Annotated in this window: 50 protein-coding genes and 1 riboswitch (2 of these 51 cut by a window edge); of the genes, 20 read left to right on the top strand and 30 right to left on the bottom strand. The window is 53.0% G+C overall.

Annotated features, from left to right (window positions below):
• The 5 genes in view from CPA45_RS09695 to CPA45_RS09675 are tightly spaced (at most 49 nt apart) and all read right to left on the bottom strand, a layout consistent with a single transcriptional unit that may run on beyond the window.
• Positions 1-1055, bottom strand: the 5' portion of a protein-coding gene (locus CPA45_RS09695) for an amidase (protein WP_096651344.1). It extends 364 nt beyond the left edge of the window; the window shows 1055 of its 1419 coding nt (coding positions 1-1055); it begins with the start codon at positions 1053-1055; its stop codon lies beyond the left edge, outside the window.
• 2 nt (positions 1056-1057) lie between these two features.
• Positions 1058-2332: a Zn-dependent hydrolase gene (locus tag CPA45_RS09690; RefSeq protein WP_096651343.1), complete on the bottom strand. Its 1275-nt coding sequence runs from the start codon at positions 2330-2332 to the stop codon at positions 1058-1060.
• 49 nt (positions 2333-2381) lie between these two features.
• A complete protein-coding gene (locus tag CPA45_RS09685) occupies positions 2382-3200 on the bottom strand; it encodes a FadR/GntR family transcriptional regulator (RefSeq protein WP_096651342.1) in 819 nt (272 codons plus the stop codon).
• A gap of 38 nt (positions 3201-3238) precedes the next feature.
• A complete protein-coding gene (locus CPA45_RS09680) occupies positions 3239-4768 on the bottom strand; it encodes a sodium:solute symporter family protein (RefSeq protein WP_096651341.1) in 1530 nt (509 codons plus the stop codon).
• A gap of 14 nt (positions 4769-4782) precedes the next feature.
• A complete protein-coding gene (locus CPA45_RS09675; protein ID WP_096651340.1) occupies positions 4783-5025 on the bottom strand; it encodes a hypothetical protein in 243 nt (80 codons plus the stop codon).
• A 309-nt stretch (positions 5026-5334) separates the two neighbouring features.
• On the opposite strand from CPA45_RS09675, the gene aptA reads away from it, so the two are divergent.
• The 3 genes from aptA to CPA45_RS09660 all read left to right on the top strand — a co-directional run bounded on the left by aptA (position 5335) and on the right by CPA45_RS09660 (position 8965).
• Complete coding sequence (gene aptA / locus CPA45_RS09670; RefSeq protein WP_096651339.1) at positions 5335-6708, top strand: omega-aminotransferase AptA; 1374 nt, start codon at positions 5335-5337, stop codon at positions 6706-6708.
• Between the two features lie 46 nt (positions 6709-6754).
• Complete coding sequence (locus tag CPA45_RS09665; protein WP_096651338.1) at positions 6755-8251, top strand: CoA-acylating methylmalonate-semialdehyde dehydrogenase; 1497 nt, start codon at positions 6755-6757, stop codon at positions 8249-8251.
• A gap of 93 nt (positions 8252-8344) precedes the next feature.
• Positions 8345-8965, top strand: coding sequence for a TetR/AcrR family transcriptional regulator (locus CPA45_RS09660; RefSeq protein WP_078088961.1), 621 nt, complete (start codon positions 8345-8347; stop codon positions 8963-8965).
• Positions 8966-8972: 7 nt separating this feature from the next.
• On the opposite strand, the gene CPA45_RS09655 is transcribed toward CPA45_RS09660, so the two are convergent.
• Complete coding sequence (locus tag CPA45_RS09655; protein WP_096651337.1) at positions 8973-9431, bottom strand: Lrp/AsnC family transcriptional regulator; 459 nt, start codon at positions 9429-9431, stop codon at positions 8973-8975.
• A gap of 126 nt (positions 9432-9557) precedes the next feature.
• On the opposite strand from CPA45_RS09655, the gene CPA45_RS09650 reads away from it, so the two are divergent.
• The 4 genes from CPA45_RS09650 (at position 9558) to CPA45_RS09635 (ending at position 18584) form a co-directional block, all read left to right on the top strand.
• The gene (locus tag CPA45_RS09650) at positions 9558-10520 is read left to right on the top strand and encodes a nucleoside recognition domain-containing protein (RefSeq protein WP_422822025.1); all 963 of its coding nucleotides are present in this window, start codon (positions 9558-9560) and stop codon (positions 10518-10520) included.
• 380 nt (positions 10521-10900) lie between these two features.
• Entirely contained in the window at positions 10901-11533 is a 633-nt protein-coding gene (locus tag CPA45_RS09645; RefSeq protein WP_096651336.1) for a hypothetical protein, read from the top strand.
• A 23-nt stretch (positions 11534-11556) separates the two neighbouring features.
• A complete protein-coding gene (locus CPA45_RS09640; protein WP_096651335.1) occupies positions 11557-13488 on the top strand; it encodes a hypothetical protein in 1932 nt (643 codons plus the stop codon).
• Between the two features lie 167 nt (positions 13489-13655).
• A complete protein-coding gene (locus CPA45_RS09635) occupies positions 13656-18584 on the top strand; it encodes a DNA repair ATPase (RefSeq protein WP_244287569.1) in 4929 nt (1642 codons plus the stop codon).
• A 98-nt stretch (positions 18585-18682) separates the two neighbouring features.
• On the opposite strand, the gene CPA45_RS09630 is transcribed toward CPA45_RS09635, so the two are convergent.
• Positions 18683-19519 (bottom strand): TonB-dependent siderophore receptor, encoded by an 837-nt coding sequence (locus CPA45_RS09630; protein ID WP_244287568.1) that lies wholly within the window; start codon positions 19517-19519, stop codon positions 18683-18685.
• Positions 19520-19541: 22 nt separating this feature from the next.
• The gene (locus CPA45_RS23085; RefSeq protein ID WP_244287567.1) at positions 19542-19805 is read right to left on the bottom strand and encodes a hypothetical protein; all 264 of its coding nucleotides are present in this window, start codon (positions 19803-19805) and stop codon (positions 19542-19544) included.
• 6 nt (positions 19806-19811) lie between these two features.
• Between CPA45_RS23085 and CPA45_RS09625 the strand changes: the two genes are divergently transcribed.
• Entirely contained in the window at positions 19812-20078 is a 267-nt protein-coding gene (locus tag CPA45_RS09625) for an Hsp20/alpha crystallin family protein (protein WP_244287566.1), read from the top strand.
• A 71-nt stretch (positions 20079-20149) separates the two neighbouring features.
• Here the strand turns inward: CPA45_RS09625 and CPA45_RS09620 are convergent, their stop codons facing one another.
• Positions 20150-21022, bottom strand: coding sequence for a PhzF family phenazine biosynthesis protein (locus tag CPA45_RS09620; RefSeq protein ID WP_096651333.1), 873 nt, complete (start codon positions 21020-21022; stop codon positions 20150-20152).
• Between the two features lies 1 nt (position 21023).
• On the bottom strand, positions 21024-21221 hold the full coding sequence (locus CPA45_RS09615; RefSeq protein WP_096651332.1) for a DUF1127 domain-containing protein: 198 nt from the start codon (positions 21219-21221) through the stop codon (positions 21024-21026).
• A gap of 164 nt (positions 21222-21385) precedes the next feature.
• Here CPA45_RS09615 and CPA45_RS09610 point away from each other — a divergent pair, with 164 nt between their 5' ends.
• Positions 21386-22828: an aminotransferase-like domain-containing protein gene (locus CPA45_RS09610; protein ID WP_096651331.1), complete on the top strand. Its 1443-nt coding sequence runs from the start codon at positions 21386-21388 to the stop codon at positions 22826-22828.
• Positions 22829-22861: 33 nt separating this feature from the next.
• Here CPA45_RS09610 and CPA45_RS09605 read toward each other — a convergent pair whose 3' ends face one another.
• The 3 genes from CPA45_RS09605 to pdxR form a co-directional block, all read right to left on the bottom strand.
• Complete coding sequence (locus tag CPA45_RS09605) at positions 22862-23464, bottom strand: DNA-3-methyladenine glycosylase I (RefSeq protein WP_096651330.1); 603 nt, start codon at positions 23462-23464, stop codon at positions 22862-22864.
• 14 nt (positions 23465-23478) lie between these two features.
• Entirely contained in the window at positions 23479-24162 is a 684-nt protein-coding gene (pcsA, locus tag CPA45_RS09600) for a phosphatidylcholine synthase (protein WP_422822026.1), read from the bottom strand.
• A gap of 198 nt (positions 24163-24360) precedes the next feature.
• Positions 24361-25836, bottom strand: coding sequence for a MocR-like pyridoxine biosynthesis transcription factor PdxR (gene pdxR, locus CPA45_RS09595; RefSeq protein ID WP_096651389.1), 1476 nt, complete (start codon positions 25834-25836; stop codon positions 24361-24363).
• Between the two features lie 92 nt (positions 25837-25928).
• Here pdxR and CPA45_RS09590 point away from each other — a divergent pair, with 92 nt between their 5' ends.
• Positions 25929-26378, top strand: coding sequence for a GNAT family N-acetyltransferase (locus CPA45_RS09590; protein WP_096651328.1), 450 nt, complete (start codon positions 25929-25931; stop codon positions 26376-26378).
• 10 nt (positions 26379-26388) lie between these two features.
• Positions 26389-26844 (top strand): rhodanese-like domain-containing protein, encoded by a 456-nt coding sequence (locus tag CPA45_RS09585; RefSeq protein ID WP_096651327.1) that lies wholly within the window; start codon positions 26389-26391, stop codon positions 26842-26844.
• Positions 26845-26904: 60 nt separating this feature from the next.
• Here the strand turns inward: CPA45_RS09585 and CPA45_RS09580 are convergent, their stop codons facing one another.
• From CPA45_RS09580 to CPA45_RS09555, 6 genes are all read right to left on the bottom strand, one after another.
• Complete coding sequence (locus CPA45_RS09580; protein ID WP_096651326.1) at positions 26905-27402, bottom strand: 6,7-dimethyl-8-ribityllumazine synthase; 498 nt, start codon at positions 27400-27402, stop codon at positions 26905-26907.
• A 105-nt stretch (positions 27403-27507) separates the two neighbouring features.
• Positions 27508-27685, bottom strand: a riboswitch (FMN riboswitch).
• A 32-nt stretch (positions 27686-27717) separates the two neighbouring features.
• Positions 27718-28974 (bottom strand): cytosine deaminase, encoded by a 1257-nt coding sequence (gene codA, locus CPA45_RS09575; protein WP_096651325.1) that lies wholly within the window; start codon positions 28972-28974, stop codon positions 27718-27720.
• A 16-nt stretch (positions 28975-28990) separates the two neighbouring features.
• Entirely contained in the window at positions 28991-30256 is a 1266-nt protein-coding gene (codB, locus tag CPA45_RS09570; RefSeq protein ID WP_096651324.1) for a cytosine permease, read from the bottom strand.
• A 161-nt stretch (positions 30257-30417) separates the two neighbouring features.
• The gene (locus tag CPA45_RS09565) at positions 30418-31269 is read right to left on the bottom strand and encodes an ABC transporter ATP-binding protein (protein WP_096651323.1); all 852 of its coding nucleotides are present in this window, start codon (positions 31267-31269) and stop codon (positions 30418-30420) included.
• Between the two features lie 18 nt (positions 31270-31287).
• Complete coding sequence (gene ntrB / locus CPA45_RS09560; protein ID WP_244287565.1) at positions 31288-32139, bottom strand: nitrate ABC transporter permease; 852 nt, start codon at positions 32137-32139, stop codon at positions 31288-31290.
• 29 nt (positions 32140-32168) lie between these two features.
• On the bottom strand, positions 32169-33467 hold the full coding sequence (locus tag CPA45_RS09555; protein WP_096651322.1) for a CmpA/NrtA family ABC transporter substrate-binding protein: 1299 nt from the start codon (positions 33465-33467) through the stop codon (positions 32169-32171).
• A gap of 761 nt (positions 33468-34228) precedes the next feature.
• Here CPA45_RS09555 and CPA45_RS09550 point away from each other — a divergent pair.
• A complete protein-coding gene (locus CPA45_RS09550; protein WP_096651321.1) occupies positions 34229-35908 on the top strand; it encodes a methyl-accepting chemotaxis protein in 1680 nt (559 codons plus the stop codon).
• A 74-nt stretch (positions 35909-35982) separates the two neighbouring features.
• Here the strand turns inward: CPA45_RS09550 and CPA45_RS09545 are convergent, their stop codons facing one another.
• The 5 genes from CPA45_RS09545 to CPA45_RS09525 all read right to left on the bottom strand — a co-directional run bounded on the left by CPA45_RS09545 (position 35983) and on the right by CPA45_RS09525 (position 42111).
• Positions 35983-36846 (bottom strand): ABC transporter substrate-binding protein, encoded by an 864-nt coding sequence (locus CPA45_RS09545; RefSeq protein WP_096651320.1) that lies wholly within the window; start codon positions 36844-36846, stop codon positions 35983-35985.
• A 160-nt stretch (positions 36847-37006) separates the two neighbouring features.
• Positions 37007-38350: an NAD-dependent dihydropyrimidine dehydrogenase subunit PreA gene (preA, locus tag CPA45_RS09540; protein WP_096651319.1), complete on the bottom strand. Its 1344-nt coding sequence runs from the start codon at positions 38348-38350 to the stop codon at positions 37007-37009.
• A complete protein-coding gene (locus CPA45_RS09535; protein WP_096651318.1) occupies positions 38347-39726 on the bottom strand; it encodes an NAD(P)-dependent oxidoreductase in 1380 nt (459 codons plus the stop codon). Before CPA45_RS09535 ends, preA begins: the two co-directional genes overlap by 4 nt.
• Positions 39727-39773: 47 nt before the next feature.
• Positions 39774-41213: a dihydropyrimidinase gene (gene hydA / locus CPA45_RS09530; protein ID WP_096651317.1), complete on the bottom strand. Its 1440-nt coding sequence runs from the start codon at positions 41211-41213 to the stop codon at positions 39774-39776.
• Positions 41214-41244: 31 nt separating this feature from the next.
• On the bottom strand, positions 41245-42111 hold the full coding sequence (locus CPA45_RS09525) for a nitrilase-related carbon-nitrogen hydrolase (RefSeq protein ID WP_096651316.1): 867 nt from the start codon (positions 42109-42111) through the stop codon (positions 41245-41247).
• 521 nt (positions 42112-42632) lie between these two features.
• Here CPA45_RS09525 and CPA45_RS09520 point away from each other — a divergent pair.
• Entirely contained in the window at positions 42633-44150 is a 1518-nt protein-coding gene (locus tag CPA45_RS09520; protein WP_096651387.1) for an NCS1 family nucleobase:cation symporter-1, read from the top strand.
• A 96-nt stretch (positions 44151-44246) separates the two neighbouring features.
• Here the strand turns inward: CPA45_RS09520 and CPA45_RS09515 are convergent, their stop codons facing one another.
• Positions 44247-45152: a LysR family transcriptional regulator gene (locus CPA45_RS09515; RefSeq protein WP_096651315.1), complete on the bottom strand. Its 906-nt coding sequence runs from the start codon at positions 45150-45152 to the stop codon at positions 44247-44249.
• Positions 45153-45357: 205 nt separating this feature from the next.
• Between CPA45_RS09515 and CPA45_RS09505 the strand changes: the two genes are divergently transcribed.
• Positions 45358-48441: a bifunctional diguanylate cyclase/phosphodiesterase gene (locus CPA45_RS09505; protein ID WP_165771532.1), complete on the top strand. Its 3084-nt coding sequence runs from the start codon at positions 45358-45360 to the stop codon at positions 48439-48441.
• Here the strand turns inward: CPA45_RS09505 and CPA45_RS09500 are convergent.
• The 5 genes from CPA45_RS09500 to CPA45_RS09480 are packed head-to-tail and all read right to left on the bottom strand — an operon-like array spanning position 48438 to position 53210.
• Positions 48438-49451 carry a CobW family GTP-binding protein gene (locus tag CPA45_RS09500; protein WP_096651314.1) on the bottom strand — a complete coding sequence of 338 codons (1014 nt, stop codon included), beginning with the start codon at positions 49449-49451 and terminating at the stop codon, positions 48438-48440. The two genes, CPA45_RS09505 and CPA45_RS09500, sit on opposite strands and share 4 nt — an antisense overlap.
• Before the next feature lie 3 nt (positions 49452-49454).
• Positions 49455-50489 (bottom strand): GTP 3',8-cyclase MoaA, encoded by a 1035-nt coding sequence (gene moaA, locus CPA45_RS09495; protein WP_096651313.1) that lies wholly within the window; start codon positions 50487-50489, stop codon positions 49455-49457.
• Entirely contained in the window at positions 50486-51739 is a 1254-nt protein-coding gene (gene moeA, locus CPA45_RS09490) for a molybdopterin molybdotransferase MoeA (protein ID WP_096651312.1), read from the bottom strand. Before moeA ends, moaA begins: the two co-directional genes overlap by 4 nt.
• Entirely contained in the window at positions 51736-52356 is a 621-nt protein-coding gene (mobA, locus tag CPA45_RS09485; protein WP_096651311.1) for a molybdenum cofactor guanylyltransferase MobA, read from the bottom strand. The genes moeA and mobA overlap by 4 nt, the downstream gene beginning before the upstream one ends.
• A complete protein-coding gene (locus CPA45_RS09480; RefSeq protein WP_096651310.1) occupies positions 52353-53210 on the bottom strand; it encodes a formate dehydrogenase accessory sulfurtransferase FdhD in 858 nt (285 codons plus the stop codon). Before CPA45_RS09480 ends, mobA begins: the two co-directional genes overlap by 4 nt.
• Positions 53211-53388: 178 nt before the next feature.
• On the opposite strand from CPA45_RS09480, the gene CPA45_RS09475 reads away from it, so the two are divergent.
• The 6 genes from CPA45_RS09475 to CPA45_RS09450 form a co-directional block, all read left to right on the top strand.
• Positions 53389-53829 (top strand): DUF3305 domain-containing protein, encoded by a 441-nt coding sequence (locus CPA45_RS09475; RefSeq protein ID WP_096651309.1) that lies wholly within the window; start codon positions 53389-53391, stop codon positions 53827-53829.
• The gene (locus CPA45_RS09470; protein ID WP_096651308.1) at positions 53826-54443 is read left to right on the top strand and encodes a DUF3306 domain-containing protein; all 618 of its coding nucleotides are present in this window, start codon (positions 53826-53828) and stop codon (positions 54441-54443) included. The genes CPA45_RS09475 and CPA45_RS09470 overlap by 4 nt, the downstream gene beginning before the upstream one ends.
• A gap of 186 nt (positions 54444-54629) precedes the next feature.
• Complete coding sequence (locus tag CPA45_RS09465; RefSeq protein ID WP_096651307.1) at positions 54630-56354, top strand: 4Fe-4S binding protein; 1725 nt, start codon at positions 54630-54632, stop codon at positions 56352-56354.
• A gap of 4 nt (positions 56355-56358) precedes the next feature.
• Positions 56359-56973, top strand: a complete 615-nt coding sequence (locus CPA45_RS09460; RefSeq protein ID WP_096651306.1) for a TorD/DmsD family molecular chaperone — start codon at positions 56359-56361, stop codon at positions 56971-56973.
• A gap of 29 nt (positions 56974-57002) precedes the next feature.
• Positions 57003-57206 carry a twin-arginine translocation signal domain-containing protein gene (locus CPA45_RS09455; protein ID WP_096651305.1) on the top strand — a complete coding sequence of 68 codons (204 nt, stop codon included), beginning with the start codon at positions 57003-57005 and terminating at the stop codon, positions 57204-57206.
• 24 nt (positions 57207-57230) lie between these two features.
• Positions 57231-57671: the beginning of a formate dehydrogenase subunit alpha gene (locus CPA45_RS09450; protein ID WP_096651304.1), read on the top strand. It continues 2412 nt past the right edge of the window; the window shows 441 of its 2853 coding nt (coding positions 1-441); it begins with the start codon at positions 57231-57233; its stop codon lies beyond the right edge, outside the window.

Here is a 57671-nt window from a genome sequence, read left to right as displayed (position 1 = left end):
TAGGCGGAAAGCGATACATCCTGCCCACGTTTTGCGATATCCAGAAATCCTGGATCGAGAGCCGCCTGCTGCTGTTTGTCGAGTTTTTCGAGTGCTTGAGTAGCGCCTGCAAACCACAGTGTATTAAACGTTTTAAGTGGGTCGCTAAAGCCTGGGTCTACTCGTTCTACCTTAGCGCCTAGCACTTCGAGATAGGCAACGGCCTCTTCGACCCGCTGGGCAATATCTGGAGCTACGTCTATATAGCCAAGGTTGGCGCTAAAAGCGATGCGCCAGCCACGTAGATCCAAAGGGGGAGGTGTTAGCCAGTCTGGCCCACGCGGATTGCCGGAGTAGCCATCTCGCGCATCGGGCTGCACCATTACACTAAGCATCAGCGCGCTGTCGGCGGCGGTGCGGGTCATCGGGCCCAGGTGAGAAAGTGTACTCATGGCACTAGCGGGCCACTGGGGCACCCAGCCAAAGGTCGGTTTAAGGCCAAAGGTGCCGGTAAAGCTGCACGGTATGCGAATAGAGCCTCCCGCGTCGCTGCCCTGATGCAACAAGCCAAGGTTAAGCGCTGCAGCTGCCCCCGCGCCACCCGATGATCCCCCAGGTGTTAGTTCAGTGTTCCAGGGGTTGCGGGTAATGCCATGCAGCGGGTTATCGGTGACGCCTTTCCAGCCAAACTCCGGCGAGGTGGTCTTGCCAATCACGATAGCCCCAGCATTACGAAGATGACGGCTAATAGGAGCATCCACCTCCCAAGGGCCGTCCTGTGTAGTGGTTTTAGAGCCCATGCGGGTGGGCAGCCCTTTGGTTAAGGTTAAATCCTTAATGGTCACGGGAATGCCATCTAGCGGGCCGCATGGTGCTCCTGTTTGCCAGCGTTTGGCAGACGCTGCTGCTAAACGCTGGGCCTCCTCGCCGTTCACACAGGTGAAGGCATTTACCTTGGGGTTATCCCGCTCAATACGTGCTAAGCAGTCATCTACCAGCATTTCCGGCGAGAGCGAACCCTCGCCGAAGCGTGTCAATGCGTCGACTGCTGTCAGTGTTTCAAAGGTGTCAGCCATGGTTACTCCCTGCTTTCAATACCGGCTGCGTCTAGCATCGCGTGCAGTAGAACGTTGCAACCAGCGTGAACATGCTCTGGCTTGGCGCTCTCGATCTCGTTGTGGCTAATGCCATCCTTGCAGGGAATAAAGATCATTGCGGCGGGAGCGACTCGGCCAATAAACATCGCATCGTGTCCTGCGCCGCTGATGATATCCATATGCGACAGCTGGAGCTGTTCAGCTGCTTGTCGCACAGTATCAACACACATTTTATTGAAGTGCTCCGGTGCAAAATCCGCGGTGGGTGTTAGCTCGTACTCCAGCCCGTGACGTTGGCAAATTTCCTCAACGGCAGTGGCAACGGATTGCCCCATTGCGATAAGAGCTTCTGGCTCCCAGTGGCGCATATCCAGGGTCATTTTGACCTGGCCGGGAATCACATTGCGCGAACCTGGGTGCAGTGTCATACAGCCTACCGTGCCACGGCCGTGGGGCTGGTGTGCATTGGCGATACGGTTGAGTGCTTGAGTGACCTCCGCTGCGCCCATCATGGCATCTCGGCGCAGGTGCATTGGTGTGGGGCCTGCATGGGCTTCAAGCCCGGTCAGTGTTAAATCGAACCACTTTTGGCCAAGCCCGCCGATAACCACGCCAATGGTGGTGTCGGTGTCTTCAAGAATAGGGCCTTGCTCAATGTGCGGCTCGAAGTATGTCTTTATTTCGCTGGGCGATACCTCATCGTTGCCGCGATAGTGGATAGCATCTAGCGCATCGCTTACCGTCACACCTTCAGCGTCGCTGCGTGCCATCATGGCATCAAACTCCAGCACACCACTGAACACACCAGAGCCCATCATGCAGGGAGGGAATCGGCAGCCCTCTTCGTTGGTCCACGCGACGACTTCGATGGGGGCTTGGGTAGTGATTTTGTGCTGGTTAAGGGTACGGATCACTTCCAGGCCAGAAAGCACGCCAAAGCAGCCATCATACTTGCCGCCGGTGGGCTGACTATCAAGGTGGCTGCCCGCCATAACTGTTTTTGCTGTGGGGTCGCTACCTTCCCGTCGGGCAAAGATATTGCCAATATTGTCAATGCGAATCGTACAACCTTCGGCACGGCACCACTGAATAAACAGGTCACGCCCATGACGGTCCAGGTCAGTGAGCGCTTGTCTATTGACGCCGCCCTTGGGTGTGGCTCCCAGCTTGGCCATTTCCATCAGAGAACCCCAAAGACGATCGCTATCGGTACGCAGGTCAGTGATCTCATTTGTTGGCGTTACGTAGGTGTTCATTTTGCTATCCTCGTAAGGTGAAATAGAGTGTAAAACACAACATTTTTACTTATAAATTATGTAGTTTTGAGCGCTGGATAAGAGTGCCTAGTGAGTCGTTGCTGACCAGCATCTGCTCGGCCATTTCAGCTTCCAGCGCGCTCATATGGTGTTCGGCATCCATCATGTGTTCGGCCATGATGGCGCGGACACGCTGGGTATCTTCAGCGCGGTAGGCCTCAACCAACTGGCGGTGGTAATCCTGATTGGCATGGTCGAACTGCTTGCGTTCGGGGACGTAAGCTTTTTTGATCACTACTAAATCCCGCAGCATGTCGTTTAAAAACTGACACATAAACGCCAGCAGAGGATTCGGGCAGGCACGGGCCAACAATTGGTGAAACTCCAGTTCTAAGAAGCGCTGGTGCCTATGGTCTTCCTCACCGCCACAGCAGGCACAGGCCGCCATATTGGCTTCAAGCTGCTGGAAATCGTCTTCCGTAAGCCTGCCGACCACGGATGCCGCCAGCTCGACTTCCAACAACTTGCGCAACTGATACACCTGCTTGCCATCCAGCTGTTGGAAATGCAGAAAGTTGCGCAGCATGCGGCTGGCGGGTTCCATGCCCGGCTGGTTAATAACCGCGCCACCTTGAGGGCCGGTTTTTAAAGTGATTAGCCCCTCAACCTCAAGAATCTTGAGCGCTTCGCGTACAGTGGCTTTGGCGCTGCCGTAAAGCTCCATAAGAGCTCTTTCGTTTGGTAGGCGAGCTCCTTCACCTAACCCCTCTGCTGCAATCCAGCGCTTGATATCATCACTGATCAGCTCGGCGAGTTTGGGGCGACGCTTAGCAGCTGGACTAGTGGTTGAAATCGGGGCTTGGGCCATCAACACGCTCCTTGATTTTTCATAAGCGATAGCTGTCGTTAGCGATAGTTGTAGCTATCAGTCGGTGGCGTTTCTTGTGCGTAGGCAGGCAAACGCTCGGGGTGGTACTCAGCATCATAGTCGTAGCGTGCTTGGGTAAAACGCTCTACTACCGCTGTGTCACGACGATGCAGCACATGACTTAGGCCAACAAATAGCACAGTGTTGAGCATCAGCCCCCAAATGCCAGCATGGTAGCCAAAGGGTGCGCTCAGAGGGCCAAAGGTCATTAGCAATACACAGGCAACACCACCCCATAAACCCGCTAGTGCGGCGGTAGGGTGAGCTTTTTTCCAGGTGATGGCGCCGATGGTAGGAATAATCAGCTGTGCGGTGCCCGCTAAAGCTGCAATACCGATAGTGACCAGTACACCAGGCACGGTAAGTGCCATGATATAAGCCGCAAGTGAGAAGCCGACCAGTGATAGACGGCCGATATAAACAATACGAGCCTGGCTCGCTTCACGGTTCACATAACGCTTGTAGATATCCATCGTTACCACAGTGGAGACTGCGTGAATCTGGGAGTTAGCTGTGGACATGGCCGCAGATGCGCCTGCCGCCATAATCAATGAGGCAAGCAGGTAAGGGGCATACTCCATCAGCATGATGGGCAGGATTTGATCGGGATTTTCCACATTGGGCTCAAGCAGTACACCGGAGTAACCTGACAGCACTGAGCCCACATAGGCAAAAGCTGCCAAGCCAAGTAGAAAGGGCATTAGATTAAACAGTTTGCCGTGTTTGACCGAGTACATGCGTAGCCAGATTTGTGGGCCCATAAAGGCGCCAATAGCGGTAATAGCAAACAGTGAGAACCACATGGGATAGCCCATATTACCGTTGGGCCCTGGCATGGTGAGGTGCTCGGGAGAACTTTGCTGAAGCTGGCTAAATAGGGCGGTTGGTCCTCCTACTTGAGTGGAAATGTAGTAGCCTGCGTACATCATGCCGAAAAACAACAGAGCGCCGTAAATAACGTCTGTCCAGGCGATGGCACGAATACCGCCAATCCATACGTAGATAATAATAATGAAGTAGAATAGCAGCGCTGCTAGCCAGAAAGGGATCAAGCCACCGGAGGCTACTTCAATTAAGTAGGCGCCACCAGTTAACTGAATCTGTAAATAAGGCACAGTGAAAATAAGTGTAATAGCAGCAACGGTAATGCGCAGCGCTTCACTGTTATAAAAGTCACCGATTAAATCTGAGGGTGTTAAGTAATTGAACCGCTTCCCTAAAAACCAAACCCGCTTGCCAATCCAGTAATACATAAAGCCAAACAACAGATTCCATGCTAGGGCGGTAAGAAAGACTGGGCCGTTGGTATAGAAAGTGGCATTAGAACCTAGGAAAGCAAACGCACTCCACCAGGTTGCCGCTACGGTGAAAAACACCGCAGTACTGCCCATGGCGCGGCCCTGAACGAAAAAGTCTTCGCTGGTTTCTTGCGATTGGCGCGCTGATAAAACCCCGACCATTAAGGGGATAATCATAAACGCTGCGATAATTAATAAGCTACCGGTCATGCGTCATCCCCTTCTTATGGTTGCTTAATAGCATGGTTATTCGACGGAGTAGGGCTTCCCCAGTTGGTCAAATAGGCCACCAAAAAAAGTGCTGTTAATACAAACCACCAAAAGAGATTCCAGACCAATAAAAAGGGGAGACCCATCAGCATGGGCTCTATTCGGTTAGCCAGCATAATGGCTGGGCTTTCCAACATTAAGAAGCCAAGTATCATGCCGCCATAAATAGACAGCTTAAGTGGAGATAAATGTTTCATGGCAAGTTAGCCCTATGTTTATGGTTAGTCTGTGAGCTTAGTTTGCAGCGTAAAGCTACCAACGACGGCGTTTTTAAGCGCAGTGCGGCTGCCGAACACTAATTTGAGGCGTGAACCACAGGTTTGTTGTATTTATTCGTATAAATATAACAACTAGGTGTTTTTCTAAATGTCGTCAAGAGAGAATTGATATCTGGTGTCCTCGTTTACGTATAAATTATCTAACGTGAACAAAAGAAAAGCGTAATTTTATAAACGTGTTCAGTGGCGCATGCTGAGGCAATGCCTCATACGATGGAGCTGGACACCATGTTGGAAATAAAAAGCCAAACAACCCCACAAGCATCTGAGCATGCTGTTGGAGAAAGCGCATCCGCTACCGAGCTAAATCAACACTACTGGATGCCATTTAGTGCCAATCGCGACTTCCATGCCAATCCGCGGGTTATCGCTGGGGCGGAAGGGCGTTACTACATTGATGACCAGGGTCGTAAGCTGTTTGATTCGCTTTCAGGGCTATGGACCTGTGGCGCGGGCCATAATCGTGAAGAGATCCAAAAAGCCGTGGCGGCGCAGCTAGGCAGCCTCGACTTTGCCCCTGGTTTTCAAATTGGCCATCCGTTGGCGTTCAAGTTGGCGGAGAAGGTTGCCAGCCTTACACCTGCTGGGTTGGACCACGTGTTCTTTACCAACTCAGGTTCAGAAGCCGCTGATACCTCGGTCAAGATGGCCAAGGCCTACTGGCGGTTAAAAGGTAAGCCGGAGAAGACCCGTATGATTGGCCGTGCTAAGGGCTATCACGGGGTTAATATCGGCGGCACTAGCCTTGGCGGGATTGGTGGTAACCGTAAACACTATGGCCAACTGATGGATGTGACGCATCTCCCCCACACTCTTCAAGCGGGCCAGGCCTACACCCGTGGCCAAGCGGAAACTGGTGCCGAGCTTGCCGATGCGCTGCTGGATCAAATAGCCTTACATGATGCATCCACCATTGCGGCGGTGATTGTTGAGCCGATGTCCGGCTCGGCGGGGGTGATCGTACCGCCTAAAGGCTACCTGAACCGGCTGCGTGAGATCTGCACTGCCCACGATATTCTGCTGATTTTTGATGAAGTTATTACCGCCTTTGGCCGCAGCGGCGCGACCACCGGCGCGGAAGCCTTTGGCGTAACGCCGGATATCATGAACGTGGCAAAGCAGATCACCAACGGCGCCATCCCCATGGGGGCGGTGATCGCCTCCAGTGAGATTTTCGACACCTTTATGCACGCTGGTGGCCCCCAGCACGCCGTTGAGTTCCCCCATGGATACACCTACAGCGCCCACCCGGTGGCCTGTGCGGCAGGACTTGCTGCGCTGGAAATGATGGAGCGTGAAAACTTCCCTGCTCAGGTTAGCGCCATTGCACCTGCTTTTGAGCGAAAGCTTCATGCCCTGAAAGGCCGTAACCATATTGTTGATATTCGCAACTACGGCCTAGCTGGTGCTATTCAGCTAACGCCCCGGGGGGGCGACCCAACGATTCGCCCAAGGGATGCGCATATGGCGCTTTGGGAAGCGGGTTTCTATGTTCGCTATGGCGGCGACACACTGCAGTTTGGTCCTCCCTTTGGCACCACAGAGGCTGAACTAGAGCGGCTGTTCGACGCTGTGGCAACCACCCTGGATTCATTAGCATAAGCGTCGTTGGCATAACCTGCTGATCTAAACTTCAGAGAGTTTAAATATGAGTGTTGTTTCCCATCTGATTAACGGTGAGTTAGTTGAGAGCCAGCGCACGCTGGAGGTGACCAACCCCTCCACGGGCAAGGTGATTCGCCAAGTGGCAGACGCGAGTGCGGCTGATGTTGAGCGTGCCATTGCCGCTGCACAGGCTGCATTTCCTGCCTGGCGCGATACTCCGCCCGCCAAGCGTGTCCAGGTGATGTACCGCTTTAAGCAACTGCTGGAAGATCACGCCGACCGTTTAGTGCACCTGGTCAGTGAAGAGCATGGCAAGACAATAGAAGATGCCATGGGCGAGCTTAAGCGCGGCATTGAAAACGTCGAGTACGCTTGCGGCGTACCTGAGCTGTTAAAAGGAGAATACTCCCACAACGTAGGGCCAGGCATTGATGCTTGGTCTAACTTCCAGCCCTTGGGTGTGGTGGCAGGTATTACCCCGTTTAACTTCCCCGCTATGGTGCCGCTGTGGATGTACCCCATGGCAATTGCCTGCGGTAATACCTTTATCCTCAAACCCTCAGAAAAAGACCCTTCGGCAGCGCTGGCCGTGGCCGAACTGCTTCAAGAAGCAGGGTTGCCCAAAGGTGTGATGAATGTGGTTCACGGTGGACGCGAAGCAGTAGAAACCTTACTGGATGCCAAGGCCGTCAAAGCCATCTCATTTGTTGGCTCAACGCCAGTGGCGGAAGCGATTTACTCACGCGGCTCTGCTGCTGGCAAACGCGTCCAGGCACTTGGCGGGGCGAAGAATCATGCCGTGGTGCTACCAGATGCCGATTTGGAGAACGCTGCCAATACGCTAATGGGCGCGGCATACGGTAGCTGTGGCGAACGCTGCATGGCGATTTCGGTGGCAGTATGCGTCGGTGATGAAACAGCGGATCGCTTGGTAGCCACACTGCTACCGAAAATCGCCGAGCTTAAGGTTGGTCCAGGTACCGATAAAGGCCTGGATATGGGCCCACTGGTGACAGCAGAGCACCGCGATAAAGTGCTCGGCTATATCGAAGATGGTATTAGTGCTGGCGCGAGGCTGGTGGCCGATGGTCGCAGCCTGAAAGTAGCTGGCCATGAAGAAGGCTATTTCGTTGGCGGCTGTCTGTTTGATAATGTGACCGCTGAAATGCGTATCTATCAGGAAGAGATCTTCGGGCCAGTACTGTGCATAGTGCGGGTCGGCAGTCTGGACGACGCCATGCAACTGATTAACGACCACGAGTACGGTAATGGCACTTGCCTGTTTACCCGCGATGGTGAAGCCGCTCGGCGCTTCACTGATGGTATTGAAGTGGGCATGGTCGGCGTGAATGTTCCGCTGCCCGTACCAGTGGCTTATCACAGCTTTGGCGGCTGGAAGCGCTCGCTGTTCGGTGATCTCCACGCCTATGGCCCCGACTCCGTACGCTTCTATACCCGCCGCAAAGCGGTTTCCCAGCGCTGGCCATCGGTTAGCGAGGCGACACGGGCGGAGTTCTCGTTTCCTGTCAACCAAAGTTGACGTCCTAGAGTAAATAGGAGATCTTCTCAGCACCGTCGTTCTGCGACGGTGTTTTTTTTGGTGCCTATCTTCGACGTAAAGGACGAGTGCAGCGTGGCAAGAACTCAGGATGAAATTCGCCAGACCAATGTTAAGAAGATTCTCTTGGCGGCAGAACAGCTATTTGCCGAAAAAGGCTATGCCGGTGCCTCCATGGGCGAAATCGCTCAGTTGGCGGATATTCCTAAGTCCAACGTGCACTACTATTTTTCCACTAAAAAGACGCTTTACCAGGAAGTGTTACTAGCGCTGCTGGAAATCTGGAAGCAAGACGCGCTCTGCTTCGAGCTTTACGATGATCCCCGTGTAGTGCTCTCTACCTACATTCGCGCCAAAATGAATCATTCACGCTATCGTGCTCATGGCTCTAAAATATGGGCAGCAGAAGTGATGCAAGGCGCGCCGATCCTGAAAGAACGATTGCGGGATAACCTTTACGAATGGGCCAAGCTTAAAGAGTCGAAAATTCGCGAGTGGGTCGAGTCAGGTCAAATCAACCCCGTTGAGCCTTCCTACCTGCTCTATATGATTTGGGCATCGACCCAGCACTACGCCGACTTCGACTATCAAATCTACCTGCTCAATGACGATAAGCCACTAGACGACCTACAGTTTGAAAAAGCCGTACAGTCGGTTACCTCGGTGATCTTGCGAGGCATTGGGTTGACAGCGTGAACAGCACTCAACGATTGAGCTGTACAGATGTATCAAACTTATGTCGTTTACGGGATAACAGAGTGCGGAACTTACGCATATTGTCATCGCTATAGAGCACGCGATCGCAGAAGCGGTCATACTCATCTAAATCAGCGACTGTCACGATCAATACAAAGTCACATTCGCCAGTTACTTGATAGCACTGCTTCACTTCAGGGGCGTTTACCGCTGACGTTAAGAACCGCTGGTAGAGTGATTTGTTATCCCGCTCCATGGTGACTTCTACCACCATGTGAAGACACTGCCCTAGCGCATTAGGGTTGAGTAGTGCTACCTCTCTTTCAATGATTCCTTCTTCGCGTAAGCGCTTAACTCGTTTTAAACAAGCTGAGGGAGAGAGTCCTACTTCATCCGCCAGCGCTTGATTGGTCAGGCTGGAATCACGTTGAAGCTGGTCAAGAATGCGCCGATCAATGCTGTCCATGAAATAAAATGCTTATTAGTAAGTTGAAAAGAACGAATATTGATTGTTTTTGAAGTATTCGAAAGAAGATTCTGCATTGCCTCCATTACCATAACGGTTATTCAGACGATGGCAAGGGAGAGCTAAATGCATATGAGTATTTATCACCTATTGGGCGGCTTCAGTGGCGTTCTAAAAGATGCACTGCGCGTATATGTGACGCTACTAAAAATCCTGATTCCGGCGCTACTCATCGTCAAAGGGTTAGAGTTGTTGGGTGTTGTCGACTGGTTAGGGGCGGTACTGGCCCCCTTAATGAACATACTTGGCTTGCCCGAGCAGTTAGGCGTTGTGTGGGCGGCGGCGCTCTTTACCAACTTGTACACCGCCATTGCGGTATTTTTTCAAGTTGCTGGTGATATGTCCTTGAGTGTTGAGCAAGTAACAGTGCTGGGGGCGTTGATGCTGGTAGGGCACTCGATTCCTGTTGAAGGGGCCGTTGCCAAGCGCGCCGGTGTACCCTGGTGGGCCACACTATTACTACGAGTGGGAGGTGCTTTACTGCTGGCTTGGCTTTTACACTGCTTCTATTCGTATTTTGGCTTGTTACAAGAGCCCATTGCATTGGTATGGCAGCCAAGTTTTTCATCGGCGCCAACGCTGAGTGGGTGGGTAGTTACTCAGCTTGAAACGTTAGTACTTATTTTTGTAATTATTTTAGCGCTAATTGTACTCCTGAAGGTTTTACAAAAGCTTGGTCTTGAACGCTGGATTCACCTTGGCTTGCTACCATTACTTAAGCTATTAGGCATTGGTCGTTCGGCGGCTAACGTTACCGTGATTGGGTTCACGTTGGGTTTAAGCTACGGCGCAGGGCTGCTGATTCGTGACGTGCAAAACGGTGTGCTTAGCAAGCGGGATAGCACGTTAGCGCTGTGCTTTCTTGGCCTCTGCCATAGTGTTATAGAAGATACACTGCTGATCCTAATGCTGGGGGCTGATATATCAGGCATATTGTGGGCAAGGTTGCTGTTTGCCGTTATCGTTACTGCGGTTATTGCCCGTTGGCCTAGGCCAATAGCTCGATTAGGTGAGCGAAAGCGACAGTAAACCCCTTCACAAAGCTTTCTTTGTTTGAACACCGCTTCGTCGTTGGTGATCAGGCCTAGCCGTCCAAAATGGCAGATTTTGTAAGACATTCGCTATAGATTTTGTAAGAGATCTCTTAAAAGTTGATGACTGAATTGATTTTGCGAAGAGATGCTGTAGCTTTTCTCTGCGCTTAGGTTGTGAAACTGCGGGAATTGAATGCTTAGCCCAAACCGTGTTCAAGCCATAAACAAGTGCCCAAAGCATAGCCGTAGGTGATGGCGGCTGAATACTACTTTCATAACAGTGCCCTTTCTCAGCAGAAATGAAAAAGGGCATTCATTCATGGCGACATCCAGTAGTGATGGCGCTTATGTTTAGCCTAACTGGGTCTCAGGCGTATGCCTCTATTTATTTCTATTATCACCACCTTTCCTACTGTCATTTTTACGATATTGCTAAGTGTTGCGGTTATTTACTGGCTAATTTCGCTATCAGGGTTAGTCGATAGCGATACTGTAGAGGGTGATTTGGGTGATGGTGGCTCGCTAGATTTTGGAGGCTTACTGGCAACGTTGGGGTTGCATGGAGTCCCTCTGCCCCTGGTAGTCACTCTGCTGGCATTGACCGGCTGGCTATTTAGCTACTTTGCAACGCTGCTCTTGGGTATACAGCTTACTCCAGGCTTATTGCTGTGGCTGTTTAATGGCGTCGTGCTAATTCTGGGTCTTGCTATTGCCACTGTAGTGACCTCCTTTCTAATTCGCCCTTTGCGGCCGCTGTTTCGCCCGGCTCAGACTAAGCCCACCGAGCAGCGCCTAATAGGTAGGCTGTGCACAATTCGCTCAGCAACTGCAACCAAAGAGCATGGCCGAGCCGATGCACATATCGATGGTGACCATCTTATTTTGCAAGTGCGTAGCGACCCGCCATTAGCGCGTGGTGAACGTGCCATCATGATTCAGTACCTTGAAAACGAAGATGCGTACTGGGTCATTTCTGAAATAGCTTTCGAAGCCGGCTTAGCCGATTAATTGCCTTGCTGCAGGAGATAAAGATGAATTTGTCGTGGGTCATGCCGCTATTGGTAAGCATCAGTGTAATAGTGATTGCACTGCTTGCCATATTGTCACTGTTTAAAGCCTTTTATCGGAAAATAGATCAAGGCCAGGCTTTAATCGTTAATGACCTTTCCACGATACCGAAGGTCTATTTTACCGGCGCCATGGTGCTGCCTGTTGTGCATCGTGCAGAGATCATGAAGATCTCGGTGATCACCCTTGAGCTTAACCGTACGGGTAAAGAGGGACTGATTTGCCGGGACAACCTACGTGCTGATATCAGCGTGGCATTTTATTTGCGGGTTAATGCTACGGCGGACGATGTCTTACGTGTTGCTAAGTCCGTGGGTGTTGGTCGTGCGTCAGATCGTGATGCTGTTAATGAGCTGTTTAACGCCAAGTTCAGCGAAGCATTGAAGACTGTCGGTAAAAAGATGGACTTCATGCAACTCTTCGAAGAGCGCCAGCAGTTCCGCGACGCCATTGTTCATACCATTGGTCAGGATCTTAATGGCTATATTCTTGAAGACGTTGCGATTGACTACTTAGAACAAACGCCGAAAAGCTCGCTGGATCCGAACAATATTCTGGATTCGGAAGGTATTAAATGCATCACCGAGATTACTGCTCGGCACAATGTTGAAACCAACCGTCTGGAACGCGACCAAGAGCTGGAGATTCAGCGCAAGAATGTCTCGGCTCGTGAAGCAGCGTTAGAGCTGGAGCGCACTCAGGCAGACGCCGAAGCGCGTCAGCGTCGTGAAATTGAAAGTCTGCAGTCTCGTGAACAGTCTGAAGCCGAGCAGGTGCTCCAGCAAGAGCGTTCGAAAAGCGAAGCCGCGCGGATTAAAACCGATGAAGAGTTGGCGATTGCTGAAGAGAACAAGCTGCGCCAGATTGAAATGGCTACTAAGGCTCGCGAGCGTGCGGTACAGATCGAAGAGGTACGGATTCGTCAGGCCAAAGAGCTTGAGGATGTTACCCGTGAACGTGCGGTAGAAATTGAACGAATCGGCATGGAAAAAGCGCTGGAAGAAGAGCGCAAAGAGATTGCCGACATTACCAGCCAGCGTATTGCGGTTGAGCGCAACGTGGCTGAAGAAGAAGAGAACATTAACGATGTACGCAACCGCGCTGAAGCTGAACGTCAGAAGGTAACTCGCCTGACCGCAGCTCAAGCCGAAGCAGAAGAGCGCAAACTGAAAGAAGTACGTGCAGCAGAAGCAGTGTTCGAGCGCTCCAAGCTGGAAGCGGAAGAGACTGTTATTCGGGCACAAGCCGAGCTGGATGCAGCAGAGAAGCGTGCGACGGCAGAAGAGAAGCAGGCACGCGGCCATCAAGCCCTTGCTGCTGCAGACGGGCTTGCCGAAGCACAAGTGCTGGAAGCGCGTGCTCATGCCCAGCGTAGTGAAGGCTTTGCCCAGGCCGAGGTTAAAACAGCTAACGCGAAAGCTGACGAAGATGCTGGCTTGGCGGAAGTACGTATTCTTGAACAACGCCTTGAAGCAGAAGCGATGGGCGAGGAGAAACTGGGCACTGCTAAAGCACAGGCCCGGGAAGCAATGGCCAAAGCCGAAGCCAATGGCTTGGTCGAGAAACTGCGCGCTTACGACAATATGTCTGAAGAAGCTCGCCACTTCGAAGAGTTCCGTATGAACCTGGAAGTTCACGAAAAAGAAGTCATGGCGCAAATCGAAGCCCAGCGCATCGGTATGCTCGAAAATGGCAAGGTAATGGCTGCCGCAATGCACAATGCCAAGTTTGAGCTGATAGGTGGCGATAGTGATGTGTTTGAAAAACTCACCGCGGGCCTAGGCTACGGTAAAGCGGTTCAAGGGGTGCTCGATAAGTCACCAGCACTGCAAGCTACCCTGGCGGGCTTGGCGAATCGTGCTATGAGTTCTGGCAAATCCTCCGAATCTGCCTAAAGGATAGGGCGGCTCTCTACCGTGGGAACTGCCCCAGCCTTGCCGGTAGTATCGCGCCAAGCGGCCGATGACCTACCCAGGCAGTTTTCGTAAAAGCCTAAGACCGCAACTGTCACCCAATTGCGGTCTTTGCTATTTCAAGTGAGCACTTTTTCAGGATGAACACTATGTCGAAGGAGCACTCTTCGGTTGAAAACATTGTCAGAGAAAGCACCGCATTCGAGACGATTCAGCGGCGGCTGAGAACCCAAGGCGGTGAACTGGGCGCGTCGATCGGTAAACTGAACGAAGCCCGAGCTGAGGTTTTCGGTAGCAGTAGCATGTCGTTGCTGGGCAGGGCCCGGGTACGCACCGAAAATAACGCCATTGCTCGCGATATGGTACGCATTGGCGAGCAAATTCTGTTTGGCTTCAATGTGCAGTTGGGGCTGCGTAAAGCATTAGAAGCGACCGATATCTTTGCGCTCTACTACCTTAAAGATGATGAAGAGGGGCTTGAGTTAAGCGAAGCGCCAATGGCGGATAGCTTTCTCACCGAGAGCCGCTTTGTTCAAGATTTCAAAGAACTCCAGAAATACTACAGTCATGCCACGCTGGTTCAACTGGTCACCCTTAACAACAAACTGCTGATTGCTTTTCAAATAGGTGAAAAGCTAAGCGACCTGCGCGTTTTCCGTTGGGAATTAGCCGCCAGCGGCGAGGTGAGCCGCTATATCGATAACCGCGGTGAGCGCGACCTGACCTTTCCTGACCGCTTCGCTTTCCCCTGGCAGACAGCAGGCCGGGATATGCAAGAGCAGGGCCGCGCCCCCCATTTGAATATCCTTGATACCGTCTTCGTTGATAACCTGCGCGGCAACATTACCTTCAAGATTGAGAACAACACCAGCAGCGGCGAGGGTATCTTTACCGACCCTGTAGAGTCTGACTCTCAGTCGCTGGATGATGCCACCTTTGAATATGCTGATCTTGGCGCGGTGGTGCTGATCCGCATTTTGCCCTTCAACGAGAAACAGTGGCGCTACTATGTTTTTAATCGTGCCGAGCAGCACGTTAAACGTGTTGATGCCATGGCGGGCTCGGTGGTTGAGCTGCCGGAAAACCACGGCCTGATTTTCCCTTCAGGATACTATTTAAATACCGGTGAGTTGACCACCTACGAAGTACCCGAGGAAGACCTGCGTTTCAAGCGCATGGTGCGCTCGCCAAACGGAGAAGATGTTCTGTATATCTTCTACGCGCCGCAAACTGGGCAGGTGGTGCTTTACCGTTATAATTTGATCCGCAAGCAGGTCGATACCCCTATGGTGGGGCATGGTGCGGCGATACTTGAAAGCGGCCACCTGGCGATTTTTTATGCCGAAGACGAGCCAACGCTGGTTCACCCCATCCAGGTATGGGCAACGCCCTTTATGTCGGAGCGTTTTCATGCCCAGGATGCGGTGCGTAACGACACGCCACTAGGCCGAATCGGCAACCCTGATCTGGTGCGTGGCATTGCCGAGCTCAATAGCATTGTGCAGCTCGCTAACGAGCAGCAGGCATCTGAGCGGCACTTTAACGCTATTATTCGTCGGGTCGACCGCACGCTGAACCAGTTCCACTGGATTGGTGAAGCTGACTTTCAAACCATTCATGCCGCGCTTGAACAGCTAAAGCACACCGCTGAGCTGATGCTCGATGAGTATGAGAAAGTTCAGGCGATTCGTGCCCAGACTGCCCAAGCGCTAGACGAGGTTGAGCAACAGCAGACGGCGCTGCTGAGGGAGCTAAAGCCGAGCAGTTGGAAAACCCCCGACCTATTCGTCACCTACCTGAAACACCTACGCGACCATCGTGGGCGGCTAATGGCGCTACGCGAGCGCCGCTACCTGGATGAAGAGCGCTTGCAGGCGTTGGAACAAGCGCTGGATAAAGCGGAGCAGTCGCTTACCCAGCAGACCTTCAGCTTTCTTGCTCAACCTGAAGCCTTGGACGGCTACCGGGAAACCCTGGCAGCACTAAAAGAGCAGGTAGGTGAGGCGGAAAATCGCCAGCAGTTGGCAGAGTGCGTAGGGCGCTATCGCGAATTGACTGCGGGCCTGGATATGATCCAAGGGCTGCTATCGTCAATGTCCGGCGGCGATGCCATCGAACAGACGCGGATTACCGAGAATATCTCCAGTATCTATGCCTCGATCAACCAGCAGCGCTCCGAGGCTGAGATCCGTTTAAGAGAGCAGGGGAGCGCAGAAGCCCAGGCGCAGTTTGCGGCCCAGATTCGGCTGTTTGAGCAGAGCTTGGCTAACGGCGTGGGTGCGCTGCGGGAACCCGACGACTGCGATCAGTTAATGACCCGCATACTCGACCAACTCCAGGAGTTGGAGAGTCAGTTCGGCGAATTTGATGAATTTTTGACCACTATCCTTGAGCAGCGTGAAAGTGCCCATGAAAGCATCGAAGCACGTCGCCAGCAGTTGCAGGATGAACGTCAACGCCGGGTCTCCACTCTAACCGACGCCAGTCAGAGAATCCTGGCCAATGTGGAGCGGCGCACGGAACGCTTTGAAACGCTGGAAGAGCTACATAGCTTCTTCGCGGCGGATGCCATGGTAGGTAAAGTGCGTAGCATGATCGATGAGCTACGCGAAATGGGCGGTAACCTTGAGGCGGATGATATCGCCGGGCGTCTACGCTCCTCCCAAGATGCTGCCATGCGTAGCGTGCGCGACCGCTCCGATATCTATGAGTCCGGTGGCGATGTTATTCGCTTAGGGCCGCGCCACCGCTTCAGCGTCAACCAGCAGCATCTCGATTTAACCCTGGTGCCGCGCCAAGAGCGCATCATGCTGCACCTGACGGGCACCCAGTATTACGAGCCGTTGGAAGATGAGCGGCTGACCGAACTGCAAGATTACTGGGGAATGCTGCTGCCTTCCGAAAGCCCCACTGTTTATCGCGCTGAGTACCTTGCCTATCGTTTTATGGACGAGTTGGCGAAGCCCGGTGCCAAGCCAGTTAATGTCGAAGATTTCAGCGAGCTTCAGCGGCAGATTGCCAATTTTGCCTCGCCGCGCTATCGCGAAAGCTACGAAAAAGGTATCCACGATCACGATGCTGCGCACATCGTACGCACTCTATGGCCAGCACGCCAAAGTGCTGGTTTGCTAGGATTTGGGCCACTGTCCCGGGCGCTGGCGATGCTGTTCTGGGCCGACCGCATCCATGATGAAGAGGCGACCCGCAACCTGCGCACCCGCTGTCTATCGGCGGGTATCCTGTGCCGCATTATGAATAACGAGGATCTGTTAAACGCCTTGATCCAGGAAGTGCAGCCGCAGCTTGGTGCCTTTGTATCGGCCCAGCAGATCAACTGCTCGGTGAGTGAGATAAGCAGTGCCACTGATTTTCTGGTGCGCCAGTTGGCTGAAGAGGGCGAGCGTTTTCCGGTCACCCAGTACGCCGCCAGCCTGGTAGAGAGCTTTACCACCTCCATGCAGCAGCAGGGCCACTACGCGCATTTTCAAGAAGCCTTGGCGGTGGTTGCGGGTAATCCCGGCGCCCGCTGGGTGATCACTTCCCACTGGCTACAGGCCCACGCGGGGCAAGCCAAGCAAGAGGCGTTGCTGCACTACCTGCCTGAAGCGATTGCCATGCTTAACACGGCTGACCGGTTAAGCACCGCTCCCCATAATGTCGAGCTAGCTTTCACCGTTACTGGCTTGCTGGGGCAGCATGGGCGCCTTGAGCAGCAGGAGCTAACGTTTCAACTCGATGACTTTCAGGAGCGACTGCGCCACCATGAGCAGGTCGTTATACGCGACTGGACGGCACTGCAAGAGCGTCGTCAGCTGATTTTACGCGAGCAGCGGGAGCGGTTGCGGCTAGAAGAGTACCTACCTAAACCGCTCAACTCCTTTGTGCGCAACAAGCTGATTACCGAAAGCTACCTACCCATTATTGGCGATAACCTGGCTAAGCAGATGGGCACGGTGGGCGATACAAGGCGAACGGATAACAGCGGTTTGCTGATGATGATTTCGCCACCTGGCTACGGTAAAACCACGCTAATGGAGTATGTGGCGAACCGCTTGGGGCTGATCTTTATGAAGATTAACTGCCCCAGCCTTGGTCATGATGTGACCTCGCTGGATCCTGATGCTGCTACTCATTCCACCGCCCGGGCCGAGCTGATCAAGCTCAACCTCGCCTTTGAGATGGGCAACAACGTTATGCTCTATCTGGATGATATTCAGCATACCCATCCTGAGTTTTTGCAGAAATTTATCTCGTTATGCGATGGCAGTCGGCGGGTAGACGGTATCTGGAACGGGCGTACTAAAACCTACGATATGCGCGGTAAGCGCTTCTGTATCGCCATGGCGGGTAACCCTTACACCGAAAGCGGCGACGTGTTCAAAGTGCCCGACATGCTGGCTAACCGCGCCGACGTTTATAACCTGGGTGATGTATTAAGCGGCATGGAAGAGGTGTTTGCGCTCTCTTACATTGAGAACGCCATGAGTGCCAATACGGTGCTCGCCTCTTTGGCCACGCGGGGCATGGACGATTTCTACCGCTTTGTTGATATCGCCATGGGCCGCGAGGTGCCGAGCACCGACTTTGAACACGACTATAGCGCCGCAGAGCGAGAAGAGATCGTGGCGGTGCTGAAGAGTATGTTTAAAGCACGTGAAGTGGTGCTGCGCGTGAATCAGCAGTATATCGCCTCCAGCGCCCAGGCTGACGAGTACCGGACGGAGCCGTCATTCCGCCTACAGGGCAGCTACCGCAATATGAATCGCTTGGCGGAAAAGATGTCGCCGATACTCAGCGACGACGAGCTTGAAGCGATCATTGATGATCATTACGTCGGTGAAGCGCAGCTGTTAACCCAAGGGGCCGAAGAGAATCTGCTCAAGCTGAAAGAGCTGAGAGGCACCTTAAGCGAAGAGGAAAAACAGCGCTGGGCAGATATCAAACGTGAGTTCCAACGTCGGCAACTAACCGGTGGCAATGAAGAGACCGGTGCCTTGGTGGTTCGCCAGTTAAGCTTAATTGCGGAAGGGGTTGGCCAGTGGGGGAAGGTAAAACCGGGGGGAGTTAATACTGACTGAGATGCTAATCATGCGTGATTGACTAATGATCCGCGATGGATAGAACATCAGCCGCTGGTAAACAGCGGCTGACTAAGCCGTTAGCCAATGGAGGAGTACTAAAACCTCACCGACGCCTGAAGACTAACTTCCAGTGGATTGCCGACTACTACCCGCGTGTTGCCGCCGCTTGAAGGGTAGTAAGTAGTATCAAATAGGTTCTTGGCATTGAGCTGCAGGTGCAGGTTGTCGCCCAGCCAGGGGGTATCCCAGCCGATAAACGCATCGGCGACGGTATAAGCGTCTAGCTGAAAGCTGTTGTTAGCATCGCCTTCGCGTTTACCCACGTAGCGTACACCGCCGCCCACACGCCAGTTACCCAGTTCTGGTGCAGTGGTTAGGTCGTGAGCTAAGTAAAGGTTGGCGGTATGGCGTGCGGAGTTGCTGAGCCGGTTGCCCTGAGTGCCAGCGGTGTCTTTTAGCACTTCAGTGTCGGTATAAGCATAAGACCCCAATAGCGATAACTGATCGGTTAACTGACCGGAGATCGTTAGCTCCACACCCTGGGAGCCTGCTTCGCCTATTGTGCGGGTGACACCGTTGTCAGAGACTGCAATATTCTCTTTGCGGATATCAAATAGTGCAACGGCTAGCGATAGTTGGTCGTTCCATAGATGCTTCACCCCAATTTCACTGCCCTTGCTATGCTCCGGGTCTAGCGTTTGCCCTGTATCGCTGTCGGCGCCATTGGGCACAAAGGCCTCACTGTAGCTAGCGTAAACGGAGGTCTCTGGGGTTAGACGATGCAGCAAGCTGACCGACGGTAGGAAGATATTGTCGCTAATATCGGTCTCAGTGATGAAGTTCTGTCCGCGGCCGCCGAGTTGTTCATAGTGGGTATAACGCCCACCTAGCCCCAGTATCCAGCGCTCGTTAAGGTGCCAGCGGTCACTCACATACACCCCGGTAGTGCTCACTTCATCTGAGGCTATTGCTATCCAGGTTAAGGCCGCCGTAACTGATGTCGTATATATTCTGATCGCTCACCGCTGTGCCGCGATACACCTCGGCCAGATAATCCTGCTGGCGCTCATGATCTACACCGATGGTGAAGTCGTGGCGCATACCTGCCAGAGTGGCGCTACCTGTGGTATCCCAGGCGGTGTACTGTACGCGCCGGTCAAAGCCGTAGTTGGCATCAGCACGGCGAGTTAGTGCTCCGGTAGATTCATTGACCCGCATCACTCTATGCCCGGCGTCACCAACGAGACGCTTAAAGTAGAACTCGACAACAACGTGTTAAGCCTGGAGGGTGAGATAGCGCTGAATATGCCTGAAGGGCTGAGCGCGCTGCACGCCGAGGTTCGCGGCCAGCGTTTTGCGCGGCGTTTTAACCTCAGTCACGAAGTGGACAGTGATGCCATTAGCGCCACTCTCGTCAACGGCGTACTGACGCTAACGCTGCCCAAGAAAGATAGCCACCGTACCCGCCGTATTGAGGTACAGGCAGCATAACGTTAGCCAACTGAGAACAGATGCTGAGTGTCCGCGATATCGTGGGCACTCTTTTTTGTTTCAGCTTTTGGTTACTGTTCTAGGTAAAACTCTCCCTTACCCACTACCACTGCGTTACCGCCAACCTGCACAAAGCCGGGTTTGATACCGCCATTTGCTGCTGTGTAGATAACACTGGGGCGGCCCATCTCAACACCCTGATGAATTGTGCATTGCAAGGTGTTCGGCTGAAGTGTTGCCAAGTAGCCGGTTAATGCTGCTGCGGCGCTGCCGGTGGCGGGGTCTTCGCAGATACTGGTGTGCATACAGAACATGCGGCTTTTAACCACTGTTTCTGCTCCATTGGTCTGCTCTATCACATATAGATATACCTGTTCGGCGCTGCTGGATGCGACAGCACTTGCCCAGGTGGTCGTCGAGATATGAACGCTCTCTAATGCAGCTACGTCGGTGAGTTCAATCAAGTGAAAAGGTAGCCCGCAGGAGGACAGCACGGGGTCACCAATAACCTGGTGAATGTCCAGTCCCAGCAGCTCAACGGCAGTGATACGATCAAAAGTGCTGTCTGAAACTATGGTGGGCTGGGCAGTGGTAAAGGTTGCTCTACCTTGTTCATAATTTACCGCTAACTCACCGATGGGGGGCTGCAGTACTAACGTTTGCGTAGGACTCACTAGCTTCAGCTGTGCTAGCAACTGCGCAGTGCCCACTGTGGGGTGGCCAGCAAAAGGTAGCTCCTCAGTAGGGGTAAATATGCGCATGGGGTAGTGATTTGGCCCAGTAGCAGCACTCAAAAACACCGTTTCAGCAAGGTTAAGCTCATTGGCCATCGCCTGCATGGTACTGGTTGTCAACTCATCGGCCTCAAGAAAGATGGCCAAAGGGTTGCCGGTAAACGGCTGGGCGGTAAAGACGTCCAGCAAGTAATACTCAGCGGTTTTCATATCAGTCCTTGTTAAGTGGTGCGTGCTGCCAAAACACTTTATGACCCTCTTTTAGCGCCTCTGCACGGTTGATGCCAATATCTTCAAGTAGTCGGTCATCCAGAGCCAATAGCTGACGGCGGCTACGGCGGTAGTGGCGGTACTGGCGCAGTTGAGATCTTAGCTGATAACGAAGCTGAGTGAGGCTGAAGCGTGGCATGGCTAATCCTCCGTGTTATATGCCCAACCAGATTACTCAGTGCTATCATTTGAATACAGATATAGAGTTTAATGTTTTTAGGATACAGAAGGGCGTGTTATGCCTCTGTATGGCCGATGTAGAGGTCATCTGTATCGTTATCAGGCTGCATTAGGGTGAGTGTCATGACACGCTATGAAGAAGTCGCCAGCATTTTGCGCGAGCGCATCGAGCACGGTATTTACCGTGTAGGTGATCGCTTGCCCTCTATTCGTGCGGTGTGCCAGGAGCTGGATGTCAGCATTTCTACAGCCCAGGAGGCCTACCGCCAACTAATGGATGTGGCATTGATTGAGTCGCGGCCTAAGTCTGGCTACTTTGTACTGCCTAGCCGGGTGCCATCGGTGCTGCCATCGGTCTCTCGTCCTGCCCAACGGCCATTGGATATTTCTCAGTGGGATCAAGTATTAGAGCTAGTCGCTACTCAGCGTGATGATAGTCGCCTGCTACTAGGTCGTGGCGTGCCGAATCTGGCTTATGAAACGCTTAAGCCATTGTCGAAAATCCTCTCTGGTTTGCATCGCGGCAATGACTTAAACGGTTTCAATTACGATAAATTGAACGGTAGCCCCGAACTGCGCCAACAGGTGGCACGGCTGGCGATCGCCTCTGGCTGCTTGCTGCATCCGGATGACATTATGGTCACCACCGGCTGCCAGGAGGCGTTGGCCATTTCACTGCGCACGCTAACCCAGCCTGGCGACGTCGTGGCCGTTGATTCGCCCAGCTTCTACGGCACCATGCAGATTCTCAAAGCCAACGGCTTGAAAGCGCTGGAAATTCCCACCGACCCGCAAACTGGCATTAGCCTGGAAGCTCTGGAGCTAGCGTTGGAGCAGTGGCCAATCCGCGCGATACAGGTCACGCCCACATACAACAACCCGCTGGGTTACACCATGCCTGAAGCACGCAAGCGGTCGTTGTTTCAACTTGCCCAACGTTTTGATGTGGCGATTATCGAAGACGATATCTACGGCGATTTATCATTTACCTTGCCCAGGCCGCGCACGGTGAAATCCTTCGACGATGACGGGCGTGTGATGCTGTGTAGCGGCTTTTCCAAAACGGTGGGCCCAGGCCTGCGGGTGGGCTGGCTGGCACCGGGCCGCTACCGCGATCAGGCCCTGCATATGAAGTACGTCTCCACCGGTGCCTCGGCTACAATGCCGCAGCTGGCAGTGGCGGAGTTCGTCGCTAAAGGCCACTACGAGCGCCACCTTCGCTACGCCACCCGCCAGTATCAGCGCCAGCGCGATATCATGATCAGCTGGGTTCAGCGCTACTTTCCTAAGGGTTCAGGTATCAGCTTCCCCCAAGGCAGTTTCTTGCTATGGGTTGAGTTACCCGCGGCGGTGGACTGCGTGCGCCTCAATGAACGCTTGGCACAGCATGCTATCCACGTGGCGCCGGGCTCGCTGTTTTCAGCCTCGGGCAAGTTCCGCCAATGTCTGCGTCTTAACTACGCGTTTACGCTTACTCCTGCTATCGAAGATGCTGTGAGAACGATAGGGATGCTGGCCACCGAAATGGTGGAGGAGGTACAGGCGCATGAGGTGGTGCTGAAGTAATAACGATAGGTTGTGTGTTTACTTCGACTTTATCTAATAGGGCCGCTGAAACTGCTGCCGCGCTTGTTCTACCCTTTGACGCGTAACGCAATTTAGCGAGTGGTCGTTGAGCAACCCCATGGCCTGCATAAAGGCAAAAGCGGTGGTGGGGCCGAAAAATTTCCAGCCACGTTTTTTTAACTCCTTGGCAAGGGCGATGGATTCGGGCGAGGTAGTCTGAGTTTGTGGCGTTGCTGATTCGGTAGGCTCATAGCGCCAGAAGAACGCCGCCAGCGAGCCTTCCTGCTCGACCATCTCCTTTGCACGTTGGGCGTTGTTGATAGTCGCTTCGATTTTTCCTCGGTGGCGAATAATGCCTGCATCTTGAAGCAAGCGCTGCACATCCTCTTCGCTAAAGAGAGCGACTTGGTGGAAATCGAAGTGGTGAAAAGCAGCGCGAAAGTTCTCGCGTTTATTGAGAATGGTGCGCCAGCTTAAGCCTGATTGAAAGCTCTCCAAGCAGAGCTTCTCGAACAGCCTCTGATCATCGTCTACCGGGAAACCCCACTCGTTATCATGGTAGGGCAGAAATTCCGCCGCACCGCCGCACCACTGGCAGCGGGGGAGCCCATCAGGGGCGATAAAGTCGTTGGCCATTAGCTAGTCACCTATCAATTGAACCACTCCTGGGCGGTACGCCACAGGCACATGCCGATGAAATAAGCCGATGTAATTCCCCATCCCCATAATGCCCAGACTGCATGCTCGGGGCTGGAAAGCACTAGCGAGGTAGTACATGCGCACCATACCAGCGTGACGGCGATATTGAGTGGCATGAATAGGCGGACTCGAAAGGGGTGAAGAAACTTCATCCGCGTAACGGTAAGAATGGCCAGGAGCACAATAGTGGCAAAGGTGATGAACGGCGGGAAATCGAGAATATAGAAGTAGGCGGCGGCGATATTCCAGGCGGCAGGAAAGCCTACGAAGTAATTATCCTGGCTTTTCATATCGACGTTACAAAAGCAGAACATTGATGACAGCAGAATAATGAACACTGCAAACAGTGCAAAATTGGTCGGCAAGTCAATAAAGTAATAGATGAAAAGGGCAGGAATAAAGGCCCAGGTCAGATAGTCGATGACCATATCAAGGGTTGAGCCATCGAAATGGGGCAGTATGGTTTTCACTTCATATTTGCGCGCCAGAGTACCATCAATGCCATCAATCATCATTGCAGCACCCAGCCAGAGCAGGCAGGCGACTGGATTATTATCGATCAGTGCAAGCAGCGCCATCGTGCCAAGCAGTACACCGCTGGCGGTAAAGATGTGCACGCTCCATGCCTTCCATATCGAAGCGCGGGATTCTGTGTGCGAAGAGAGCGATTGAGCCACATTAACCCCATAGGGAAGGTGAGTTCCCTTTCCGTTTGGTTTATAGATAAGTCTGTAAAGAAAGATACACTACTACAAGAAGGCTTCCAGAGAATACGTCGGAAGCACATCCTATGATGGCGTGGTCGATGTTCGGCTTCACACGCTACACACTCATTAGTGGCGCAGCCTCTGCCATGCCTCACTTAGCCATGCACCTGCTGTCAAAAGCTCGTTTTCCGTTGAGCCTGCATAGCCAAGTACTAAACCAGGGCGCTTATTCTCAGCAAGGTAATAACGAGAGAGAGGCGAAAGCGTAATACCCACGTCATTGGCGTGCTTAACAAGACTCTCCTCCACCTCAATAGTATCGAGTTCGGCTACCAAGTGCATACCCGCATGGCCGCCAGAGAGTCGAAGCCCGGCGGCCACTGCTGGTGCTAATGCTGCGCGCAAGCAGGCTTGGCGCTGGCGATAAGCGGCTCTCATACGGTTGATGTGACGCGTAAAATGCCCATTGGCAATAAACTCAGCAAGCGCTGATTGGACAGGGTAGTTACCTTCGCGGTGCAGCCGCGCATGGGCGCACCTGAAGTCTTCGGCAAGCGTGTCGGGCAGTACCAAATAGCCTAAGCGTAAGCCGGGATAGAGCACTTTACTGAAGGTACCCACATAGATAACCGATGACTGCTCGGAGAGGCCTTGTAAGGAAGGCGTGGGTGGCGTGTCGTAACGAAATTCGCTGTCATAATCATCTTCAATGATCCAGCTACCAGTGTGAGTAGCATGCTCAAGTAACGCCAGCCGTCTGGGTACTGGCATTGTTACTCCGCTGGGGTACTGGTGGGACGGTGTCACATAAATGAGCCGAGGCGCTGGCGCATTCTTAGAAGTAAGTGAAGGGTTTAGCCCTTCTTGATCCACGGGGATGGGCGTTACCGTCAATCCTGAGGCCAGAAAGCAGGCCTGGGCCCCACCGTAACCTGGCTCTTCCATCCAAACCGAATCCCCAGGGTCGGTGAGTAACTGAGTAATCAGCTCGAATGCCTGTTGGGCCCCTTGGGTAATCACGATCTGTTCTGGCTGGCAGCGCACCGAGCGGGAGAGCCGTAAATAGTCGCACAGGGCAGCTTTGAGTTCAGGTAGCCCACCGCTGGTTTGATAATCTAGCCATGACACCTTTGCATGGTGATAGTGACGCCGCAAAAGACGTTGCCACTGCTCGCGGGGAAATAGGTCGAGTGCTGGGACGCCAGGAGCAAAGGCACGATGGCCATAGCTTAGTGTTCCGCTTAGTGCTAACAGTGTCATGCCCCGCTTTGAGTAGCGAACAGGTAACGGGGGAGGACGTTCGTCTCTTGTTAACAGCGTGGGTAGATCTGCGACGTAGAGCCCAGCTCCCTGGCGGGCAATCAGTAACCCTTCCGCCAATAGTCGGTCCAGGGCGGCAAGTACCGTATTGCGACTAATACCCAAGGAAAGGGCTAGATAGCGGGAAGAGGGAAGCGCATCGCCAGCCGTCAATTCACCGTGTTGAATCCACTCCTTAAGCGAGCAGTAAAGCTGCTGAACAAGCGTAGCTTTTCCAGTCTCAGTTAGTTTTAGCGCAAGCGCCTCGGCAATCCAGTCGCTAGCCGCATCACGTCGTCTCACTGGTTCCCTTAATTTAGTGATAAGTGGCTCTTTATCATAGACCACTATAGCGGCAAGCTGTGTTAAATCACCACCCACATGGAGCAGTCGTTATGGTTAACGTTCGTGCAGCGGTACTCAATGACTTGGAAGCACTCAGTGGTTTACTTGATGGCTATCGTCAGTTCTATCAGCAGCCGAGTGATATTCAAGCAGCGCGTGATTTTTTAGATCAACGCATGGGGCTAGGGGATTCATTCATTCTGGTTAGCGAGAACAGTGAAGGAGCGCTCACTGGTTTTGTACAGCTTTACCCCGGGGTCTCCACAGTGGGTTTGAATGCCCGTTGGACGTTAAACGATCTGTTTGTACTGCCGGAATGTCGCGATAAGGGTACCGGCAGAGCGCTAATGGAGGCCGCCACGCAGCTGGCTTATGATCATGGTGTGGCACGTTTGATATTAATGACTCAGGTAGAGAATGAACGTGCCCAGCATCTGTATGAGTCGCTAGGTTGGCAGCGCAATACGGCGTTTTACGGTTACTTGCTGGATACTAAATAAGGGGCAAACGATGGTTAATGAAGATCACTCTGCAGTGCTGGAGTTTCCTCCCGCCAAGCCCACCTCAATGGCAGCTATGATGTATGACAAGCTCTGCTATCACACTGATGCTTGGGATGTGGCGCAGGATTTGGCTAATGGCATTAAGGATATTGTGGTGATCGATACCCGTAGCTTTGAACACTACTGCGCAGGGCATATCCCTGGGGCGATCAGTTTACCGCACAAGGAGATGACGCCTGAGCATTTGGCTGAGTTAGATAACACAAGGGTTTATATCACTTACTGCGATGGTATCGGCTGTAATGGCTCAACCAAAGGGGCATGGAAGCTGGCGAGCGCAGGGCTGACAGTAAAAGAGCTACTGGGAGGGCTGGATTTTTGGCGCCGTGACCAACACCCTATTCAAACAGGTGAGCAGCAGGGGAGTTTACCTGGCGCGATTGCTAGTAACTGCGGTTGTTAGCGTTATTTATCTACTATGCTTGCCAAGCCCGGCGTGGAGCCGGGCTTAAACAATAGAGGATCAAGTGTTGCTAAGCTTGCGTGCTCCATGCAGATTTTCCATGGTGTTTAGGCACGCCTGAGCGGCTTCTTTCCCTTTGGTAACAAAGTGCTGGGTGTAGAAGTCGTGGTGGGTACTGTGTTCATGGAAGTGGTGCGGTGTTAAGACGGCGGAGATCACCGGTACTTGGGTATCTAACTGCACGCGCATTAAGCCATCAATCACCGCATGGGCAACAAAGTCGTGACGATAAATACCGCCATCGACCACAAAGCCTGCACCTACAATGGCGCCATAGCAACCACTCTCGGCGAGCACTTTTGCTTGTAGAGGTATCTCGTAAGCACCTGATACGGTGAAGATGTCCACTTGTTCGGCGTTAAGACCGCAGCGTTCTACTTCAGCGATAAATGCTTCATAGGCCCTCTCGACAATATCTTGATGCCAGTGGCCTTGAATAAACGCGATGCGTTGAGACGTGGTGTGGGTTGAAAACGTAAGCGGAAATGTCTGATTCATGGTCATTCTCTTGGATAAGTTGTACCAGAATCAGGGCACGCGGAACCGGTCGCCAGGCAAACAAAAAAGATGGCTTAAGCCACTTTTGAAGTTGCCTGTCTAAGGTGCCGTTCTCTTTCATCCGGACTATCACCGTCGGCTTCGGCTTTTCACCGAATCTGCTGACCTCAAGAAGCTGCAATAAAAAAACAACAATCTTGAGCGCTCGCGGGCTTAGATGGCAAACATGTAGTAAGCCACCATCACCGCCGGTGGGGACTTTCACCCCGCCCTGAGAACTTTGCTGAATATCAGCCCGGCTATATTACGCTTTTTCTAAAAGCCAAGCCACGGGGGTGTCGTAATCTTTGCAGGCTCGCGCTGCATGATGATCTCTCCGTGGCGTACCGAAAGCAGTACCTCACCTTGGGTGCGCAGCACGCTGTAGTCATCTTCGCCGTCTAACAGGTTGAAGCTGGCGGGTTTGCCTACCTCAATGCCGTAACGCTCCTCAACATTGAGTGCGCGGGCGCTGTTATCGGTAATCAGCGATAGTGCCTGGCTGAAATCCTGATAGCCCATCATTTGGCAGATATGTAGACCGAAATCCAGCGTTCTTAACAGCTTACCGTTACCTAGCGAGTACCAGGGGTCGAAGATGGAGTCTTCGGCAAAACAGACGTTAATACCCGCTGCATTCAATTCTTTCACACGGGTCACGCCGCGGCGTTTTGGGTAGGTATCAAAGCGGCCCTGCAGGTGAATACTCTCGGTTGGGCAGGAGACAAAGTTGGTACCTGAGCGCTTGAGCAACAGGAATAGCTTGGAGCAGTAAGCGTTATCGTAGGAGTGCATTGCTGTGGTGTGGCTAGCGGTAACGCGGCTGCCTAAGTCGTTAAACAGGGATTCGCAGGCCAGCACTTCGAGAAAACGCGAGTTGGGGTCGTCGATCTCATCGCAGTGTACGTCCACCAAACGGTCATATTTGATCGCCAACTCGATGACCCGCTTCATGGAAGCGACACCCAGCTCGCGGGTGTATTCAAAGTGAGGAATGCCACCGACTACGTCAGCGCCGAACTCTAGCGCTTCTTCCATCAGCTTGTCGCCGCCGGGGTAGGAGAGCAAACCATCCTGAGGGAAAGCCACGACCTGAATATCAATCTTATCCTTTAGTTCATCGCGCAAGGTGCACAGGGTTTTAAGCCCAATCAAGCTGGGGTCGCTGGTATCAGCGTGGGTGCGCACAAATTGAACGCCATTACCGATGAGCAGGTTGAGCGTTTTTAGGGCCCGCTCGCGAATATCCGCTTCTGTCAGCATGGGCTTACGCTCGCCCCAGCGCTCAATGCCTTCAAACAATGTTCCACTCTGATTCCAGCTTGGCTCGCCTGCGGTCAGAGCGGCATCAAGATGAATATGTGGCTCAATAAATGGCGCGCACAGTAGCTTGGCGCCTGCATCAATTTGCCCCTCACTTGCCTTGAGTGGCGTATCTTGGGCAGTTATCGCAGTGAACGTGCCGTTGTCTATCTCGAGCCGATAAAGTTCAGGACGCTGGCGTAGGCGAGCATTAATGATCTGCATGCGCATATTAAAAAGGACTCACTTATTGTTTGGCGATTGAAGGAAGGTTATCGCTCAGCGTAGCGTGGTTTAAACGAAGCAACACGGCGTAGCTTCCCGCGGCCACTGCCACACCCACCAGCGGTGGTAGTAGTGGGGAGAAGTAAGCAGCCCCTGCGCCTAATGCATAAGCGGCTAAACCTCGGCGGTTGAAATCCGGCAGTTGTGCAAACTCTAGCGCGGGGTAGCGGCCTTTATGCTTAAGCCAGAAGTTGGCCATGATCACTCCACCCATTGGCGGTATAAAAGTACCTAGCAGCACCAGAAAGGGAATCAGTAGGTTATACATGCCGCCTATCGCCAGCACGGTTCCAGTCGCTGCGCCGCCAACGGTGACTAAGCGGCGCTTCTCGGTACGCAGCAAATTGCAGCCCGCTACGGCAAAGTTGTAGATGGTGTTGTCTTGGGTGGTCCAGATATTCAGAAACAGCATCAGCACAGCGATGCTGACGAGCCCCTGGGCGATCAACACATCTACGATATCCGCTTGTTGATAAACCATGGTGCCTAGTGCGCCGGTCAGCACCATTAAGCCGTTACCGACAAAAAAGGCTGCCAGGGTAGCGATGACCGCAATTTTTGGCGTTTTAGCAAAACGGCTCCAGTTAGTTGCTTGGGTGCCGCCGCTGATAAAGGTGCCGATAATGACGGTAATCGCTGCCGCTACGCTCATGCTTTCTGTTGGCGTTTGCTGGTTTAGTCCAGCGAAGCCGCGTGCGTCCACTATCCCGGTAAACAGACTAATCAAGATAAACAGCATCATAGCGGGGACAGCAAAGCGCGAGAGCCAGTCCATGCCTTTATAGCCAACCATGGCGGTAACGCAGAAACCAAAGCCAAATAGCACCATTAAGGGGATTTCCAGCCACTCCGGCATCCCTGTGGTGCGCACCAACACCAGTGCAATAGTCGCCGTACCCCAGGCGTACCAGCCAATCTGGGTAAAGCCAAGGATAAAGTCGGAGAGCTTGCTGCCCTTTTCACCGAAGCAGAAGCGTCCCATGAGCACCGAGTTTAGCCCGCTTTTACAGGCGATATAAGCAAGCGTTGCTGCGTAGACTCCCAGCAGCAGGTTGCCGACAAGAATGATCCAAAGCAGTTGACCAATGGAGAAAGCTTGGCCAAGCGAACCTCCGGCCCACATGGTGGCAGTGAAAAAGGTGAAGCCGAGTAGTACGGCTGAGGTGGAAAGAAGGCCCTTGCGGGCGCTAATAGGTACTTCACTGAGAGGATAATCAGACTGGTTCATGGTGGCATTTCACCTAGTGAGTTAGGGATGAAAGGAAACTCCATGGCTACAACACTGATAGGCAAAATATGCGCCAACCTGTGGTGATTTGCATTGATAAATAAAAAACCGCCCTGTAAAGGCGGCCAAGAGGGTACTGAGGGAAAGAGTAAATAATGTGCCTAAGCATGCGCCTTTTTGGCGGAGCTGATGGGAGCTGCTTTTTCCCGGTGCTCCGCGAGGCTTTCCACCTTGCGCTGTTTCTCATAGAGAAATCGCAGCACTTCCTGGCGGTAGTGGTTGTACTTAGCATCATCCGCCAGTGCGATACGGTTGCGCGGACGCGGTAGGTCGATATTGAGAACTTCGCCAATGCGTGCCGAAGGGCCGTTGGTGAGCATTACAATACGGTCAGATAGCAACACGGCTTCGTCCACATCGTGGGTTATCATAATCACCGTATTGCCTAGTTCGTCCTGAATACGCATGACCTCTTCCTGAAGATGGGCGCGGGTGAGTGCATCTAGGGCCCCAAAGGGCTCATCCAACAGTAGCACTTTTGGCTCCATGGAGAGCGCGCGGGCAATGCCTACCCGCTGCTTCATGCCGCCAGAAATCTCTGCAGGACGTTTGTTAAGCGCGTGGGACATGCCAACCATTTCAAGGTTTTTTAAAATCCACTCGTGGCGCTCGGTTTTGCTTTTGCTGCGGGCAAAGGTTTTGTTTACTGCCAGCGATACGTTTTCATACACCGTTAACCAGGGCAGCAGCGAGTGATTTTGAAAGACGACGCTGCGATCTGGGCCTGGCGCATTGACCTCTTTACCATCGAGAATGACTGCGCCTGAGGTAGACTCAGTTAATCCAGCAATGATGTTCAATAGGGTCGACTTACCGCACCCTGAGTGGCCAATAATCGAGATATATTCGCCGCGCTCGACACCTAGGCTAATCTCTTTTAATACATTGGTGGTTGCGCCTTTAGTTTCAAAGGTCATCTCAACCTGCTCGACGCTTAAATAATGAGCCGCCATGATCAAAACTCCCTTCGATTAACTTTGAGTGGTGCCACGAGTAACAAGGTTGCCTATAAAGGCCACGATGCGATCAAGGAAGAAACCGACGATACCTACGTAGACCAGCGCCAATACAATGTCGCTGAGCATGGAGGCGTTCCAGGCATCCCAGATAAAGAAGCCAATACCGACACCGCCAATCAGCATTTCAGCGGCCACAATCGCCAACCAAGAGAGGCCGACACCAATCCGCAGGCCGGAGAAGATATAGGGCGCAGCGGCAGGTAGCATAATGCGGGTGAAATATTCGTAGCCATTTAAGCGAATGACCCGCGCCACGTTGCGATAATCCTCAGGAATATTACGCACCCCTACTGAGGTGTTAATGATGATTGGCCAGATAGCAGTGATAAAAATAACGAAAATTGCCGAGGGTGTACTGTCCTGAAAGCCAGCCAACGAGATTGGCAGCCAAGCCAATGGTGGTACGGTGCGCAGTACCTGAAACACTGGGTCTAGCCCACGTAACGCCCAGGTGGATTGGCCCACCAGCACGCCCAGACTAATCCCTGCTACCACCGCCAGCAGGTAGCCATAAGCGACACGCTCCAGGCTGGCGAGTATCTGCCAGCCCATGCCCTTGTCGTTGCCGCCGTAGTCGTAAAACGGGTTGATGATTAATTCCCAAGTGTCACTGATGACTTGGGAAGGGGCGGGTAGTGAAGCGGTGGGGGAGGAACAGAGAATTTCCCAAATGCCCATTAACAGGGCCAGAATAACCACCGGCGGCAGGACCTTTTGTACCAGTGTATCGCGAAGGCACAGCAATGAGGGGCCAATGCTAAACATTGTCTTGGCCAATGTGTCAGAGCGTGTTGATGTGTTCATAGTAAGTCTCCCAGGCAGCACGTAGCAGGTTATGCCAGTGCCTTGATCTCGAGGCTGTCGAGGTAGGCTTGTGGGTTTTCAGGGTCGAAGACCTTGCCATCAAATAGCGTCTCAACACCTCGGGAAGTGGTGTCAGGAATATCGGCAGAAGCAACGCCCAACGCATCCGCAGCTTCGCGCCATAGGTCTTCACGGTTGACCTGGTTGATTAGCGCAGTGCTATCAAAATCTTGGGGGAGGTAGCCCCAGCGTTTGTTTTCGGTCAAAAACCACAGGTCGTGGCTTTTGTAGGGGTAAGAGGCGTGTTTATCCCAGTAGCGCATCATGTGCGGATGGTTTTCGACCACCCGACCGGTGCCGTAATCAAAGTTGCCTTGAATACGATCAATCAGGTCAGCGTAGGGGGCGTGAATCCAGCGGCGGCGTGAGCAAATCTGTGCCATCTCTTCGTGGTTGGCGGCATCTTCACACCACATTTGGGCTTCCATAATGGCCATCAGCAGCGCTTTGGTGGCATTCGGGTTGGCTTCCACATAGTCGCTGCGCATAGCGAAGGCTTTTTCAGGGTGGTCGTTCCACAACTCGCCGGTGGTGTTGGCGGTATAGCCGATTCCTTGGTTGATTAGCTGCTGGTTCCACGGCTCGCAGACGCAAAAAGTATCCATGCTGCCCACCCGCATATTGGCGACCATTTGGGCGGGGGGGATAGTGATAGTAGAAATATCCCGTTTGGGGTTAATGCCACCAGCCGCCATCCAGTAGCGAATCCACATATCGTGGGTGCCGCCAGGGAAGGTCATGGCGGCGCTTACCTCGTTACCACCACTGCGTTTGGTGGCTAGCGCCTGGGCAAATTCACTGGTATCCAGGGCTACCTCTAAGTCCGCGTACTCGCTACCCACCGAAATACACTGGCCGTTAAGGTTTAAGCGCGCCAAAATACTCATCGGCACTGGTATGTTGTTGGGCGTCATAGCACCACTGGCGATGAGATAGGGCATGGGGGTAAGAATATGTGCCCCATCAATACCATTACGCTGTGAACCTAGCACTAGGTTGTCGCGTGTAGTACCCCAGGAAGACTGCTTAAGCACTTCCACATCGGTCATGCCATGCTTGGCAAAAAATCCCTTTTCATCGGCCACAAATAGCGGCGCCGCATCCGTTAAGGCAATAAAACCTAGCTTTGCCGCAGTGGTTTCTGGTGCTCCATTAGCAAAAGCCCAGCTAACCGGCAGACTGCTAAGCAGTGCCGAGCCACCGACGATGGTTGCAGAGCTTTTGAGAAAGTGACGGCGTTCAGGGGAGTGAGAGATTTTTTTGCTCATTGCACGGTACCTTTCGTTTAAAGTGCTGTTTGATAAAACATTTTTTAATAAAGAATGGTTTAAAAACGCCTTTTAAAACGCCAAAACGGCGTCTGCAATCGCGTCTTCATCTAATCGTATGAAGACTGTTGCAGACGCCGTTGTCTGTTTGTTCATCGTTTTGTCACTGAACCTACGTTGGCTCAGGTGATGAGTACGCTGCAGGTTGTGTGCCAAAATCGCTTATTTGATTTCATAAAGCATTGACTTTCATGCGCTTGATAAAGCGACCTCGATGTGATGATAGGTAGGAACCACACCGCCGATTGTGCGGCGCAGTATATAAATGGTGCAGCAACCAGATGGTTGCACCAGTTCGGCCCTACATAGTTTGTGATGGGATAGTTTGTGATGGGACAGTTTTGTGATGAGACAGGTTGATGATGGGATTCGGTTACTCTATTTCTATTAGTTCTCATTTATAAGGTATTACTTATTATCGGTGATCTTGATCAATTTATGATTGGCTAAGGAGGTGAGGTTTACGATTTTTTTGAATAATTCTTTATTGTTATGATTCTTATTTGATGTTTTTTTGTTTGATTGGTTAGATTGTTTAATCTTTTTAAGATAAGGCTAAAGCTCCCATCTTTATCGCCGATAGATAGCTCTCCATGTTGAAGGATGTTGGCTGATTGAATCCTGATTTTCTGTTTTAAGTCATGGTTAATTAGAAAGTTTCAATATGCCGACATTAAGTAGACCAGCCCCGGAGGGCCCATATGAATCGAACGCTTAGTAATATCTCAGTGAAACTGAGCCTAACTCTTGTTCTAGCCATTTTTTCACTGCTGATAATAATCATTGCGTTTCTCGGTTACCAGGCAGGTGAAAGAGGCGCGGCTTCAATGTCTGAGCTTGACCGCGCAGCAGATCAGATGCTGCCGCTGAACCGTAGTCAGCGTTCGGTAGCCTATGCCCAGCTTTTTTATACGAACAGTTTCATTGCGTCCTATGAAGGTGACGCCAGCTTAGCCCGTGATTACTTATCTCAAGCGCAAGCTATGCAGCAAGGGGCCCAGAATTACTTTGCAGCCTTTGAGGCAAATGATCCCCGCGCTACACAGCCTGAATTTGCCGATGCGGTGATTACAGCTTTTAACAATATGGTTCAGCAGGGACTGGTAGCGCAAGGCGATGCATTACAGGTAGGAGATGATGCTCGCTTTCGCTCTTTAAGAGAGCTAACGAGTGCATTGAACCGGCAGTTTATGGACACAAGTACTGCTTTTAATGATCATTTGGCTGATCAAAATAATCAGTTGGTGACCAGCTATGAGAGTGAGATGCAGCTTTTTGGTTACATTGAGCTTGCAGCGCTTATCATCGCTGTGATGGTTGTTCTATTTGTGCGTATCGCTATGGTGAGCTCTATCGTTAAACCGCTGGACGAGGCTGTGTTGCATTTTGAGCGTATTGCTAAAAATGATCTTTCCGGTCAGGTAAGCGACCGTGGCCGTAATGAGATTGGCAAACTGTTTAGTGCCATGCAGCATATGCAGAGTGGTTTGGCGAAGACCGTTTCCGAGGTACGCGATAGCAGTGGCTCGATTCATATCGGTGCGCGGGAAATTGCTAGTGGCAATGCGGATCTGTCATCGCGGACGGAAGAGCAGGCTGCCTCGTTACAAGAGACGGCGGCAAGCATGGAACAATTAACACAAACGGTAAAACAAAACGCTGATAATGCGCGCCAGGCAAGCTCGCTCGCGAATGATGCTTCTAGTACGGCCGTTCAGGGAGGGGAGGTTGTTGAGCAGGTGATCACTACCATGCATGGCATCTCTGATAGTTCGCAAAAAGTGGCGGATATTATTAGTGTTATCGACTCTATCGCTTTTCAAACCAATATTCTGGCGCTGAATGCTTCGGTGGAAGCAGCTCGAGCGGGCGAGCAGGGGCGTGGTTTTGCCGTGGTGGCCAGCGAAGTACGTAACTTGGCCAGCCGCAGTGCTGATGCAGCCAAAGAGATTAAAACACTGATTGATGCATCATCGACTCAGGTAAAAGAAGGCTCGGCTTTAGTCGAAAGTGCGGGGGCTACGATGCGTGATGTTGTCTCTTCGGTGCGTCGCGTGACCGATATTATGGATGAGATATCGGCGGCGTCTCAGGAGCAGAGTTCAGGTATTGAGCAGGTTAACCAAGCCGTTTCTCAGATGGACGAGGTGACCCAGCAGAATGCGGCGCTTGTTCAAGAGGCCTCTTCCGCGGCGAGTTCGTTGGAGGAGCAGGCAGCGCGGCTTGAAAGTGTTGTGGCTTCTTTCCGCTTAGTCGAAGGCGAGGCCGTTGCTCAACCCACGCCAATAATTCCGGCGAAAACGCAACAAGCATTACTTCGCCCCGCACCTCGGGCAACCCAATCAACAAGCAGTGCGGATCACGAGTGGGAGGAGTTTTAGGCCTACACGTCTTGCTTGTCGTTTGGCTGCTCTCCCTCTCAGCCCATGTTATGAGAGGGAGAGCGAATGCCAATTTAGTTATGTGGTGAGCTCAGTGCCGCCGAGATTTCTTCAACCTGAAGCGCAAGGCTCTGCAGGCCGCCACCGGAGAGGTACCACAACGCGGGCGTTAGCATAATGACCTGCGTGTTCTCGGCACCGGCTTCGGCCAGGGTTTGCGCTAGCGTATCTGTGTCGGCTGGCTCACCGCCAATGGCGGCGCTGCGGTCAATAACCAGCACGATTTCTGGATCAATTTCAGCAATGGCTTCAGCAGAAAGCGGGGTAAAGGTGCGCTCGCCGCGTGTCTCTGAAGTGACACTCTCCGGCATCTCAAGTGCTTTTACGCCCAGCACGTCGTGAACCACCGGGTGTTGGTTTAGCATCAAATTGCCGCTGTTATGCGTCACTACCAGAGTGCTGGGAGCGTTACTCAGGGCTTCGCGCTGAGTTTCTAGCTCGTTATGTAGGATTTCAAGCGCTTCTTCTGCCTTAGCTTCTGCCCCTGTCTGGCTGGCTAGCTCGCGAACGTTAGTGTCAAAAGCGGCGAGGTAGTCGTCGCCTTGCAGGCTAGTGTTGAGCAGAGGGGCAATCTCGCCCAGCTCTTCTTCCCAGTCGCCCTGACGTCCGGTGTAGAGAATCAGAGTAGGCTCGCTTTCGCCAAGGGCTTCCATATCCGGCGAGCGTAGGCCTCCGATATTGGTGTATGTCTCTTCCGCGTACTGCTCAAGGTAGTTTGGCAAGCTGGCTTTTGGCACGCCGACAACTTGCTCGCTTAAACCCAGTGCGTCAAGGGTATCCAAACTACCTAAATCAAAAGTGGCGATACGTTGGCCGGCGCTCGCGGTGGCGCTTGCAGTTGCTAAGAGTATAGCGGTGGTAGTAATAGCGAACTTCATTGCTCTTCCTTTTATGAGAAAACATTGTATATGCGATATTTTCTCATATTCTCAAGGAAAATGTGGCGTGTCGCCACTCAGCGCTGGAACAGCATGTTGCGTAAAATGCGTCCGCCCTCACAGGTTGAGGGCGGCGGGTTGGGGGGAGTTGAAATGGTGCTTAAGAGGCAACCCGGAATGGGTTACGCGGGTCGTTATCCCAGGCTAGGAAGGGTTTGCCGGTCTCTTGGGGCACCATGGTGATGCAGTTTTCTACTGGGCAGGTGATCTGACACAGATTGCAACCGACACACTCCTCTTCGATCACCTCATAGCGGCGGGCTCCGTCCTGCTCGGTGAGTTTGGCAATTGATTGGTGAGAGGTATCTTCGCAAGCGATATAGCAGCGACCGCACTCGATGCATAAATCCTGGTCGATCTTGGCGATGGTTTTGAAATTGATATCCAGGTATTTCCAGTCAGTGGTTTGCGGTATCGCCTTGCGGGAAAACGCCTCAATTGAGGCGTAGCCCTTCTCCGCCATCCAGCGGGAGAGGCCATCTTTCATCTCCTCCACAATGCGAAAACCGTTGAGCATCGCCGCCGTGCATACCTGGACGCTGCCGGAACCGAGTGCGATAAATTCCGCCGCATCCCTCCAGGTGGAAATGCCACCAATACCGGAAATCGGCAGTGTTGGCGTCGCTGGGTCACGGGCAATTTCCGCCACCATATTCATCGCGATAGGCTTAACGGCGCTGCCGCAGTAGCCGCCGTGAGTGCTTTGATGGCCCACGGTGGGCTTGGCAACCATATTGTCCAAGTCGATGCTGGTGATCGAGTTGATGGTATTGATTAGCGACACTGCATCGGCACCACCCCGCAGTGCCGCCTGGGCACCGACACGAATATCGGTGATATTGGGCGTGAGTTTTACAATCACTGGCTTGGAGTAGTGCTTTTTACACCAGTAGGTGACTTTTTCGATAAGGTCGGGGTTTTGGCCTACCGCCGCACCCATACCGCGCTCTGGCATACCGTGGGGGCAGCCCAGGTTTAGCTCGATACCGTCCGCGCCGGTGGCTTCCACTAAGGGAAGAATATAAGCCCAGGCTTCCTCGTTGCAGGGCACCATAATAGACACGATCAGCGCGCGATCAGGCCAATCCTTCTTCACCTGGGTGATCTCTTTAAGATTGATCGCAAGCGAGCGGTCGGTAATCAGCTCGATATTGTTAAAGCCGATCACTTCGCGGTTTTTGCCATAATGGGCCGAGTAGCGTGAGGAGACATTCACCGCAGGCGGCTCTTCGCCAAGGGTTTTCCATACCACGCCGCCCCAGCCAGCTTCATAGGCGCGTACCACGTTGTAGGCTTTATCGGTGGGCGGGGCGGAGGCCAACCAGAATGGATTGGGGGCTTTGATGCCGGCGAAATTCACCGACAGATCAACGCCATTGACCACGCTGTCGCCGCTATTTTTCTTCCCTGGAAACGAGAGAGGAGTGGAAAATGTCGTGTTCATGCGGCCTCCTGCTTAGCGGCGAGTGCTTGATGAATGGCGTGAGCCGCCAGTTTGCCGTGCTGCACGGCCTGAACGGTAAGGTCTTGACCCGGTTTTACACAGTCGCCGCCCGCGTACACATTGGGCAGTGAGGTTTGGAACATCTCATCGACGTGAATGCGCTCGCCATCGCGAGCGAGCTCGGCAGCAGTAGCATCGCTTAGGCTTGCGTTCTCAAAGCCCTGGCCGATAGCGGTGAAAATGGCATCGGCGGTAATTTCAAAAGTTTCCCCAGTGGTGGTTAATCTGCCTGCTTGATCGGCGGTCTTGGCAAAGCGCATACCTGCGACACGGCCTTGGGCATCCAGCAAAATATCGTCGGGCTGCGCCCAGGTGACCATACGCACGCCGTTGGCTTTGGCGATCTCTTGCTCATGGTCGGTGGCGGACATCGCCTCAACACCACGGCGGTAGACCAGCGTGACCTCGCTCGCCCCCAAGCGCGCCATTTGGGTGGCCATATCAATGGCGGTATTGCCCGCACCGATCACAATGCAGCGCTTGGCCACGGCCAAACTGCCCAGGTCATCGGCTTGGCGCAGGGTTTTGATGTAATCCACTGCTGGCATGAGGCCTGGGGCATCCTCCCCAGTGAGGCCCAAAGCGCGGCTGGCACCGAGACCCAACCCCAAGAAAACGCTGTCGTACCTGTGACGCAGGGTGTCGAGAGTCAGGTTATCGCCCAGGCGCTGGGCGTACTGAATATCGATGCCTCCGATCTCAAGCAAGAATTCCACTTCCTTGCGGGCGAAGTCATCAGTCATTTTATAGCGGGCAATACCATATTCGTTCAGCCCGCCGGGTTTTTGCTCGGCTTCAAAAATCGTTACCTGATGGCCCAGCATCGCCAGGCGGTGAGCGCAGGAGAGCCCCGCGGGCCCAGCGCCGACGACGGCAATATGGCGGCCTGTACTGGCGGCGCGTTTAAACGGGTGGCTATCGAACTGCATATTATCGGTGGCGTGGCGCTGTAACAGGCCGATTAGTACCGGCTGGCACTCGGCATCGTGATTACGCACACAGCTGCGTTCGCAGAGAATTTCGGTGGGGCACACCCGGGCGCAGCTGCCACCTAGGATATTGGCTTCCAGAATGGTTTGCGCCGCGCCGTTGATATTGTTCTCGCTGATTTGGCGAATAAAGCTAGGAATATCAATATCCGACGGGCAAGCCTCCACACAGGGCGCATCAAAGCAGTAAAGGCAGCGCTGGCTTTCGATCATCGCCTGGCGCTGGGTTAGCGGTGGGTGAAGATCACTAAAGTTGCTTTCCAGCGTCTGCGGGTCGTAAGTGCCGACCTCTTTTGCGCTGGGTAGATGGTTCAGTTGGCTAGTCACGGTAGAGCCTCCGCTGTTCTATAGAAACAACCGTTATTAATTGCCGGTTATCGTTTAACGGCGACCGGGGCGTTAAGCTCGGCACGTTTGGCGAGCAGCTCGAATACACCAGGGTAGGCCGGGCGTTCTAAATAGCGACCTGCACCGCGCTCAGCGCGTAGTTCTCCATCGCGCCACACCCATTTGCCTTTGCTGATGGTGTGGCGGGCAATGCCGCGCACCGTTTTGCCCTCGAAAATGTTGAAATCGACGTTCTGATGGTGAGTTTTGGCGGAAATAGTGCGGGTGCCGCTGGGGTCCCACACCACGATATCCGCATCAGACCCGACTTGAATCGCACCTTTGCGCGGGTAGAGGTTGAAAATCTTGGCGGTGTTGGTGGAGGTCACCGCGACGAACTCCTGGGGCGAGAGCTTGCCTGTGTTAACGCCTTCGTCCCACAGCACGGCGAGCCGGTCTTCCACCCCGGCGGTACCGTTGGGGATCTTGGTAAAGTCATCTTTCCCGGCGGCTTTTTGCTCTTCACAGAAGCAGCAGTGGTCGGTGGCAGTGGTTTGTAAATTGCCAGATTGCAGGCCCTGCCAAAGTGCCTCTTGATGGCCTTTGGGGCGGAAAGGAGGGCTCATCACATGGGCCGCCGCCGTTGCCCAGTCAGGGTGCTGATAAACGCTGTCATCAATCACTAAATGTCCTGCCAAGCACTCGCCGAATACCGGGTGGCCCTGTTGGCGGGCGTAGGCGATCTCATCCACCGCGTCTTTGGTGGAAACATGCACCAGATACACGGGTGCCCCCAGGGTAGTGGCAATGCGGATAGCGCGGCTGGCTGCTTCGCCCTCTACTTGCGGCGGGCGAGAAAGTGGATGGGCTTCTGGCCCGGTGATGCCCTGAGCCAACAGTTTTTGCTGCATGTGATACACCAGCTCGCCGTTTTCAGCGTGTACTGTCGGCACCGCGCCGAGCTCCAGGCAGCGCGCAAAGCTCTCCACCAGAATGTCGTCGGTGGCCATAATGGCGCCTTTGTAGGCCATAAAGTGCTTAAAGCTGTTAACCCCGTGCTCCCGCACCAGGATACCCATCTCCTCTTTGACGCTTTCGTCCCACCAAGTAATCGCCACGTGGAAAGCGAAGTCTGTCGCCGCTTTTTCCGCCCAGCCCTGCCAGGTTTCAAAGGCTTCCAGCAGTGATTGGCCGGGGCTGGGAATCACAAAGTCGATAATTGTCGTGGTGCCGCCTGCCATGGCAGCGGCGGTGCCAGTGTAAAAATCCTCACTGGCGACAGCCCCCATAAAAGGCATCTGCATATGGGTATGGGGGTCGATACCGCCGGGCATGACAAGTTGGTCGCTGGCATCAACAATCTCACACCCTTCAGGGACATCTAGATCGGTGCCAATCGCATGGATTTTACCGTCAACACACAGAACGTCAGCGCGGTAGGTGTCAGCGTGTGTGACCACGGTGCCGCCCTTGATTAATAGGCTCATTGTTAGCTCCTTTGGGGATTTATTAACAGGGCTACTCGCCATCGGTTAAGCGGGTGTAGGTCTCTGGACGGCGGTCGCGGAAGAACTGCCAGTTGTTGCGCACCTCCCTCACCATATCCAAATCGATCTCGTGCACCAGCAGCTCGTCTTCGGTTTCGCTGGCCTGGGCTTCGATTTTGCCGCGGGGGTTCACGATGTAGCTGGAGCCGTAGAAGTCGCCGATATTCCAGGGTGCCTCGGTTCCAACCCGGTTGATCGCAGCGATAAAGCAGCCATTGGCGGCTGCGGAGGCGGGCTGTTCAAGCTCCCACAGGTATTGGGAAAGTCCCGCCACGGTGGCGGAGGGGTTGAAAATCACCTCAGCGCCGTTAAGCGCCAACGCCCGCCAACCTTCGGGGAAGTGACGGTCGTAGCAGATATACACGCCGATTTTTCCGTAGGCAGTATCGAACACTGGCCAGTTGGATTGGCCCGGCTTAAAGAAGAATTTCTCCCAAAAACCAGCCACTTGAGGGATATGGGTTTTGTGGTATTTGCCTAGGTAGCTGCCGTCGGCATCGAACACTGCGGCGGTGTTGTAGTAAACGCCGGTCTCGGTCTCTTCATAGATCGGTACGATGATCACCATACGATGCTCAGCAGCGAGCTTCTGCATCATTTGGCAGGTGGGGCCTTCCGGCACTCGCTCGGCAGCGGCGTACCACTTACCGTCCTGGCTGGGGCAAAAGTAAGGCTGGTTAAACACTTCCTGAAAGCACAGCACCTGCACACCCTGCTCGGCTGCTTGCTCAATCATCGGCAGGTGCGCTTCGTTCATGGCGTCACGAATCGTAGCTGGGTCCAGGTCTGTACTGGTCTTTAGGCCCATTTGAATTAAGCCAATTTTCATCTTCTGCATTAGGCACTCCCTCTGATTATTTATTTAAAGTGTTATTAGGAGTTGAGAATTAATATTATAAAGCTGACTGGTGAGACAGCTTTTATTCAAAGTATCGCTGGCTTAGTGGTTTTAGCAAGTGGTGAGTGAAAAATTTATAAATGCCATTTAACTCTTTGAGTTTGCTTGCTTTTGTTGTTCTGCATCATTGTTTTCACTTTTTTGGTGAGTCTTTGCACTATTTTGGATATGAATATTATTCCTTTAAAATCAGTTGCCTTTGGCTTTTTTTAAAAAATTACCAGGCCTTGAGTTGGTTAGTATTGGTGCAAATGTTTTTTTTGGGCTAGCTTTGTTAAGCCAGTTTTTACTGGTTGATAACAAATAAAAAAGATAACAAGCTAACAATAATATTGTTGTCCATTAAGGCAGCTTTTTAATCAATGAGTTAGTCGTCCCGGTCTGGAGTAGGCATGCTTATTGCTCTGAATATGGCTGATACCGTGAATACGATGGGCAACGGCGCTGCTGAGGAGAGAAAAATGACTGGCTCAACATCCCAAATGGTAGATAAAGAGGGGCTAATTGAACTTGATGTGAAAGAGGACGTGCGTGGTAGTTCCCGTTTTAACGAGGATATCGCACCCACTCAGGCTAGCGAGCGCACCTGGAGCAAATGGAACATAGCAGCGTTATGGGTAGGTATGTCGATTTGTGTGCCTACCTATACGCTAGGAGGTGTGTTAACCGCCTACTTCGGATTAAGTGTGGGTGAGGCGCTGTTTGCTATCTTGCTGGCAAATGTGATCGTACTGATTCCTCTCACCTTAAACGCTTTCCCTGGCACTAAATTTGGCATTCCCTTTCCTGTCGTATTGCGCTCCTCATTCGGTATCTTAGGCTCTAATGTGCCTTGTTTAATACGTGCACTTGTAGGCTGTGGTTGGTTTGGTATTCAGACCATGTTTGGTGGTTTAGCCATTCACCTGCTGCTTTCAGCACTGATTCCTGCCTGGGCAGCCTTGGGCGGTGTGGGGGAGGTGATTGGCTTTTTTGTATTTGGCGCGATGAACCTCTATGTGGTAATTCGTGGGGCAGAGTCGATTAAGTGGCTGGAAACACTAGCGGCACCGCTGCTACTTGCCGTTGGTATCGGGCTGATGATGTGGGCGTGGCCACATATGTCGATGACTGAGCTGCTGGCGCAGCCGCCATCACGCCCTGAGGGTGCCTCGGTATATGGTTACTTCTTCGCGGGCTTGACCGCTATGGTGGGCTTTTGGGCGACGCTGTCGTTGAATATTCCTGACTTTAGCCGTTTTGCCAAAAGCCAAAAAGATCAAATTGTTGGGCAAGTGATTGGCTTACCGCTAACGATGTTTTTCTTTGCCGCATTAGGGGTGGTCCTCACCGCAGCCTCTGAGTCGCTAGTGGGACAAACAATCGCTGACCCAGTCAACCTGATCGGTATGATCAATAGCCCCTTTTGGGTTGTGCTAGCGATGCTGTTAATTATTATTGCAACGCTTTCTACCAATACCGCCGCTAATATAGTGTCTCCCACTAATGACTTTCAGAACATCGCTCCCAAATGGATTAACCAAACCCGCGGCGTACTATTAACGGGGGCGGTAGGTGTGTTGCTGATGGGTTACGATCTTTTGCAAAAAGCGGGGGTGATTACTCAAGGTGCTTCGCTAGAGCAAATGTACTCTAACTGGCTGCTGGGTTACTCCAGCCTGCTAGGTCCTATTGCTGGTATTATGGCAGTGGATTACTTCCTGATTAAAAAGCAGCGCTTGGATGTACCAAGCCTCTATATGGATAACCACGCCTATCCAGCGGTGAATACTGCGGGGTTTATTGCCTTCGGTGTTCCGGTATTACTTACGTTGGTTTCGCTGCTGACAGGCACGATGAACTGGTTTTACAACTACGGCTGGTTTACAGGCTCAGCGCTGGGGGCAATTATTTATTATATTGCAAGCCAAATGCTAGCAACGTCTTCCCAGGTAGGGCCTGTGCCATTGGTCGCTAGTGACGTGGCAAAACAGCCATAAAACAGTTTTTTGAAAACAGCCCTACGCGGTGCCTGTTGATAGAATATCGACCTGACTGAAAAGTAACGCTCGGCCAAATGCCGGGCGTTGTAGGTTTTATCCTGGCTGTTTAAGGAAGCTCAGAAAAGCATTCACCACTCGGTTGGGGCGGCGGTCATGGCGAGTGATCAGGACAAATGGCGTACGGTAGTGCTGGGTGGATGCGTGGAGCGCGCGCATTTTGCCTGCCGCTACCCACTGGGCGGCTACGTGTTCAGGCAGAAAGCCGATAAAGCGTCCTGTAAGAATTAAAAACGCAGCACCTTCGCGGTCGGAAGCCGACGCCTGTGGGTTGAGTGTATCATGTGCTTGGCGGGCATTACTTGGCAGAGGGTAGCGTGGAGCAATGGCGGGAGCGCTAGCGATTTGAACAGCACTTATTGCTTCGTCGGGCAAATCAAACAACGGATGGTCCACTGAACAGTACAGGTAGGAGGGCTCATCATACAGTAACCGGGTTTCCAAGCTCGTGGGTAGGTTAACTGCCGGCACTACGCCTACGTGTAAGTGGCCATCCATAACCCCACGGATCACCGCATCTGATGGCTCCATATGAATATTAACGGCGACGCTATGATGGGGGGCGGTTAATTCGGCGAGCGCATGAGTAACGTGCATGTCGGGTAAGGTGACTAAATTATCGGTAATACCGATATTTAGCTCGCCCTTAATGCTATGGTGTAGCGCGTTCACATCGCTTTTAAAGGTTTCAAGAGCCGTTAGAAGCGTCAAACCCGCCTGGTAAATTTCCTTACCCTCTTCGGTTAAACTAAATCCACCACGCCCGCGCTGGCAGAGTGAAAACCCCAGTCTTCCTTCTAAATCATTCATATGCTGGCTAATCGCCGAGCGGCTGATGCCCAAAGCGGTTTCAGCAGCAGTGAAACCTCCGCACTCCACCACGGTTTTGAAAATACGTACGAGACGTATTTCGTAGTCGCTCATTTGGCCAAGCGGTGCCATAACAATTCCTTGGTATGCAGACTGGCGATGCTTATCATCACACTTTTAAACACATTAATTGCGATAAAACCTGATATACATCACAAAAGTATCGCGGCACTATCAGATGAAACCAAGTGTTAGCGTATGTGCTGTATCGGTTCTGGTTCTTTTATCACACTGTGTCAGGTGTCCTAAAGGGATACCTGGATAAGGCCTCTGCGCGATGTCCATCACTTCCACTGATGTAAATAATAAAGCTCTAAATGCAGTGAATAATTACCGCCAACAGCGGCGAAATGTGATTGCATTTTATGTGCTGGCGCTTGTCGTTACTACAGTGCTCTTTGGCTGGTTACTTCACGAACAGTATAAGCAAGAAATTGAGGCTGCTGAGTCGCGTATTACCGCCCGTGCAAATGTAGTCTCTGAATGGGCAAGGGGTGTGTTTGCACAAAGTGGACAAGCGTTGTTTGGCCTCAGTGAACTATTAGCTATACAGGGCATGCCTGATAGCGGCCATGCCCAGGCGTTACAGCATTCGTTAGTAAACCTGAGCTTATATGTGCCTATGGTTGACAGTGTCTCTGTCTTCGGGCCAGAAGGGCATAGTTTGGCGAGTGCTCGCAGCAATCGTAACGTTGGCTTGGATATCAGCGAGACGCGTTTTTTTAATACGTTTAAGCAGGGCGAGCGGCAAGAGTTAGTCACACCGTTATATTGGTCTGCCAATGATCAGCGTCACTACCTATACCATGGGCGACGGTTAGAGAGTTCGAGCGGCGATTTCACTGGCGTGGTGATTTCAAGTATTGCTCCTGAAGTCTTTGCGGAGTCACTTGAGCAGATGAGTGTTCATGATGGTGAGAGCATTGCACTGGTCGACTCCGACTTAAAATTAATTGCGCGGCACCCTACTGTTGGTGAGCAATTTACCATTGGTAGGAAGATTGATAACCCTGAGACGGCCCAGTGGATAGCGAGTGGTGAGCCGACTTGGTCCATCAATATGCGTTCACCGATTGACGGGCGTGAGCGGCTGTTTCGTATGCAACGGGTTGGTGAATATTCCATACTGGTGGTGGTCGGTATTGATCTTCACGAGTTACTGACGGGGTGGCGACAGCGCGCTTTTATTTTGACACTGGTTATGGCGGTGGTTGCGTTGCTAGGCGCTTGGGGCGCGCGTCACTACCTCAGCCGCCTTTTGCTGGCTTATCAGTTACACGAACGAATAATAGAACGCGAGCAAGCGCGCTCAGAAGCCCAGGCGCGTGGCGCGCAAATGGATGCCTTGGTGCACTCGATCCAGGATTTAATTTTTGTGTTTGATGTTGAGGGGCGCTTTAGCTACATCCATGCGGCGGCTCCTGAGCAACTGCTCATTGATCGCCATGAGGCGCTAGGAAAACACTATGCCCAGGTGCTGCCTGGCCCATTAGTCGCTGCATTTACTGCCGTGTTTGAACGGGTGCAGCAGTTCCATCAAGTAGAACGATTTGAGTACCCTCTAACGTTAGGCACACAGCCCCATCATTTTCATGCCACGGTAAGCCCGCTAATAAATAGCAACGGACAGTTTGAGGGAGTGCTATCGGTGAATCGTAATATCACCGAAGCCAAGCGAGCAGAGGTGGAACTGCAAATTGCTGCTGCAGCCTTCCAAACGCACTTAGGGATTCTGATTACTGACGCACGGGGCTCAATTCTTAAGGTAAATGATACCTTCACCCGTATCACCGGCTATAGCGAAGCCGAGGTTGTGGGTCAAAAACCGCGTATATTCAGTTCTGGTCGGCATAATGCCGCGCTTTATCGTCGCCTATGGAAACACGTTATCAAAACAGGCAATTGGGAGGGGGAAATTTGGAATCAACGTAAGGATGGCGAACTTTTCCCCGAGTGGCTAACGGTTAGCGCGGTTTATAGCGTAGAGGGCACGCTAACCCACTATGTAGCTACGATGAGCGATATCAGCGAGCGCAAAGCCGCTGAGCAAGAGATTCACCAACTGGCGTTTTATGACACTCTGACGGGATTGGCGAACCGGCGCCTGTTTATGGATCGTATGGGAGCTGCACTCAAAGAGCTCCAACGTCATCAGCGGTGCGGTGCGCTGCTAATTATTGATATCGATAATTTTAAGCAAGTCAATGACACCCTTGGGCACTATGCAGGGGATCAGCTCTTACAGAGCGTGGCACGGAGAATGGGGAAAATGCTACGCGATACCGATACCTTAGCACGGCTGGGGAGCGATGAGTTTGCTGTGTTAATTGAAGGTATTGATAGTGGGGTTGCCCAAACCACTCAGCTTGCGGAGCGTATCGCACATAAATTGCTGACAACCATTAGTGAACCCATTCAGCTGGCCGAGGAGAGCATAGTGGTTTCAGGCAGCATTGGGATTACGGTTATGGCAAGTAATGAGTACAGCGAAGACGACTATCTTCAGCAAGTGGATATGGCGCTTTTTCAAGCCAAAAACAGCAGCCGCCATAGAGTGTGCTTTTTTGATCCCTCAATGCAGGCCACTCTGTTAGCCCATGTAAAGCTAGAAGCTGACTTGCGTCAGGCACAGGTTGACCAGCAGTGGCAGCTTTATTACCAGCCGCAAGTGAATCATTGCGGTGCTATCACCGGGGTAGAAGCGTTGCTACGTTGGCAGCACCCTGAGCGAGGGATGGTTTCTCCAGGTGAGTTTATCCCGCTTCTGGAAAACAGTGGCTTGATTAACGATGTGGGTGAATGGGTATTGGAAGAAGCTTGCAATCAGTTGGCTCGCTGGGCACAGCGCCCGCAGCTTAACGAATTGACCATTTCGGTCAACATTAGCCCGCTGCAGTTTCGTGATGAGGGCTTCTTAAATCGTGTCGAGGGCGTGTTTACGCGTACTCAGGCGCCTCTTTGTCGCTTAAAGTTAGAAGTGACCGAGTCGCTGTTTGTCGAAGCAAGAGACGAGGCCCGGGAGAAAATGCTCGCCTTAAAAGCACAGGGGGTGCGTTTTTCACTGGATGACTTTGGCACCGGTTACTCCTCACTAGCGTACTTGGCCCATTTGCCATTGGATCAGTTGAAAATCGACCAAGCCTTTGTTCAGCAGGTGCTCGAAAGTAAAGCCAATGCGGCGATTGTCGAAAGTACGATTGCCCTGGCGGAGAGTCTCAACCTTGAGGTCATTGCTGAAGGTGTCGAGAATGAAGCGCAGCAGGCGTGGCTATTGGCACATGACTGCAACGCTTTTCAAGGCTATCTGTTCGGGCGTCCAGCCACTGCAAACGCAATTGAGCAGCTGGTTTTGGGGGATTAACTGATTGGGCGGGATAGCAGGCAAGCTTCGATATCCATGCGAGGTGCTGCCAGTATATCGGGGAGAATAACTTCCAGGCGTGAGTCCTGCCGCCAAGCGCAGCTCTCCACGCTAAGGGTTCCGTCAGCGCGGTTCAGCCGTTTCCAGCCATGTCCGGTGTGAAACACACCTTTTACTCGCGCTGCTGGGGGTAGCTCGCCCAGCCAGATCGCTAAGCGGTCAAGATCGAAGCGTTCACTCGGGTGCCAGCGCATTCCTGTACTGGTATAGCCAAGAGCGCTGGCGGTTTCATGCTGGGGTTTGCCAGGCGGGGGAGGGAAGTCAAAAAAATGGCCCTCCAGGCTGGGGGCGGCAGCTTGCTGTTGGTGTGCCGCTGGCACGTTAGCACTTTTCGAAGCTGCTTTGCCGCTCTGTAGTAAGTGGGCAATCGACAATTGCCCAACGTTGGCATGGTGTATCCACTTGCGTGGTGGCCAAAGCGCTTCGGCGAAGTGCTGAGCGTTTTCAAGCTGCTCTGGAGTGGCTTGTTCCCGCATGGTGATGACGACAGCATCGGCCATGGCAAGCTGGTCTTGAAATGTCTCATGGGCCCGCGCACGCGGTTCGTCTAGGCGGCGAGGGTCAAGAGTGGCGATAATGTCATGTACCGTTACAACATCTTGAAACGCTTCGCCACGTAGCAGATCAAGTAGTCCTGCTGGGTGGCCCAGGCCCGAAGGTTCGATAATTACTCGGTCGGGTTTGCTGCGTGTCAATAGGTTAACCAGAGCCGCTTGAAGAACAAATGCAAGTTGGCAGCACAGGCAGCCGCCTGGTAAGCCTTTTACTACGATATCATCGCGCTGGTCGAACATTGCTTGATCAATGCCGATTTGGCCAAACTCATTGACTAAAATTGCCCATTTCTCGCCCACAGGCTTCTGTTCGATCAGACTGTGGATAAGCGTGGTCTTACCGCTACCTAAAAAGCCGGTGATGATATGCACCGGCACGTGTGTTGGTGCTGGCAAAGCTTAGCCCCCTGTCATATTCATAAAACGGACGACCTGCACATCACCGTCAGTGGTGAAATGGTGGCGCTCAGGCTTCAGCGGCAGTGCCTCGATAATGGCTGTTTTTAGCGCCTGCATATCCCCTGGGTAGCGGCGCAGCACGGCGCGCAGGTCCACCGAATGCTCGTTGCCCAAACAGAGCAGTAAGCGGCCTTCCACTGTTACACGAACACGATTACAGGTGTCACAAAAGTTGTGGCTATGGGGGGAGATAAATCCCACACGGCTATTGCTATCGGCCATTTTAAAATAGCGCGATGGGCCGGGGGTGGTTTCGGTGGTGGGAATGAGAGGATAGCGGGTTTCAATCAGCGCCTGAACATCGTCGCTGGAGCAGAAAGTCTCCGCCCGGGAGTGATCAGAAACGTCGCCCAGCGGCATTTCTTCGATAAAGCTAATATCCAACCCTTCCTTGCGGGCAAACGCCACTAGGTCGATCACCTCATCGTCATTGCGGCCTTTTAAGATCACCGCATTGAGCTTAATACGTTTAAAGCCCGCTTCCTGGGCAGCGTGAATGCCATCAATGACCTTGGCCAAGTCGCCTGTGCGGGTCAACTGTTTGAAGCGCTCAGGATCAAGAGAGTCCAGGCTGATATTCAGCCTGCGCAGGCCGCTGGCATAAAGCTGCCTGGCATATTTTCGCAGGCTGGCAGCGTTGGTGGTCATGGTGAAGTCGGTAAGCCCTGGTAGCGTGCCGACCTCTTCCACTAACTGCTCAATACCTTTACGCACCAGCGGTTCGCCGCCGGTTAGGCGGATTTTTTCAACACCCAGTTCGGTAAACGCACGGGCGACCATCGCCAGTTCTTCCAGCGTAAGTACTTGGGCGCGAGGTAGAAACGTCATCTCCTCGCTCATGCAGTACACGCAGCGAAAGTCACAGCGATCCGTCACCGAGATACGCACATAACTAATGCGTCGACCAAAGCCGTCGATCAGTTGCTTGGCAGGCAGTGGTTGTGGGGATTGTTGTAGGAATTGTTGGTTAGTCATTGCCACCCCATTAGTGGTTGAATTGTCACTGCTTCGCCTGGTTGAGCTCCTGCTTGATCATCACCTAGCTCAATTAGGCAGTTGGCCACTAGCATAGAGGTTAAAATACCTGAGCCCTGGGCGCCAGTCGTACGGACGTGAAGTACCCCGTGCGGATCACAGTGGTATACGCCGCGTAGAAAGTCCGTGCGTTTGAAACGGCTTTTTAACGGCGTTTCCGTGATGGCGGTTAAGCGCACTGGCGGCGTGGGTGTTAGCCCTTGCAGGCGCTGTAGAAGCGGCACAACAAACTGGCTAAAGGTTACCATGACGGCTACGGGGTTGCCGGGGAGGCCAACAAAAGGCGTGTGTGATTGACCAAGCCTACCGCAGGCCATTGGGCGCCCAGGGCGAAGTGCCACTCGCCAGAAGGCAAGTTGCCCAAGTTGCTCTAATGCCTGCCTGGTAAAGTCGGCATGACCAACGGAAACGCCGCCGCTGGTAATCACCAGGTCGCTGTTTGCGGCAGCCTCTGCTAGCGCATGCTGAATAGTGGTCTGGTCATCAGGCAGAATACCTAGATCTATTACTTCGGCCCCTTGCTCAGCGAGTAGCCCCATCAAGGTAAATCGGTTGGTATCGTAAATACCGGCACTGGACAGTGTTTTGCCAGGCGGAGTGACCTCATTGCCGGTGGAGAAAATCGCCACTTTAGGGCGCTTGAAGACCGCAACCTCGGCGTAGCCCAGCGATGCAATAAGTCCTAGGCAGGCGGCATCAAGGCGTGTGCCTGCTGCCAGTGCTACTTCGCCTGTAGCGATATCTTCCCCTGCTTGGCGAACGTGCTGGCCGCGTAGTACCCGTTCTGGTGTATTAATCTCCACGCTATCGGGGTGCTCAACTAATTGTTCACGCATAACCACGGTATCAGCGCCCGCTGGAAGCGGCGCACCGGTAGTGATGCGCACACACCGACCAGCGGGTACATGCCCCGTAAAGGCCTGACCTGCAAAGGCGTCACCCAGGATAGGCCAGTAGGCCTGAAAAGGCACCGCCTCTGACCAGGCAAGCGCTACCCCGTCCATGGCAGCGTTGGTATTTTGAGGCACATTGATGAGAGCTGTGATATCGGCGGCGAGCCGCCTGCCGTACGCCTGGTTCAGTGCTACATGCTCCACTGCAACAGACTGCTCAACCAGCGTCATAAGTGCATCCCGTGCAGCATCAACGGTTAGCATTTGTTCGCCAAGTTCAAAGCACGACAGGCTCATGATGTCTCCTGGGCGCTAGTTGTTAGTGCTAGTTCCAGACGGCTTTTTTCTTCCTCGGTATTTAAGTTGGCAAATGCTTCGGGGCAGTCAGACATATCCACCTTGCACCACGGGTGGCGGGCGAACCAGCGGTCGATTTTACGCTCGCCCTGGGCAAGGGCCGTGGCAAGATCGTCGGCTAATGAGGTGCGTAGTAACGCCACGACTGGGTGCAAGCGCTCGCCGTCAAAGGCGACTGCTATATCATTCTCACCGTTATCTGTTGCGATGCCCGCTACCATGCGTGCCACCAAGTCGTTGGGTAGTGCAGGGGAGTCGCAGGGCGTAACCAACAGCCAAGGTGTGTTAGTAGCGCGTAGCCCGCTATAAATTCCCATTAGTGGGCCTTTAAAGCCGCCTTCTGCGTCTTCGATCACACGCGATGCAAATAGCTCATAGGCATCGATATTGCGGTTGGCATTGATCAATAGCTCGGCAACATGGCCATCAAGGCGTTTAACTACATGGGCCACCAACGGCTGCCCGGCGAAGGGCTCAAGGCCTTTATCTCGGCCACCCATGCGGCGGCCTTCGCCACCTGCCAAAATCATGCCGGTAATGTCGTGAGTAGCAATCATGCGCCTGCCTCCTTTGATGTACGCGCAGTAGGGGGCTTGGCGGGAATAGCATCCAGCGTTAGGCGGCCATTGGCGTTAATGGCCTGAAAACCTTTACCCTTGGCACGGGCGATCAGCATCACGCCGAAGCGTTCGGCGAGCTCTACACCTTTTTGGGTAACACCCGAACGCGAGACCAGCACGCTGATACCCATCTGTGCGACTTTTAACACCATTTCGGAGGTCAGGCGGCCCGTAGTGTAAAAAGTATCGGCGCTAGCACTCTCCGCCTGATTTAGCCACTGGCGGCCTGCCAGAGTGTCTACTGCATTGTGCCGACCTACGTCTTCAACAAAGTCGAGCACGTCTGTGTGACGGCATAACGCGCAGCCGTGAACTGCGCCAGCACTGCGGTACGTTTCGTTATAAGCGTTGAGGTTGGTAAGTAGTTGATAGAGCGTCGACTGCGCCAGAGGCGTTTCAGGTAGCGAGGTTAATGAGGTTTGGGCTAACAGGTTGCCAAATACCGTACCCTGACCACAGCCAGTCGTCACCGTGCGGGTACTTAGACGTGCCTCTAAATCCTCCGGGAGGTGACGTGTGACCACAGCGGCAGCCTCTACCTCCCAGTCTACTTGAACGACAGTTAAGTCATCAGCCGAGCGGAGTAGGCCCTGGTTGCGCAAATAGCCCACGACCAGGGCTTCTGGGTCATCTCCCAGGGTCATTAGCGTAACAATTTCGCGCTTATTAAGATAAACCGTTAAGGCACGCTCGGCGGCAATCGCCTGCTGGCGCATATCGCCATAAGCATCCATCACGTTAATGGTAGTGGTCGCTGGTAACCGAGCTTGGCTTAACTTAAGGGCGGGCATCCGCGCAATCCTCGCTGGTACTTAAATGACAGTGCTTAAATGACAGTACTTAAAATGACAGTACCTAAAAACCAATAATAGTTGAGCAAAACACTCTGAGTTGACGATGATGGCTCCCCAGGGGCTTACTTGTCTACCCATTCAAGGTCTAAGGTAGTTAGCAAAGAGGTATCCCGCTATGACTGATAACTTGCGCGCATTGAGCATTACCTTGGTTGCCGAACCTAAGCAGGTGAAGGGCTATACGCTGACGCAGTGGCGCATTGCTAGCCTGGCACCCGGTGACCAGGGGGAGTGTGTATTAGGACTTCAGCTTTCAATGACAGAGCGCGCTGCCTACCGTTTCAATTTGACCTCTGCCTCCCCACGGTTGTTTGTTCGCTCCGGGTTTACTGGCCAAACACCTAAGCCTGACGCCATCACTGCCAGCCAGGATGTGGCGGCTGGTTGGATGGATGGGGAACAACAAGTGCTGGAGGCACCGATGCCGATGGCTATTCAGGTATGGCTGGAGAGCTATCTCGCCCGCCATGGCGAGGCGGTGCAGGAAATGCGTAAGAAAAAACGTAAAGGGGCGGGGCGAGCGAAAGAGCTACCCACCAAGGAGCAACCGCAGTGAGTCGTCTAGAGCGTTGGTCGCGTAAAAAGCGCGGTGTGGAAGATGAGCCTACTTTGGTAAGTGAGGAGCCAGCTCCGCTAGCGGAACAGACCGGCACGGAAGCGGAAGTAAGAGATGGCACCCTAGAGCCAGGGCAGCCTGGTGAGCCACAAATGCAAGTGGGCGACCAAGCTGAACAGGAGGCGCCTGCACCGGGCAGCTTAGACCACACCCTGCCTGACCCCGACACCTTGCCCCCGGGCAGTGATTTCAGTGTGTTTATGGTCTCAGGAGTCAGTGCCGCTCTGCGTCGACGGGCGCTTAAGCGGTTATGGGCCACTGGTAACTACAACGTGCGCGATGGTTTGGACGATTATGATGCTGATTATCGCCAACAATTAAAGCCCATGGCGAGCGAGCTGGCGGGGAAACTGCGCCGATGGGCAAACAAGGTGGAAGAGCAGCCAGCGGCAGCAAATGAAGACAGCAGTGTAGCGGAGGGGGCTACGGAAAGTAGTGCTGAAACCAGCACTCATACCAGTACAAGTGGCGACCATCGTGTACAAGATTTGCAGCTAGACGACCAGTCTGATTCGGTAGAAGAAGACGTAGACGAATGTACTAAAATAAAATAAATATTTTATAAACAGGTGATTAGGTCTTATTCGGTGGTGCGGAGTTGATGTGCCAGCCCTCTTGAAGTGGCAAAAAAGACTATAGCCTCATACGCTCATAAGAGATGAGGCGTTAAGATATGCGTTTAAGATAAATACTGATAACTTTTAATTATAACAAAAATGACTTTCTGACCGTGAGCATGCATGAACCAACGAATTCAACTGGCGTCGTTAGACGACCAGCGCAACGTCGCCGCTCGCGAGGCGGTGCGTCAGCGCATCTCGTGGCCGGCCAATTTAACGCCGGCTAATGTTACCTACCATAGTCGTGGCCATGCGCTGCTGTTGGGTAGTGCTCAAGCGACATACTCTGCTGCCCGCTTGTTACAAGGCCGAGGGCTTGCATCGCTAACCCTGATGTTCATTGATGAGCCTGCACAACAGGAAGCGCTTTCAAGTGGTAATGAACCACTAATAGAGCACTGCTTGTCACCCGGGCAGCTTCAGCGACTTCACATTTCTGGCCACTTAGGGGCGTTTCAAGTTGAACTTCGTTCTGCTGACGGTGAACAGCTGAACTTAGCCCAAGCACTGATTGAGCGGAGTGTGTTTGATATCGTGCTGGATATGACCGGTGCAGAGCATTCAGTTAACGCTCTCTCCTGGGAGCTTCCTCCACCTGGCTACGTGCAGCTTGATTGGGCGATGGCAGGCAACCCCGGTGAGGCGATAGACAGCGTCGCTGAACTGATCGGCGAGTTTGATAAGCCGCGTTATTTCCAGGTAAACAGTGATCTTTGTGCCCACTCTTCCAGCGGCAATATCGGTTGTACTCGTTGCCTGGATGTTTGCCCCACAGATGCAATCACCAGCCATAAAGGGCGGATTGAGTCACGCATTGAAATTGACCCGTTTCTCTGTCAAGGAGTAGGTAGCTGTACCAGCGCCTGCCCCACGGGGGCAATTGAGTTTCGCTTGCCGGAGACTCACCGTCAGCAGGATACCTTAGGGGGCTGGCTGACAGCCTACCGTGAAGCAGGTGGCCAAGTGCCGGTAATGCGCTTCATCACCCAGGATGCCCTCGACATGGAGCGCCAAGCCGGGGTAGTAACACCTGGCTATGTGCTGGATGCGCCGCTTGAGGAGCTGGGGGCAGCGGGACATGACCAATGGCTTACCGCGCTGGCCAATGGTGCCGCTGAAGTGCGGATCCATTTGTACGAGGCGATGCCCCCCCGTTTAAGTACTTTTTTAAACAATCAGCTCGCCCAAGCCCATAGTGTGCTTGAAGCGCTGGGCCATGATGCCGCACGTATCCAGTTTATTGAACCGAATGATAGTGCCGCCCGCGATGCACTACCCGCTTTAATGCCGCTTACTGATACCGCCTTGGCCTTGCTTGAGCCTGATAAACGTCTGCGATTAAACCGTGTGCTGGAGCGCTTAGCAGAGTTAGGAGCGCCAAGCGGCAAACGCCACCCGATGCCAAACGGAGCAGCTTATGGTGCTATTGAGGTAGATAACTCAGCCTGCACGCTCTGCTATGCCTGTGTCAGCAACTGTCCGACGCCAGCGCTTAGTGCCGGTGGCGATACCCCTTCACTCAGCTTCCGCGAAGCAGACTGCATACAGTGCGGTTTATGCGAAAAGACCTGTCCTGAGGATGCGATTAGCCTGCTGCCTGGATTTTTGGCCTCACCCGAGCGGCAAACGCGGCATATTTGCCACTCAGAAGCGCCGTTTGAGTGTATTAGCTGCGGCAAGCCCTTTGCGACCGTCAGCACAGTGGCGGCTATTAAACAGAAACTCGCGCACCACCCTTATTTTGCTGGGGAGGCAATGGCACGTTTAGAGATGTGTGAAGACTGTCGAGTGAAGGATGTTTGGAAAACCATGATCCGTGACCCTGACGCGCAATTAAAGGTATGAAGCAATGAGCCATGCGATGCCCCTGCTGAGTGATTCAGAGTCACTCCGGGCTGAGATTTATCAGCTAGTCGCCAGTCTGGTGCGCCAAGCCCCTGACGCTGAGCTGCTGCAGTGGTTGGCTGAACTTGAAATCGAGCGGGATGGCAGCCGACTTGCGGAGTGCTGGACAGCACTATCCAGCGCTGCTAATTCCAGTACACCACAGGAACTACAGCGAGCCCATTTTCGCCATTTGGTGGGAGTCATTCAGGGCGAGGTAGTGCCTTACGGCTCTTGGTATTTAAACGGTGAATTAATGGAGGCCGCTTTAGTGGCGTTACGCCGCGATTTGCGTGTGTTGGGCTTTGAGCGTTGTGAGTCTGTCTGTGAACCAGAAGACCATCTAGCTGCTGTCTGCGAGGTTATGGCGATGCTGGTGGCGTCACAGAGCCATGAACAAAGCTACTTTTTTCAGCAGCATATCAAGCCCTGGGCCGGTAGCTGTTTTGCTGACCTTGCCAAGGTAGACACCGTTTTCTATTCAGCGCTTGGGAAGTTGGGTGGCGCTTTTATGGAAAGCGAACAGGCCAGTTTGAATGATCAAGCGGCCTATCAGCCGGTTCGTATCGTTGAGCCATAAGATGAAAGGGCATGTAAGAGGAGATCCTCATGCACAAGTCACATAACCCTGAGCGCCGCCGGTTTATCAAAACCATCGGTTTAGGAACTGCAGCCGCGGGTGCTGCCGCTACCGTGGGCCATGTAACTTTGGCTCAGGCTGATAACAGCAAGCCAGCTGAGCGCGAAAAAACAACGTCCAATTATCATGAGACGGACCATATTCGTGCCTACTACGCGTCGCTGCGCGACTGACGGCTAAATGCCAGGAGAATTGCCATGCGTCTAACTCGCAAAACAACGACCCCCAAGGCCTCTGGGCTGGGCATTTCCCGCCGTCAGTTTTTGCAGCGCACGGGCGTTGCCACCGGTGGCGTGGCAGCCGTAGGTTTTATGGGCGCACCGATGATGCAGCGCGCCGAGTCGGCGCAGAAAACGCCGGTGCTAGACTCCCCAGTGGAAATAAAGCGCACCATCTGCTCTCACTGTTCGGTGGGCTGTGGTACCTATGCAGAAGTTCAAGAAGGGATTTGGACCAAGCAAGAGCCCGCGTTTGACCACCCAATTAACCGTGGTGCCCACTGCGCGAAAGGTGCCTCACTGCGCCAACATGGGCACTCAACACGACGGCTCAAGTACCCAATGAAGCTGGTAGCGGGTGAGTGGGAGCGGATGAGTTGGGATGATGCTATCAATGAGATCGGCGACAAGTTACTTGAA

Source organism: Vreelandella nigrificans (assembly GCF_002374315.1).
GTDB classification, from domain to species: Bacteria; Pseudomonadota; Gammaproteobacteria; order Pseudomonadales; family Halomonadaceae; genus Vreelandella; species Vreelandella nigrificans.
Note: the sequence above shows the minus strand (reverse complement) of the source record. Positions and strands in the feature narration are given on the sequence as shown.

Excerpts from the sequence above, each read along its gene's own strand:
- CPA45_RS09690 (WP_096651343.1), bottom strand. The coding sequence starts at position 2,332 with ATGAACACCTACGTAACGCCAACAAATGAGATCACTGACCTGCGTACC.
- CPA45_RS09685 (WP_096651342.1), bottom strand. The coding sequence starts at position 3,200 with ATGGCCCAAGCCCCGATTTCAACCACTAGTCCAGCTGCTAAGCGTCGC.
- CPA45_RS09680 (WP_096651341.1), bottom strand. The coding sequence starts at position 4,768 with ATGACCGGTAGCTTATTAATTATCGCAGCGTTTATGATTATCCCCTTA.
- CPA45_RS09675 (WP_096651340.1), bottom strand. The coding sequence starts at position 5,025 with ATGAAACATTTATCTCCACTTAAGCTGTCTATTTATGGCGGCATGATA.
- aptA (WP_096651339.1), top strand. The coding sequence starts at position 5,335 with ATGTTGGAAATAAAAAGCCAAACAACCCCACAAGCATCTGAGCATGCT.
- CPA45_RS09665 (WP_096651338.1), top strand. The coding sequence starts at position 6,755 with ATGAGTGTTGTTTCCCATCTGATTAACGGTGAGTTAGTTGAGAGCCAG.
- CPA45_RS09655 (WP_096651337.1), bottom strand. The coding sequence starts at position 9,431 with ATGGACAGCATTGATCGGCGCATTCTTGACCAGCTTCAACGTGATTCC.
- CPA45_RS09650 (WP_422822025.1), top strand. The coding sequence starts at position 9,558 with ATGCATATGAGTATTTATCACCTATTGGGCGGCTTCAGTGGCGTTCTA.
- CPA45_RS09645 (WP_096651336.1), top strand. The coding sequence starts at position 10,901 with ATGCCTCTATTTATTTCTATTATCACCACCTTTCCTACTGTCATTTTT.
- CPA45_RS09640 (WP_096651335.1), top strand. The coding sequence starts at position 11,557 with ATGAATTTGTCGTGGGTCATGCCGCTATTGGTAAGCATCAGTGTAATA.
- CPA45_RS09635 (WP_244287569.1), top strand. The coding sequence starts at position 13,656 with ATGTCGAAGGAGCACTCTTCGGTTGAAAACATTGTCAGAGAAAGCACC.
- CPA45_RS23085 (WP_244287567.1), bottom strand. The coding sequence starts at position 19,805 with ATGCGGGTCAATGAATCTACCGGAGCACTAACTCGCCGTGCTGATGCC.
- CPA45_RS09625 (WP_244287566.1), top strand. The coding sequence starts at position 19,812 with ATGCCCGGCGTCACCAACGAGACGCTTAAAGTAGAACTCGACAACAAC.
- CPA45_RS09620 (WP_096651333.1), bottom strand. The coding sequence starts at position 21,022 with ATGAAAACCGCTGAGTATTACTTGCTGGACGTCTTTACCGCCCAGCCG.
- CPA45_RS09615 (WP_096651332.1), bottom strand. The coding sequence starts at position 21,221 with ATGCCACGCTTCAGCCTCACTCAGCTTCGTTATCAGCTAAGATCTCAA.
- CPA45_RS09610 (WP_096651331.1), top strand. The coding sequence starts at position 21,386 with ATGACACGCTATGAAGAAGTCGCCAGCATTTTGCGCGAGCGCATCGAG.
- CPA45_RS09605 (WP_096651330.1), bottom strand. The coding sequence starts at position 23,464 with ATGGCCAACGACTTTATCGCCCCTGATGGGCTCCCCCGCTGCCAGTGG.
- CPA45_RS09590 (WP_096651328.1), top strand. The coding sequence starts at position 25,929 with ATGGTTAACGTTCGTGCAGCGGTACTCAATGACTTGGAAGCACTCAGT.
- CPA45_RS09585 (WP_096651327.1), top strand. The coding sequence starts at position 26,389 with ATGGTTAATGAAGATCACTCTGCAGTGCTGGAGTTTCCTCCCGCCAAG.
- CPA45_RS09580 (WP_096651326.1), bottom strand. The coding sequence starts at position 27,402 with ATGAATCAGACATTTCCGCTTACGTTTTCAACCCACACCACGTCTCAA.
- codA (WP_096651325.1), bottom strand. The coding sequence starts at position 28,974 with ATGCGCATGCAGATCATTAATGCTCGCCTACGCCAGCGTCCTGAACTT.
- codB (WP_096651324.1), bottom strand. The coding sequence starts at position 30,256 with ATGAACCAGTCTGATTATCCTCTCAGTGAAGTACCTATTAGCGCCCGC.
- CPA45_RS09565 (WP_096651323.1), bottom strand. The coding sequence starts at position 31,269 with ATGGCGGCTCATTATTTAAGCGTCGAGCAGGTTGAGATGACCTTTGAA.
- ntrB (WP_244287565.1), bottom strand. The coding sequence starts at position 32,139 with ATGAACACATCAACACGCTCTGACACATTGGCCAAGACAATGTTTAGC.
- CPA45_RS09555 (WP_096651322.1), bottom strand. The coding sequence starts at position 33,467 with ATGAGCAAAAAAATCTCTCACTCCCCTGAACGCCGTCACTTTCTCAAA.
- CPA45_RS09550 (WP_096651321.1), top strand. The coding sequence starts at position 34,229 with ATGAATCGAACGCTTAGTAATATCTCAGTGAAACTGAGCCTAACTCTT.
- CPA45_RS09545 (WP_096651320.1), bottom strand. The coding sequence starts at position 36,846 with ATGAAGTTCGCTATTACTACCACCGCTATACTCTTAGCAACTGCAAGC.
- preA (WP_096651319.1), bottom strand. The coding sequence starts at position 38,350 with ATGAACACGACATTTTCCACTCCTCTCTCGTTTCCAGGGAAGAAAAAT.
- hydA (WP_096651317.1), bottom strand. The coding sequence starts at position 41,213 with ATGAGCCTATTAATCAAGGGCGGCACCGTGGTCACACACGCTGACACC.
- CPA45_RS09525 (WP_096651316.1), bottom strand. The coding sequence starts at position 42,111 with ATGCAGAAGATGAAAATTGGCTTAATTCAAATGGGCCTAAAGACCAGT.
- CPA45_RS09520 (WP_096651387.1), top strand. The coding sequence starts at position 42,633 with ATGACTGGCTCAACATCCCAAATGGTAGATAAAGAGGGGCTAATTGAA.
- CPA45_RS09515 (WP_096651315.1), bottom strand. The coding sequence starts at position 45,152 with ATGGCACCGCTTGGCCAAATGAGCGACTACGAAATACGTCTCGTACGT.
- CPA45_RS09505 (WP_165771532.1), top strand. The coding sequence starts at position 45,358 with ATGTCCATCACTTCCACTGATGTAAATAATAAAGCTCTAAATGCAGTG.
- moaA (WP_096651313.1), bottom strand. The coding sequence starts at position 50,489 with ATGACTAACCAACAATTCCTACAACAATCCCCACAACCACTGCCTGCC.
- moeA (WP_096651312.1), bottom strand. The coding sequence starts at position 51,739 with ATGAGCCTGTCGTGCTTTGAACTTGGCGAACAAATGCTAACCGTTGAT.
- mobA (WP_096651311.1), bottom strand. The coding sequence starts at position 52,356 with ATGATTGCTACTCACGACATTACCGGCATGATTTTGGCAGGTGGCGAA.
- CPA45_RS09480 (WP_096651310.1), bottom strand. The coding sequence starts at position 53,210 with ATGCCCGCCCTTAAGTTAAGCCAAGCTCGGTTACCAGCGACCACTACC.
- CPA45_RS09475 (WP_096651309.1), top strand. The coding sequence starts at position 53,389 with ATGACTGATAACTTGCGCGCATTGAGCATTACCTTGGTTGCCGAACCT.
- CPA45_RS09465 (WP_096651307.1), top strand. The coding sequence starts at position 54,630 with ATGAACCAACGAATTCAACTGGCGTCGTTAGACGACCAGCGCAACGTC.
- CPA45_RS09460 (WP_096651306.1), top strand. The coding sequence starts at position 56,359 with ATGAGCCATGCGATGCCCCTGCTGAGTGATTCAGAGTCACTCCGGGCT.
- CPA45_RS09455 (WP_096651305.1), top strand. The coding sequence starts at position 57,003 with ATGCACAAGTCACATAACCCTGAGCGCCGCCGGTTTATCAAAACCATC.